This is a genomic window from Thermoactinomyces intermedius (assembly GCF_013912365.1).
Lineage (GTDB): Bacteria > Bacillota > Bacilli > Thermoactinomycetales > Thermoactinomycetaceae > Thermoactinomyces > Thermoactinomyces intermedius.
In genome coordinates this window covers 1-43,499 of sequence record NZ_JACETT010000004.1, presented here as the reverse complement: position 1 = coordinate 43,499, position 43,499 = coordinate 1, and the positions used below count along the sequence as shown (strand labels likewise).

42 protein-coding genes, 2 tRNA genes and 1 other annotated feature are annotated in these 43,499 nt (G+C 49.3%); all 44 genes read right to left on the bottom strand.

Annotation, left to right across the window (positions count from 1 at the left end; all coding sequences use genetic code 11):
- Positions 1-54 precede the first annotated feature (54 nt).
- Positions 55-1,551, bottom strand: a complete 1,497-nt coding sequence (gene lysS / locus H1R82_RS01855) for a lysine--tRNA ligase (protein WP_181732374.1) — start codon at positions 1,549-1,551, stop codon at positions 55-57.
- A 25-nt stretch (positions 1,552-1,576) separates the two neighbouring features.
- A complete protein-coding gene (gene dusB / locus H1R82_RS01850) occupies positions 1,577-2,593 on the bottom strand; it encodes a tRNA dihydrouridine synthase DusB (RefSeq protein WP_181732373.1) in 1,017 nt (338 codons plus the stop codon).
- 22 nt (positions 2,594-2,615) lie between these two features.
- Positions 2,616-3,122, bottom strand: coding sequence for a 2-amino-4-hydroxy-6-hydroxymethyldihydropteridine diphosphokinase (folK, locus tag H1R82_RS01845; RefSeq protein ID WP_181732372.1), 507 nt, complete (start codon positions 3,120-3,122; stop codon positions 2,616-2,618).
- The gene (folB, locus tag H1R82_RS01840; RefSeq protein WP_181732371.1) at positions 3,119-3,478 is read right to left on the bottom strand and encodes a dihydroneopterin aldolase; all 360 of its coding nucleotides are present in this window, start codon (positions 3,476-3,478) and stop codon (positions 3,119-3,121) included. Before folB ends, folK begins: the two co-directional genes overlap by 4 nt.
- Positions 3,471-4,322, bottom strand: a complete 852-nt coding sequence (gene folP / locus H1R82_RS01835) for a dihydropteroate synthase (RefSeq protein WP_181732370.1) — start codon at positions 4,320-4,322, stop codon at positions 3,471-3,473. Before folP ends, folB begins: the two co-directional genes overlap by 8 nt.
- Positions 4,323-4,781: 459 nt before the next feature.
- On the bottom strand, positions 4,782-5,714 hold the full coding sequence (cysK, locus tag H1R82_RS01830; RefSeq protein WP_181732369.1) for a cysteine synthase A: 933 nt from the start codon (positions 5,712-5,714) through the stop codon (positions 4,782-4,784).
- A 73-nt stretch (positions 5,715-5,787) separates the two neighbouring features.
- The gene (gene hslO / locus H1R82_RS01825) at positions 5,788-6,660 is read right to left on the bottom strand and encodes an Hsp33 family molecular chaperone HslO (RefSeq protein WP_181732368.1); all 873 of its coding nucleotides are present in this window, start codon (positions 6,658-6,660) and stop codon (positions 5,788-5,790) included.
- A gap of 60 nt (positions 6,661-6,720) precedes the next feature.
- Positions 6,721-7,476 carry a type III pantothenate kinase gene (locus H1R82_RS01820; RefSeq protein ID WP_181732446.1) on the bottom strand — a complete coding sequence of 252 codons (756 nt, stop codon included), beginning with the start codon at positions 7,474-7,476 and terminating at the stop codon, positions 6,721-6,723.
- Between the two features lie 136 nt (positions 7,477-7,612).
- Positions 7,613-9,616, bottom strand: coding sequence for an ATP-dependent zinc metalloprotease FtsH (ftsH, locus tag H1R82_RS01815; RefSeq protein WP_181732367.1), 2,004 nt, complete (start codon positions 9,614-9,616; stop codon positions 7,613-7,615).
- Between the two features lie 77 nt (positions 9,617-9,693).
- Entirely contained in the window at positions 9,694-10,233 is a 540-nt protein-coding gene (gene hpt / locus H1R82_RS01810; RefSeq protein WP_181732366.1) for a hypoxanthine phosphoribosyltransferase, read from the bottom strand.
- A 12-nt stretch (positions 10,234-10,245) separates the two neighbouring features.
- Positions 10,246-11,694 carry a tRNA lysidine(34) synthetase TilS gene (gene tilS / locus H1R82_RS01805; RefSeq protein WP_181732365.1) on the bottom strand — a complete coding sequence of 483 codons (1,449 nt, stop codon included), beginning with the start codon at positions 11,692-11,694 and terminating at the stop codon, positions 10,246-10,248.
- A gap of 132 nt (positions 11,695-11,826) precedes the next feature.
- Positions 11,827-14,292: a stage II sporulation protein E gene (spoIIE, locus tag H1R82_RS01800; RefSeq protein WP_181732364.1), complete on the bottom strand. Its 2,466-nt coding sequence runs from the start codon at positions 14,290-14,292 to the stop codon at positions 11,827-11,829.
- 294 nt (positions 14,293-14,586) lie between these two features.
- A complete protein-coding gene (locus H1R82_RS01795) occupies positions 14,587-15,075 on the bottom strand; it encodes a ribonuclease FAU-1 family protein (protein ID WP_181732363.1) in 489 nt (162 codons plus the stop codon).
- Between the two features lie 98 nt (positions 15,076-15,173).
- Positions 15,174-15,250, bottom strand: a tRNA-Met gene (locus tag H1R82_RS01790).
- An 8-nt stretch (positions 15,251-15,258) separates the two neighbouring features.
- Positions 15,259-15,335, bottom strand: a tRNA-Met gene (locus tag H1R82_RS01785).
- A 96-nt stretch (positions 15,336-15,431) separates the two neighbouring features.
- Positions 15,432-16,676, bottom strand: a complete 1,245-nt coding sequence (locus H1R82_RS01780; RefSeq protein ID WP_181732362.1) for an exo-beta-N-acetylmuramidase NamZ family protein — start codon at positions 16,674-16,676, stop codon at positions 15,432-15,434.
- Positions 16,677-16,745: 69 nt separating this feature from the next.
- Positions 16,746-17,132: an FtsB family cell division protein gene (locus H1R82_RS01775; protein ID WP_181732361.1), complete on the bottom strand. Its 387-nt coding sequence runs from the start codon at positions 17,130-17,132 to the stop codon at positions 16,746-16,748.
- A gap of 4 nt (positions 17,133-17,136) precedes the next feature.
- The gene (yabQ, locus tag H1R82_RS01770; RefSeq protein WP_181732360.1) at positions 17,137-17,712 is read right to left on the bottom strand and encodes a spore cortex biosynthesis protein YabQ; all 576 of its coding nucleotides are present in this window, start codon (positions 17,710-17,712) and stop codon (positions 17,137-17,139) included.
- A complete protein-coding gene (yabP, locus tag H1R82_RS01765) occupies positions 17,709-17,996 on the bottom strand; it encodes a sporulation protein YabP (protein ID WP_037997999.1) in 288 nt (95 codons plus the stop codon). The genes yabQ and yabP overlap by 4 nt, the downstream gene beginning before the upstream one ends.
- A 45-nt stretch (positions 17,997-18,041) precedes the next feature.
- Positions 18,042-18,341 (bottom strand): RNA-binding S4 domain-containing protein, encoded by a 300-nt coding sequence (locus tag H1R82_RS01760; protein ID WP_309544769.1) that lies wholly within the window; start codon positions 18,339-18,341, stop codon positions 18,042-18,044.
- 51 nt (positions 18,342-18,392) lie between these two features.
- Positions 18,393-19,859, bottom strand: a complete 1,467-nt coding sequence (yabN, locus tag H1R82_RS01755; RefSeq protein ID WP_181732358.1) for a bifunctional methyltransferase/pyrophosphohydrolase YabN — start codon at positions 19,857-19,859, stop codon at positions 18,393-18,395.
- Positions 19,860-19,884: 25 nt separating this feature from the next.
- A complete protein-coding gene (locus H1R82_RS01750; RefSeq protein ID WP_181732357.1) occupies positions 19,885-21,522 on the bottom strand; it encodes a putative polysaccharide biosynthesis protein in 1,638 nt (545 codons plus the stop codon).
- 107 nt (positions 21,523-21,629) lie between these two features.
- Positions 21,630-22,172 (bottom strand): stage V sporulation protein T, encoded by a 543-nt coding sequence (gene spoVT, locus H1R82_RS01745; protein WP_181732356.1) that lies wholly within the window; start codon positions 22,170-22,172, stop codon positions 21,630-21,632.
- Between the two features lie 162 nt (positions 22,173-22,334).
- Positions 22,335-23,327 (bottom strand): peptidylprolyl isomerase, encoded by a 993-nt coding sequence (locus tag H1R82_RS01740; protein ID WP_181732355.1) that lies wholly within the window; start codon positions 23,325-23,327, stop codon positions 22,335-22,337.
- Positions 23,314-26,856, bottom strand: coding sequence for a transcription-repair coupling factor (gene mfd, locus H1R82_RS01735; protein ID WP_232333979.1), 3,543 nt, complete (start codon positions 26,854-26,856; stop codon positions 23,314-23,316). Before mfd ends, H1R82_RS01740 begins: the two co-directional genes overlap by 14 nt.
- 115 nt (positions 26,857-26,971) lie before the next feature.
- Positions 26,972-27,202, bottom strand: a complete 231-nt coding sequence (locus tag H1R82_RS01730) for an anti-sigma-F factor Fin family protein (protein WP_181732354.1) — start codon at positions 27,200-27,202, stop codon at positions 26,972-26,974.
- A 99-nt stretch (positions 27,203-27,301) separates the two neighbouring features.
- Positions 27,302-27,868, bottom strand: coding sequence for an aminoacyl-tRNA hydrolase (gene pth / locus H1R82_RS01725; protein WP_181732353.1), 567 nt, complete (start codon positions 27,866-27,868; stop codon positions 27,302-27,304).
- Positions 27,869-27,965: 97 nt separating this feature from the next.
- On the bottom strand, positions 27,966-28,568 hold the full coding sequence (locus H1R82_RS01720; RefSeq protein WP_181732352.1) for a 50S ribosomal protein L25/general stress protein Ctc: 603 nt from the start codon (positions 28,566-28,568) through the stop codon (positions 27,966-27,968).
- 118 nt (positions 28,569-28,686) lie between these two features.
- Complete coding sequence (locus H1R82_RS01715) at positions 28,687-29,634, bottom strand: ribose-phosphate diphosphokinase (RefSeq protein WP_181732351.1); 948 nt, start codon at positions 29,632-29,634, stop codon at positions 28,687-28,689.
- Positions 29,635-29,657: 23 nt separating this feature from the next.
- Positions 29,658-31,043 carry a bifunctional UDP-N-acetylglucosamine diphosphorylase/glucosamine-1-phosphate N-acetyltransferase GlmU gene (gene glmU, locus H1R82_RS01710; protein ID WP_181732350.1) on the bottom strand — a complete coding sequence of 462 codons (1,386 nt, stop codon included), beginning with the start codon at positions 31,041-31,043 and terminating at the stop codon, positions 29,658-29,660.
- Positions 31,044-31,219: 176 nt separating this feature from the next.
- Positions 31,220-31,522, bottom strand: coding sequence for a septation regulator SpoVG (gene spoVG, locus H1R82_RS01705; protein WP_181732349.1), 303 nt, complete (start codon positions 31,520-31,522; stop codon positions 31,220-31,222).
- A gap of 110 nt (positions 31,523-31,632) precedes the next feature.
- Positions 31,633-32,010, bottom strand: a complete 378-nt coding sequence (locus tag H1R82_RS01700; RefSeq protein WP_269747558.1) for a RidA family protein — start codon at positions 32,008-32,010, stop codon at positions 31,633-31,635.
- Positions 32,011-32,015: 5 nt separating this feature from the next.
- Entirely contained in the window at positions 32,016-32,846 is an 831-nt protein-coding gene (purR, locus tag H1R82_RS01695) for a pur operon repressor (RefSeq protein WP_181732347.1), read from the bottom strand.
- Between the two features lie 41 nt (positions 32,847-32,887).
- Positions 32,888-33,781 carry a 4-(cytidine 5'-diphospho)-2-C-methyl-D-erythritol kinase gene (gene ispE / locus H1R82_RS01690; protein WP_181732346.1) on the bottom strand — a complete coding sequence of 298 codons (894 nt, stop codon included), beginning with the start codon at positions 33,779-33,781 and terminating at the stop codon, positions 32,888-32,890.
- 170 nt (positions 33,782-33,951) lie between these two features.
- Complete coding sequence (locus H1R82_RS01685) at positions 33,952-34,134, bottom strand: small, acid-soluble spore protein, alpha/beta type (RefSeq protein WP_037997967.1); 183 nt, start codon at positions 34,132-34,134, stop codon at positions 33,952-33,954.
- 134 nt (positions 34,135-34,268) lie between these two features.
- Complete coding sequence (locus H1R82_RS01680; RefSeq protein ID WP_037997964.1) at positions 34,269-34,550, bottom strand: Veg family protein; 282 nt, start codon at positions 34,548-34,550, stop codon at positions 34,269-34,271.
- Between the two features lie 122 nt (positions 34,551-34,672).
- Entirely contained in the window at positions 34,673-35,146 is a 474-nt protein-coding gene (locus H1R82_RS01675) for a ribonuclease H-like YkuK family protein (RefSeq protein WP_309544768.1), read from the bottom strand.
- Positions 35,147-35,195: 49 nt separating this feature from the next.
- The gene (gene rsmA / locus H1R82_RS01670) at positions 35,196-36,074 is read right to left on the bottom strand and encodes a 16S rRNA (adenine(1518)-N(6)/adenine(1519)-N(6))-dimethyltransferase RsmA (protein ID WP_181732345.1); all 879 of its coding nucleotides are present in this window, start codon (positions 36,072-36,074) and stop codon (positions 35,196-35,198) included.
- Positions 36,071-36,631, bottom strand: coding sequence for a ribonuclease M5 (gene rnmV, locus H1R82_RS01665; protein WP_309544767.1), 561 nt, complete (start codon positions 36,629-36,631; stop codon positions 36,071-36,073). The genes rsmA and rnmV overlap by 4 nt, the downstream gene beginning before the upstream one ends.
- Before the next feature lie 82 nt (positions 36,632-36,713).
- A complete protein-coding gene (locus H1R82_RS01660; protein ID WP_181732343.1) occupies positions 36,714-37,493 on the bottom strand; it encodes a TatD family hydrolase in 780 nt (259 codons plus the stop codon).
- A 21-nt stretch (positions 37,494-37,514) separates the two neighbouring features.
- Positions 37,515-38,060 carry a signal peptidase I gene (gene lepB / locus H1R82_RS01655; RefSeq protein ID WP_181732342.1) on the bottom strand — a complete coding sequence of 182 codons (546 nt, stop codon included), beginning with the start codon at positions 38,058-38,060 and terminating at the stop codon, positions 37,515-37,517.
- Positions 38,061-38,100: 40 nt separating this feature from the next.
- Positions 38,101-40,074: a methionine--tRNA ligase gene (metG, locus tag H1R82_RS01650; protein ID WP_181732341.1), complete on the bottom strand. Its 1,974-nt coding sequence runs from the start codon at positions 40,072-40,074 to the stop codon at positions 38,101-38,103.
- 62 nt (positions 40,075-40,136) lie between these two features.
- Positions 40,137-40,375, bottom strand: a binding site (T-box leader).
- Between the two features lie 89 nt (positions 40,376-40,464).
- The gene (locus H1R82_RS01645; protein WP_181732340.1) at positions 40,465-42,321 is read right to left on the bottom strand and encodes an ATP-binding protein; all 1,857 of its coding nucleotides are present in this window, start codon (positions 42,319-42,321) and stop codon (positions 40,465-40,467) included.
- Positions 42,322-42,348: 27 nt separating this feature from the next.
- Complete coding sequence (locus tag H1R82_RS01640; protein WP_181732339.1) at positions 42,349-43,302, bottom strand: DNA double-strand break repair nuclease NurA; 954 nt, start codon at positions 43,300-43,302, stop codon at positions 42,349-42,351.
- Positions 43,303-43,499: the final 197 nt, after the last annotated feature.

Below are 43,499 nucleotides of genomic sequence, written 5' to 3'. Positions count from 1 at the left end.
GTGGATAACTTGTGAAAAAAGCTTCTGATTCATGTCGAATCAGAAGCTTTTCCATCAGTCTTCCTGCTGGTTTTCGCGCATATGCGGGAACAAGAGAACGTCGCGGATCGACGGGCTGTCTGTCAACAGCATCACCAAACGGTCCACACCGATTCCCAGACCGCCGGTGGGCGGCATTCCGTATTCGAGTGCTTCCAGGAAATCTTCATCCATCGGGTGCGCTTCGTCGTTACCAGCTTCTTTTTCTCTCAATTGTGCTTCAAAACGCTCCCGTTGATCCATCGGGTCGTTCAATTCGGAGAAAGCATTCGCATGTTCCCGTCCCACGATAAACAGCTCAAACCGGTCCGTAAACCTGGGATCTTCTTCATTTTTCTTCGCAAGCGGCGAAATCTCCACCGGATGTCCGTAAACGAACGTCGGTTGAATCAATTGGTCTTCCACTTTTTGTTCAAAGAACTCATTGACAATGTGCCCAAAGGTCATAAACTCCGTAATTTCCACGCCATGTTCTTTCGCAAGCCGGCGGGCTTCTTCATCGGTCATTTGCCGGGTGAAATCCACCCCGGTCGTTTCCCGGATCAATTCGGTCATCGATTTGCGTGCCCAGCCGGGGGAAAGATCGACTTCATGGCCTTGGTAATGGATTTTCGTCGTGCCCAAGACTTCTTGTGCCACATGGGCGATCAAATCCTCCGTGAGATCCATGATGTCATGGAAATCGGCATAAGCGGCATACAATTCCATCATGGTAAACTCCGGATTATGGCGGGTGGAAATCCCTTCATTGCGGTATACACGGCCGATTTCATACACTTTTTCAAATCCGCCCACAACCAGGCGTTTCAAATGAAGTTCAAGGGCAATCCGCATATACAGCTTCATATCGAGTGCATTGTGGTGGGTGATGAACGGACGTGCCGCCCCGCCGCCGGCGATCACATTCATGGTCGGGGTTTCCACTTCCAAAAACCCTTGTTGATCCAAATACCGGCGCATCGCGGCAATGATCCGGCTCCGGGTGATAAACGTTTCTTTGACTTCCGGATTCATGATGAGGTCCAAATACCGTTTCCGATACCGGAGTTCCACATCTTTCAACCCGTGATATTTTTCAGGAAGGGGACGGAGCGATTTGCTCAGGAAATCCACCTGATCGGCTTTGACGCTGACTTCCCCGCGGTTGGTTTTAAAGACAACGCCTTTGATCCCCAGAAAATCCCCGAGGTCGGCTGTCCGGAAAATCTCATACTGCTCTTCCCCCACCCGGTCCAGCCGGACATAGATCTGAATCCGGCCGCTCATATCCTGGAGATGGGCAAAGGAAGCTTTTCCTTGTTTCCGTTTGGCCACAAGACGCCCGGCAATCGATACGGAAATATTTTTTTCCTGCAATTCTTCTTTGGACATCGATTCGTATTGATCCAAAATCGTTTTTGCATGATGGGTACGCTCAAATTTGTGGCCGAAAGGATTGACACCTTTCTCCCTCAACGCAGAAACTTTTTCACGCCTGATTTGAAACAGATCGCTTTGTTCTTCATGACTCATCGTTTCGCACTCCTTCGTTCATCCGTTACGCAGATTCTTGATTGACGGCTTCTTGTTTTTCGCGCTGACGCGTTTCGAATTCCTCCGCAAACGAAAGCAGGAGATTTGCCATCCCATCCCTGGTTTCTTGTTGATTGACTTTTTCTTTGACTTTGCTGGCGCCAGGCAATCCTTTGAGATACCACGCCGCATGTTTTCGCATTTCGCGGACGGCGATGTCTTCCCCCCGCAGTTTGACAAGCCGGTCCATATGCAAAATGGCAATTTCCATCTTTTCCCGCACTTCCGGTTCCGGAAGCAGTTCGCCGGTCTCCAGATAATGGACCGTCCGGTACAACATCCACGGATTCCCCAATGCGCCGCGGCCGATCATGACCCCGTCACAACCGGTTGTATCAAGCATCCGCTTCGCATCTTCCGGTGTAAAGACATCGCCGTTTCCGATGACAGGAATCCCCACGGCCTCTTTGACTTTTTTAATCCAACTCCAGTCCGCCTGCCCGCGGTACATCTGCTTCCGCGTGCGCCCGTGTACAGAAACCGCTTTTCCTCCGGCGCGTTCGACCGCTTTGGCGTTTTCAACCACATAAATATGATCTTCATCCCAGCCAATGCGCATCTTGACGGTCACCGGTTTGTCCACGGCTTCCACCACGGCGGACACCATCTCTTCAATCTTGTCCGGATCGAGCAGCCAGCGGGCGCCCGCATCGCATTTGACCACTTTCGGAACCGGACATCCCATGTTGATATCGATAATATCCGCATTGGTTTGTTGGTCGACAACTTTGGCCGCCTCGACCAGCGTTTCTTTGTCTCCGCCGAAAATTTGCAAACTGAGCGGTTTCTCCCGTTCATCCACATAAAGCATCTCCCGGGTCCTTTTATTCCCGTGCAAAATGGCTTTGTCGCTCACCATTTCCGCACACACCAACCCCACGCCAAACTCTTTGGCAATGAGGCGGAAAGCCGGATTGCAGACGCCTGCCATCGGAGCCAACACAACACGGTTTTTTAACGCAATGTCCCCGATTTTCAGCATCGAAATACCTCCTTTCCCCATGTTAAACCGGAATCATTTCCAATTTGTGCACTTTTTGGTCACCGGGAATCTCCTTCATCCACTGGGAAATCGTTTTATGCGTCCCCGGGATTTCGATATCCCCGGCAATTTCAAACAAGGGGACCAAAACAAATGCCCGCCCGGTCATGCGCGGATGGGGCACCACCAGATCATCCTGCCGGATCAAGCGGTCTTCATAAAGAAGCAGATCCAGATCCATGGTGCGCGGTCCCCAGCGGATCTTTCGCACCCGGTGAAACTTTTGTTCGATCTGCAGAAAAGCTTCCAACAATTGCCCGGGAGACAAAGTCGTCTGGATTTCTGCCGCCATGTTGTAAAACGGCGGTTGGTCGAGATACCCTACCGGAGCAGTTTCATAAATCGAAGAGGTTTTCCGCACGTGGATTCCTCTGGTGTTGTTCAACAGATGGATCGCCTGTTTCAGCTGTTCCCGCCGATCTCCCTGATTGGTTCCCAGCCCCAGATAGGCCGTCACTTTCCTGCTCATGTCCTTGTCCTTACCACTTCAACCCCGACCGACTCATAGTGTCCCTGAATCGGCGGGTTGGGTTTGGTGACGCGGACCCGTACTTCTTCAATCGGGAAATCAGCCAACAAACGTCCGGCAATCCGCTCTGCCAAGGTTTCAATCAATTTCACCCGGGTTCCGGTCATGATGGTTTCCACTTTCTGATACACGGCTCCGTAATCGACGGTATTTTGCAAATCGTCTGTTGTGCCGGCAGGCTTTAAATCCAATTTCATTTCCAGATCGACATAAAAACGCTGCCCCAGCCGGTTTTCTTCGGCATAAGCCCCATGATACCCGTAAAAACTCAGCCGTTTCATAAAGATTTTATCCACGGGTCTCCGCCTCCTCCGGCAGAACCCCGAACAGCATCGCATCCATCATCCGGCAAACCCTGGTCATCTCTTTGACATCGTGAACCCGGACAATCCGGCATCCTTGGGCGATTCCGAATGCCACCGTTGCCGCCGTGCCTTCCATCCGTTCTTCCGTCGGCAGGTTCAACGTTTTGCCAATCATGGATTTTCTGGATGTTCCCAATAACACGGGATATCCCAACGCGGTAATGCGATCCAGGTGGCGCATCACGGTTAAATTTTGTTCAAGGGTTTTGGCAAAGCCGATCCCGGGATCCAAAATGATGTTTTCATCTTTGACACCGGCTTGTTTCGCATTTTGCACCATCGCCATCAGATCCCGGATCACATCATCCATCAGGGAATCATAGTCTGCTTGTTGCCGGTTATGCATCAAAATGACCGGCACATCCAATTCGGCCGCAACCTTGGCCATGTCCGGATCTTTGAGCGTTCCCCATACATCATTGATGATATGCGCCCCGGCCTGAATGCATTGCCGGGCCACTTCTGCTTTATACGTATCCACGGAAATGGGGCAGTCCAACTCGCGATGCAACACCTCAATCACCGGGAGCAAGCGGGACAATTCCTCTTCCGGCGGAACATACTCCGCCCCGGGGCGCGTGGATTCTCCGCCGATGTCTATGATATCCGCGCCATCACGCACCAGTTGTTTGGCATGCTCGACAGCCCGGTCCACCGTATTGTATTTCCCGCCGTCTGAAAAAGAGTCCGGGGTCACATTCAAAATCCCCATCACCAACGTGCGGCGATCATATGATAACGTATACGGACCGGCTTGAATCGTTGAATGGTTCATGGCTCCAGCTCCTCTCTGATGAATACAAGCGCTTGATGGCTGCATCGATGACAAAAAAAGATGGCCGACCGATTCCTTCTGTCAGTGAGCCATCTCATATCTATCTTTCATCTTCCGCAGAAGGAAATGGATTGGTTTTGATGAATCCGGTTCTTCAAAATGGTTTTTCATCTTTTCTTCACAGGGATTCCGCTCCATCCGGATGGGAAACCTCAAGGCCGGCACCGGTGATGACATGTTCTATTTCATCGATGTCCATGGCATCGTTTGTGCTCATACCGTTAAACCAATTTCATGATGACCCAATCTCTTCCCGGCTGTTCGCGACAGGCTCGACTCTTCTAATCACATCATTTTACCACATAAAACCGGGATCTTCATCACAATTTTCCCCGAAAGCAAAAGAAGCTATCCTTTCCGATAAAGGATAGCTTCCGACAGATATATCCGGTTTTACGCTTACGCTTCATCCTCGAAATTGAAAAGAGGCGTGGACAAATAACGTTCTCCGTTACTCGGAACAACAGCAACAACTTTTTTGCCCTCTCCCAACCGGCGGGCGATTTTCACCGCAGAAGCAATGGCCGCACCGGAGGAAATACCCACGAGAATCCCTTCTTCACGAGCGGCACGACGTGCCCATTCAAAAGCTTCCTCGTTATCCACTTGCAAAACTTCATCGTAAATTTCCGTATCGAGAATCTTGGGTACAAATCCGGCACCGATTCCCTGAATTTTATGAGGCCCAGGTTTTCCTCCGGACAAAACGGGGGAATTGGAAGGCTCAACAGCAACCACATGGACATGGGGATATTTTTCTTTCAAGACCCGGCCGACACCGGTAATCGTTCCGCCGGTCCCGATTCCCGCAACAAAGGCATCCAGTTCGCCACCCGTTTGTTCAACAATTTCTCTGGCGGTGTTTTCAAAGTGCGCTTTCACGTTATCCGGATTTTCAAATTGTTGGGGAACGAAGTAATCGGGATGTTGTTCATGGATTTCTCGGGCTTTTTGAATGGCCCCTTTCATTCCTTCCGCACCGGGAGTCAGCACCAGTTCGGCCCCATAGGCCCGCAAAAGATTTCTGCGTTCCACGCTCATCGTGTCAGGCATGACCAACACGGCACGGTAACCTTTGGCTGCTGCCACCATCGCCAGCCCGATTCCGGTGTTTCCGCTGGTCGGCTCCAAAATCGTGGAACCGGGTTTCAGCTCCCCGCGTTTTTCAGCTTCTTCAATCATGCTGAGGGCAATCCGGTCTTTGACACTGCCACCCGGGTTAAAAAATTCCAGTTTCAAATAAACATCGGCATCCGTCTTACCAACAATCCGGTTTAATTTCACAAGCGGTGTTTCGCCAATCAACTCAAGAATATTATTTCCAACCCGCATGTAGGAAGCCTCCTTATTCCGAGTAAACTTATAGGTTTTGTATTTATCATCATACTAATCCCGATCCAATTTGTCAATCAATTTCTTCTATTAAAATCCTTTCTAATTCCTCATCCGTAAACAAGTATCTTTCATTGCAAAAATGACAAACCACCTCGGCGCGGCCCAATTCGTCCCGGATGGATTCTATTTCCTCCTTGCCAAGCGCCCGCAACATTGCCTTTGAGCGCTCCCTGGAACAATTGCATTGGAATTGAACCGGCGATTTCCCCAGGATTTCCAAATCGTCGCCCATTAAAAAGCGCAGCATTTCTTCCGGCGTTTCACCGTTTTTCAACCGGTCCGAGATCGACGAAAGCCGGGAGATCCGTTGCTCCAATTTTTGGATCACTTCTTCCCCGGCCCCCGGCAAAAGCTGGATCATATACCCGCCGGACGCCAAAATTTCGTCCCCTTTGACCAATACCCCCAATCCCACGGACGACGGGGTTTGTTCAGAGGCCGTAAAATAATAGGTAAAGTCTTCCGCCAATTCCCCTGAGATGATCGGCGAAGCGCCGCGATACGGTTCCTTCAGCCCCAAATCTTTGATGATGTGAATCATTCCTTTTCCCACAGCGGAAGCCACATCCAGCTTGTTCCCTTTGGATTTGCCTTCCACTTGCGGTTGGTCGACACAACCGCGCACATGGCCTTGCCCGTCGGCATCCACCATGATCCGCCCGATGGGTCCGTCACCTTCCACCCGAATCAAGACTTTGTGGTTCTTCTCTTTTAAAGTCACGCCCATCATCGCGCCCATGGTTGCCGTTCTGCCCAATGCCGCGCTGACCACCGGAAAAGTGCGGTGACGTTGTTGCAGTTCCTGTACCAGATTCGTCGTCCGTGCCGCAAACCCGCGCACGGCCCCGTCTGCAGAGATCGCTCGAATAACATAATCTTCCATCAGTGATTTCCTCCTTAAAAAAAGGACTCCTTTGCAAGAAGCCCTCTGTTTCCCATTCTGTTACTTTGCATTCAGCTCATGGATCAACTTCAATCCTTCCAAAGTTAAAAGCGGATCCACCTTGTCAATCGTCTTGGTATCCTTGCAAATCAATGAAGCATACCCGCCAGTGGCCACCACCGTGGGACGTTGACGCATCATCTTTTTCATGCGGGTGACAATTTCATCCACAAGCCCGACATAACCATAGTATATGCCAGCCTGCATGGATTGAACCGGATTTTTTCCAACCACCGAATCCGGTTTGTCAATTTCCACCCTCGTCAACTTGGCGGCCCGTTGATACAGCGCCTCCATGGATATACTGATACCGGGCGCAATGGCACCGCCGACGTAATTTTCCTCTTCATCAATAAAACAGAAGGTGGTCGCCGTCCCGAAATCAACAATCACCAGCGGCGCCCCGTATTTCTCAATGCCGGCCACCGCATTGGCAATCCGGTCGGCCCCGACCTCGCGTGGATTGTCATACTTGATATTTAAACCGGTCCGGATGCCCGGTCCCAGGATCAACGGGGTCAACCCAAGATACTTTTCGGCCATCCGCCGCAAGACAATCGTCAGCGGAGGGACAACGGAAGAAAGGATGGCAGCCCCCACATCTTCAATGGACAAGTTGGTATAGGAAAGCAAACTGGCCAATTGCATGCCGTATTCATCTTCGGTCGCGTGGCGGTTTGTTTGCAAACGCCAATGATGCAACAATTTTTCCTTCCGGTAAATGCCCAAAACGATATTGGTGTTTCCAACATCCATGACCAGCAATAAATCTTTATTCAAGTTATTCACCTGCTTTAGCGATGTAATCCATTTTATTTATAGAATACCATCCTCCCGGATTCTTTTACATCCATTAATTCACAAGAAAAAAGAGGCGGTTCCGCCTCTTTTTTTACACCGATTGGTTTGGATCCGAATCTTTATCCGCCGGATCGTTATTGACAAACGGGTTATCCTTTACGGGACTTTCTGCCCGGTTTGCGTCAACCGTCCCGGAATTATCCTGTTTCGTGGACTCTTTATTGGTTTCTTCTTCCTCTTTGGATTGGATGTTGACTTTTACTGAATCGTCATCATCCAACTTCCCGTTTTCAAGCAGCTGTTTGATTTGCCGCTCATCCAACGTTTCTTTTTCCAACAAGGTTTGCGCCAACAGTTCCAATTTGTCGCGATGTTCCATGATCAGGTTTTTCGCCCGGTTGTAGCAGGAACGGATCAAATCTTGCATCTCCGTATCGATTTCATAGGCGATTTTATCGCTGTAGTTGGATTCGTGTCCCAGGTCGCGACCCAGGAACACTTGCCCTTGCGAACGCCCGAAGGTCATGGTGGCCAACCGGTCGCTCATTCCGTATTCCGTAATCATGGAACGGACAATGGAGGTTGCTTTCTCAAAGTCATTGCTGGCCCCGGTGCTGATTTCACCAAACACAACCTCTTCGGCGACACGGCCTCCGAGCAACCCGGTCACCCGGTCCAGCAATTCGTTTTTGGTGGCCAAATAACGATCTTCTTTCGGCAACATCATGGCATACCCGCCGGCTTGCCCGCGGGGGACGATGGTTACCTTGTGAACAACGTCGGCATGCTGCAGGTAATATCCGCACAACACGTGTCCCGATTCATGATATGCAACAATTTTTCGTTCTTTTTTGCTGAACACGCGGCTTTTCTTCTGAGGACCCGCAATCACGCGGTCCACCGCTTCATCAATTTCTTCCATCGTGATTTTCTTCTTCCGGTGCCGTGCCGCAAGCAGAGCCGCTTCATTCAACAAGTTCTCCAGATCGGCTCCGGAAAAGCCCGTGGTACGCTGGGCAATGACTTCCAATTTGACGTCTTCTGCCAGGGGTTTGTTACGGGCATGCACTTTCAAAACGGCTTCCCGGCCTTTCACATCGGGACGGTTCACCAGAATCTGGCGGTCAAAACGGCCCGGGCGCAACAATGCCGGGTCGAGGATATCCGGACGGTTGGTTGCCGCCATGATGATGATTCCGGAATTGACATCAAATCCGTCCATTTCCACAAGCAATTGGTTCAAAGTTTGTTCGCGCTCGTCGTGGCCGCCGCCGAGTCCGGCCCCGCGTTGACGGCCCACTGCGTCAATTTCGTCGATAAAGATGATACAAGGCGCATTTTTCTTCGCCTGTTCAAACAAATCACGAACACGGGATGCACCCACCCCGACAAACATTTCCACAAAGTCCGAACCGCTGATGGAAAAGAACGGAACTTTCGCTTCTCCGGCCACCGCCCTGGCCAACAAGGTTTTCCCTGTTCCCGGCGGTCCGACCAAAAGAACCCCTTTCGGAATCCGTGCCCCCATTTGGGCGTAACGCCGGTTGTCTTTCAGAAAGTCAACAATTTCGACCAACTCGGCTTTTTCCTCGTCTGCGCCTGCCACGTCATCAAAAGTTACACGCCTTTTCTCTTCATTGTAAAGCTTGGCTTTGCTTTTGCCGAAATTCATCACACGGCTTCCGCCGCCTTGCGCCTGGTTTAACAAGAAAAAGAAAAGGAAAAGAATGACGACAAAAGGAATGATGTACGTAAACAAGGTGATCCAAATCGAGTCACCTTTCGGTTTTTCATAAGTCACCTTGACATTTGCATTTTGTAAATCCTGAAGCACCGTTGAACCGTAGTTCGCGGGTCCCCGGGTTACAAAAGACTTGCCCGGCTGGTCCTTGAACTTACCTTCAATATGGTAAGTACCCCCATCCAACTGTACCTTGATGTCGGTGAGCTTGTTCGCCATCAGCTGTTGCCTGTATTCATTGTAAGCCAGCTGCTGCGTGTCTGTTGCCGGATTGGCAAACATATTGATAACCGCAATGGTTACCAGGATGAGGATAATATATAATACTCCATTTCTGAGGAAGTAGTTTTTCATCCCTGGCCTCCTCTCAGTCCACTTGTATCATTTTAGCATAGCAGGCAAACGGTTCTCAACAAAACAAAACGCCACGGTTAATCCGCATAAACTTCCTCTTTGAGGATTCCTATGTATGGGAGATTCCGATATTTCTCCGCATAATCAAGGCCATAACCGACAACAAATGCATCCGGAATCGTATATCCGCAGTAATCTGGGCTCAGGTCCACTTTACGGCGTTCCGGTTTGTCCAGCATGGTGATGATTTTAACCGATGCCGCATTCCGCGCTTTCAGCATTTCCACCAGATAACTGAGCGTCAAACCGGAATCAATTATGTCTTCGACAATCAGGACATGACGTCCTTCGACGGATGTCTCCAAATCTTTAATAATTCTCACAACCCCTGAGGATCTGGTGGAATTCCCGTAGCTGGAAACATCCATAAAGTCCATCTCAATCGGGATGTCAATCTCCCGGATCAAATCGGCCATAAAAGGAACGGCCCCTTTCAACACACAAACGCACAATGGGTTCAACCCTTTGTACTCACGGGAAATGATTTTCCCCAACTCCTCTACTTTTTCCCGGATTTGTTCTTTGGTAAACAACACTTCCGCAATGTCTTCATGCACGGTGGGAACCTCCTATCTTTCTTCGGGTGTATCATTTTGATCCCACAATAAATATAGAAAACGTTTCGTTGATGCTGTCACAGGAGCCAGGTCGGACCTCCTCACTCCCGGTATCCAGATGATTTCATCACCGGATCCTACCAATGGGTAGCGCGAACGCATTTTTTTGGGGATTTTTGCTTCCATCATTAAACTTTTTACCTTTTTTCTTCCGCGCATACCCGAACAACGCATTTTGTCCCCTGGTTTCCGGGCCCGGACATAAAGCGGTCCTGAAAGAAGATCAAGGTCAAACACAGCATGGCTAAAAACGTTTTTCAATCTATGTATGGGGATGGGTTGATCTGACTCCAATATTTCCATTCTACCCAAAAATCCCGGTAATGAAGACGCTCCATGACCGGGCAACCGGATCATTTCCGGCGTTTCCCGCCCGTCCCGGGCTTCATCCGGTGTTTGTGGCTTTTTTGTGAAAATCAGCTTGGAATACTCTCTTTCTGCAACGATTCCTTGAAACATACGGATCATTGCCGACGGATTGTTGTTTTCAGCCAATTTTCGAACCTGATCCACTTTATCAAGGGAAAGTTCCGTTACATCTTGGTGGCAAAGATAACTTAATATTAGTTTAACCACTCTTCTTTGTAAAGCAACCGACAAGTGAAGAAAACTTGAAACATCAAGCGTGTAACAGTTTTCACCCCGGTCGGCGACCACGTCTTCCAATGCCTTTTTCACCCGGATATCCCAGTCTCTTTCTTCTTCCCGGATCAGATCGCTCAACTTTGACACCGCTCTGTCGGCATGCGGATACAGCTTTCTCACCACGGGAATCAGTTCATGCCGGATCCGGTTTCGCGTATATTCGAGCGAGCGGTTGCTTGAATCTTCACGCGGGGACAGATTCTGTTCCCGGCAATAAGAAACGATTTCCTCTTTCCTGAATCCCAACAAAGGCCGGATCAACACGTAATCTTCCCAAGGCCGGGCCCAATCCATCCCGGCGAGGCCGGAGACTCCCGTTCCCCGCAACAAACGCATCAACACCGTTTCCAATTGGTCATCGGCATGATGCGCCAACGCCAGCCGGTCTGCTTTGAATTCCTCCGCCGCCTGTTTGAATGCCCGGTAGCGTAATGTTCGTGATACAGCCTGTTTATTCCCTCCGTGTTTTTTCCGTTCGCCGGTCACATCCACATGCATGACACGGACAGGAATGTTCCATTCCTTTGCGCGGCACACCACATATTTCTCATCTTCATCGCTTTCTTCCCCGCGCAAGTGGTGATTCACATGAACGGCAAACACTTGATGCCCCAATGCCTTTTCCAACCGTTTTAAAGCAAACAGCAAGGCCGTGGAATCGGGACCGCCCGATACCCCGACCAGTACGTTGTCACCGGGTTTGATCAATTTTCTCGTTGCAATCGCTTCTTCCAGGCGTTCCAAAAACCAGGACAATGTCATCTTCCCCTTAAAATTCCCATTAAATAAAAAGGCCCGGGAAGCCCCGGGTTTGTTTTCATTCTTCCCTGTACTCATCATATATTTTTTCAGGAAGGGAAGCAATTTACAACATGGTTTTTGTCCGATTTAATTCACGGATTCCGGCCGGACGAGCTTTTTGACGCCAGGCAAACGGATCGTCGACCATTCGGGGGAATGCTTCTCCACCTTGGAAACGACAATCGTCATATCGTCCATGATCCGGCCCCCGTGATGCCGCACCACTTTTTCCAAAAGGCAATCCGCAAATCCTTGCGGATCTTTGGTGTCAATTTCTGAAATCATCCGCGCCATGAACGCATCTTTGTTGACCGCATGATCCGGTGTGTCATAAACCCCGTCTGTCATCAAAATAATCAGGTCGCCCGGCTCCAACTGCATTTCAATCGGTTCAAATTCAATATGATTTAAAATGCCGATGGGCGGATTGGCTGCCGACAGGGTGATCACCTTTTTCCCCCGTTTGATAAAGCCCGGGGTGGAACCGATTTTCATAAACCGCCCTTCCGCGGTGTTCAAATCCACAATGGCCAAATCAATCGTCGCAAACATTTCGTCGGCCGAACGCAAACTCAAAATCGAATTGACCGTATCCACCGCCCGCTCTTCATTCATGCCCGCCTGAAGCAAACGGCGCAACAACTTCAATGCCGCACTGCTTTCGGCTTGTGCCCGTTGTCCGTTGCCCATTCCGTCCGATAAGGCCACCGCATACTTTCCTGTGCCCAAATTCATGTAACAATAGCTGTCTCCGGAAATCACTCCCCCGCCTTTTGCCGCACAAGAAGCCCCCGTTTTCAGTTCAAAACGCTGTGCCGATCCCAAAATGACAACCGCGCCGGGCGATCCGTCTTTGACCACCTTCCGGTACACGGCCACCGGCTCTCCCAAAATCTCCGTCAACAAAGGAGCCACCAACTTTTTGCACTCTTCCAGCCCGTCCCGGTCAGCCATCGTGACCTCAATCTCCACTTTTCCTTCTTCCAGGTTAATGATATCCACCCGGTGAATGGACAAGCCCAACTCTTCCAACGCTTCGTGGATCTGCTCTTCATGCGCGGACAGCACTTGGGTTTCATGGCGGATTTCCCTGGACAGCTTGGACATCACTTCCGCCATTCCGGTCAACTGGTCGGAGACCAGCCGGCGGGATTCCTGCATTTTTTCCTTCCAGTAGATGTTTTGCTCGTAGCGCGCATACTGACGCTGAATTTCGTTTAACACTTTGTCGGGACGGATGCAGTGACGTTCCCATGATTTTGGAACCGGCGCAGGATTTTGCGGCCCGTTCTCCTCGACACGAGCCATTAAATCCATCATCCCCTGATAGGTTTTCACCACTTTTTGATCCCAACAATGTTCAAACTTGCTGCACCCCATGCAAGCCTGATCCATGATCTCGGAAATAAAAAACCGGACCTGGTCTTCATCTTCTTTTTTGTGTTTGGTCACATCTTCACGGAAACTGAACGCCAACTCCTGAAACAATTCCGTGAATTTCTCCACTTTGCTCGCCGTCACTTCCCTGAGGCGTTTGATGTGCTCCTGTTGCGCCGCATGATTTTCCAGCGTGCCGGGGACATACCGGGACAATGCTTTCAACCAACGTTCCGGAGTCAGGAAAAACAAACAGACGGCAAGGGCCGATTCCTGCATGGAAGGCCAGACGGCCGTGGAGCCGCCGTCATACAGGGTCAGGATGGCCGACCCCAACAGGAAGCCGATCGAAACGCCGATTTTTTTCCTTTCTTTGAACAAACCGGCCAACAAGCCCGCAAACGCCAGCAAACTGATCTGCAAAATGGCTTTGGGTTCGGAGAGGCTTAAAATCATGCCTGTGACCACCCCCATGGAGGAGCCCATCATGCCCCCGCCCACCAAAGCCAGCACCAGAATCGCATAACGGGAAATGATGTTGACGACCGATAACTGTCCTGCTTCCCACCCCATGGTTCCGGTCATCGCGGAACCCAGAAGAATCACCAGACAGACGATTTCCTCCTGGCGCAGGGAAACGCGTCTTTTTTTCATGGTGAAAATCGGCAGGGATTGGACAAAGATAAACGTCAAAATGAAACTGAGCAGCACATCGATCCCGGCTAACAACAATTCATAAGAAGTCCCGCCTTTCCACCACCACCCGGCCAGGCGGGCCACGACCCCCGTGATCCCCACCATAAAAGGAGCAAAACTGATCTCTCCTTTTCCCAAGGCGGCAAAAACTTTCTGGATAAAAAGGAAAAGGAGCAAACTGCCGGTCATCTTGGCCATTTCCGCCCCGCCCAGGGTGGCCGCACCGAGAATCAGTGACAACATCACCACCGGCCATTGTTTTTTGGCCAAATGATACACCACGGCCAGATAAGCGACAGCAAACGGGGAAATCATCCCCAGGATCGTGGCTCTTCCCAAGAGCACTCCCATCACGACAACCGGAACATTCCACATGTTCGCCAAACGATGCATGATCCGTCTTCGCTTACTGCTTTCCCAACCGAACCAATTTCCAACCGGTCGAATCAATAAATTCCGAAAATGAGTTCCCACTTGCATCCCATGTCACCTCGCGTTCAGTTTGTGCCACTCATTATAGCGGGGAGGCAAGCGGAAAGTTTGTTGCAATTTCTGAAAAGAAAAATTTTTTTGGCGACATTTTTCCGGCCGGCCGCAATCCCGTATGATTTGCCATCGGGCCAAAGCGGGAACGGCAAGGGATTCAGCCAAATGAGCCCCCGGCTTCCTTCGGGAGCTCACTCGGATCCCGTCTTCCTTTGTCGTTTTCTCTCAGGACAAACATGGGAGCGACAAAACTTCCTATTTCTTTTTCCGGTTTGTCGAAAATCGGATTCACCGGCGCCGGGAAGGGGAATCCGTCAACGGATACATCTTGGCCTCGCGAATAAACGAGGGAATCAGCTTGCGATCGGCATGCAAACGGATCATCTGGTCCAGCGTCCGCAACGCATGCACCTGCTGTCTGCGTTTGATCTGCCTGCGTTCAATGGAATCGGCAAATTCATCAATATCGATCACGTGATAATGATCATCCCGGTCAATGATCAGATCCAACAACAGATCGACCATCACATAACGCAAGCGGCCCACCTGGTGCATTTGCATCACATCGCAATAATAGTAAAGAAATTCTCCGGAGCGGCCGAACACTTTTGAAATCGTGTATCCCTTGCGCACAAAATAGTACGTCAAAAAGATCCGTTTTCCGTCCGGATTGGCATACTGCGTGGAGAACAAATGACGCCCCCGCCAATCCCGGACTTTTTCCGTATAGGTTTTATTTATGGTCGTAAACTTTATTTTCTTAATCACGACATTCACACAATCACTCCCATGCACTGGCAACTTGCTGATCCTTAAAAATCACATAAAAAAAAGGCGACATTCACCCAATTGGGGAAGCTCGCCTTCTCCTTCTTTGGTAGCGGCGGAGGGCCTCGAACCCCCGACCTTACGGGTATGAACCGTACGCTCTAGCCAGCTGAGCTACGCCGCCATATATTTTGGTTGCGGGGACAGGATTTGAACCTGCGACCTTCGGGTTATGAGCCCGACGAGCTACCTGACTGCTCCACCCCGCGTCAATTCATCATTTATCACCGCGAACAATCTCAATTATACATAGCCTGTGTTTCGGTGTCAACATCCAATTTCATTTAAAATTGAATTCAGATTTTTCACGATGAATAGAGAAGGTATTTTTTCCGCATCCCCTGAAAGTGATGGATTTCTTTTTTCCATTGCCGGATGATTTCCCGGGCGGACTTCCCCTGATCCAATTGGCGGCGTATCTGGTCCGTTCCGGCCAGCAGATCTATCCAGTATTTTTCCCCTGATCGGACCCAGGCAAACTGCTCCGGGTACAATTTTTTCGTTTTCTCCAAAATCGTGATCCCCGTTAAAACCGGGTCAAATTGGTCCACATCCGTAACATGGATTTGGACACCGCCCACCTCTTCCCCCTGGTATTTTGAAAAAGTGGGGATAAAATAAGCCTCCCGAAAAACAACCCCCGGCAAACGGGCCCGGTTCAACGCCTGAGCCAATTCCCAACCGTTGACATAGGGAGCCCCGACCAGTTCAAAAGGACGGGTCGTCCCTCTTCCTTCCGACAAGTTGGTTCCTTCCACCAACCCCGTCCCCGGATAGACAAGGGCAGTCAACGGGGAGGGAATGTTCGGGGAAGGCATCACCCATGGCAATCCGGTATCTTCATACCTCTGCTCCCGGGTCCACCCCTCCATTTTCACCACGTGCAATTCCGATTTCGGCACTTGCTGATCATTGATTAAAAGAGCCAATTCCCCGATCGTCATTCCGTGCACGAGCGGAATGGGAAACCGTCCCACGGAGGAGCGGAACGCCGGCTCTAACATCGGCCCCTCCACCCGTATTCCGCCAAGCGGATTGGGCCGGTCCAAAACATAAAAAGGTTTCTTTGACATTCCCGCGGCCTTCATCGCGTCCGCCATCGTGTAAAGATAAGTGTAAAACCGGGTGCCGGTCTCCTGCATGTCAAAGACAAGGACATCCACTTCTTGAAAGAGGGAAACCATTTCTTCCGGATTTTTCCCATACAAGTTTTCGAAAGGAACTCCCGTTTTGGGATCCACCACCGCAGCCGGTTCCTCTCCGGCTTGTTCAGCCCCGCGGACCCCGTGCTCCGGACCGAACACGTTTGTCACTTGAATCCCGCGGGCCAGCATCGCATCCAACGCATGCCGGTAATCCGGGGTGATGCTGGTCGGATTGGCGATCAAGCCCACCCGTTTTCCTTGAAAATCCTCCGGATTCCCCAACACTTTTTCCAATCCGGTGATCACCTTTTTTTCCTTGTTTTCCTGCACATGAAGACGGAAACAACCGGATCCGGCCAAAACCAACAGTACGATGCAAAAAAGCCCGATCCACTTTCTTCCCATTCGCCATCCCTCTTCCTGTCACAGATAGAAAAAGCCTCTTGTTCCCCGACAGAACAAGAGGGATTTGCTTCACTCTTTGTTTTCAATGGAGTAAATTTGTTCACCCGGTTTTCCGTAACCCATTTTATGTGCCAATTCCATCATGTAATCTTCCGATTTTAACTTTTGCACTTCCTGCTTTAACGTTTTCTGTTGTTCATAAGCCTGAGACAACTGCCTTTGTTTGTCGGCCAATTCTTTTTCCTGATCCCAGATGCGCACCTGCTGGATCACGCTTTGCGCCGCCGCCCAAACAATAAAGACAACCATGCATCCGAGCCAGATCAGCCGGCGCCTTTTGACGGCGGGGTGCAAAGGGCGTACGAATCGGGATTTGGATGCGGATTCCGGTTTTTTTCCGGTTTTTGCGGACCGCTGGATGAACAGCACATTATCTCTGCCGTGTTGATAAGCCATCTTTTCATTCACCCTTATCCCGGTTTTTATTCCACCATGCTTTGATTTTTCGGACTAGGGCCTTTCCTTTTTGAATCCTTCGGGAAAGCCAGGGTTCCAACCTGGCTTGAACAGGGCGAAGCAGGAAGAAAAACGGGGACAAAATCAGCTTGATGCATGCAGTGATTCCTTTCCAGATCAGGCCCGCCAACCGCCGGCATCCCCTGAACAAGAACCGGGCGGGCCTGAATATCAACAGGTGAAACAGCCGTGCGAGAAAGAAAAAAATCCGTTCCAAGATATGAAACAACATCCGGATTCCGCGAAGCACCGGGCGGCTTGCCCATTTAAAATAAATCAAAAAACCCAGGCATACCGCAACAAAGAAATAAAAGCGAAGCTCTCCCCAATTGCTCCAAAACAATAAACCAAATACCAAAACGGCCGAAACCATCCAATAAATGAGGTCAATGAGGGAAATCAACCACTTGCGAATCCGGAAACGGACCGTCAACACCCGGTAAAAATCAAGAATGATCCCGATAAAAAAACCGGAACCGAACATGAGAAGCATGGTAAACCATTGCGTTTGCAGCGTCACTTGAAAATCCGGCCCCAGACGCTTTTAACTTTTTCCTGTGCCGGCACAGGCATGTCCAAATAGCTCATGTCTGAAATTTGCCCTTCAATGGAAACCCTGCCCTGATCCAAATCCAGTGTTTTGATATGCAATCCTTGCCCTCTGATCCCCAGGTAGCCGTAATCGGTCTGAAGCAAAAACTCCTCGCTGTCAAAACTCTCCACACGGGTAACTCCGCTGACATCCAACGTGTTGCGGTTGGTCATCACGATCTCATGCGGAATCTGGTTAAAGGTTTCTTCCATATCACGTTCCCCCCTCTTGGTACATGATATGGACAAAATCTCCGTTTAGAACTGTTCCTGGGGATCTTTTTGTCCGCTGAGGCTTTCTTCGCGGATCAGGCTGAACATGCTCCCGGCATCTTCTTTGCGGACGGAATCCTGCAACTTCTCCACACGGACCGTCACCAATTTTTGCCCGAAACGAATTTGAATTTCGTCTCCCACGTGAAGAACCGTTCCTGCTTTGGCCGTTTTCCCGTTAATTTGAACCCGCCCTTCGTCACACACTTCCTTGGCCAATGTCCGTCTTTTCACCAAACGCGACACTTTCAAGAATTTGTCCAATCGCATGATGTCACCTTCAATCTTTTAACGTTTTCTTGAACAAAGAAAAAATTCCTGCCTGCAGCTGATCAATCATTCGCCTTTTTCCAGACGCTTGGCTTCATCCCACCAAGCATCCAATTCTTCCAAAGTGAAGTCCTCCCAACTTTTTTGGGACATCCTCACCTGGCTTTCAATGTAGCGGAAACGGCGCTCAAATTTAAAACAAGATCCGAGGAGAGCCAGTTCCGGTTGCACTTTGAGAAAGCGGGCGTAATTGACCAAAGCAAACAACACGTCCCCCAGTTCTTCTTCTTTTTCTTCCTGGGTTTTGGCTTCCGACACTTCTTTTAATTCCTCTTGCACCTTTTTTAAAACTTCCGCCGGATCATTCCAGTCAAATCCCGCTTTGGCCGCTTTTTTCTGCAGCTCGTAAGCTTTCATCAAAGCCGGGAAATGTGTGGGCACATCCTCCAGCAACGAGGAAGATTCCTCTTGCTTCTTCTCTTTTTGCTTCAACTGGTCCCAGGTCTGCTTCACATCTTCCGCCGTCTCGGCCTTTAAGGTGCCAAACACATGGGGATGGCGGCGGATCATTTTCTCATTCAAGTGGCGGATCACATCATGAATGTCAAACGTCCCCTCTTCACTGGCGATTTGCGAGTGCAACATCACTTGAAGCAACACATCCCCCAATTCCTCGGCCATTGCGTCGGAATCCTTTTCTTCCACCGCTTCCAAAAATTCATAAGCTTCCTCCAGCAGGTACGGACGCAAACTGTCATGGGTTTGTTTGCGGTCCCAAGGACAGCCTTCCGGGCTTCTCAAATGGCGGATCACTGCTTTTAAATACTCAAAGCGCGGGTATAAATCTTCCTCTTTCACCAGAGGAGGGAGATAAACGGAAGTCAAGTCGCTGAAAAGTTCCTTGCGATCCAATTCATACAAGGGGACTTCGGTGATCTGTTCCAATCCGTCGATCCCGCAAGCGGTGACAATCTTCACCGGGTGATCATCCGGATAAATTTCCATCAACGTCAATTTGACTTCGGAAGCGACAAACCGGCTGTATACCTGGGCGATCAAAAGATGATTTTCCGGATTCACCTTTCCTGAATCCAAATCCGTCCCATTGAGCAATTGAAACCCTTCAATGGGATCCACCTGCAAACGGGCAAAAAACGTTTCCAGGAAACTCACGCTTCCTCCGCGGACATCGATTTCCACCCCTTGTTCCTCCCTCTGATCGAGGAGCAACCGGACCGTCCGTTCCGCAACCATCGGGTGCCCCGGAACCGCATAAATCACCGTGGAATACTCTTTGGCCGCCTTCAGCAGCCGCCCGGCGATTTGATCATAAACCGCATCAAAATCATGATTCGATTCATAAACATCATCAAAAGTGGCAAAAGAAATCCCCTGTTGACTCAGCCACCCGGCAACCGGGATTTGCCGGGTCCGCAAAAAAACCGGGTTTTCCCCTTGTAATAACCGGAGCACTCCCAAAGACAACGATTCCTCATCGCCTGCACCCAAACCGACAACCACAATTTTTGCCATCTTTCTCCTCCTCTTGCGGATTCCTTCAAATCCGTTCTTTCTTCAGCCATCCCCATTTATCCAGGACCGGGACCAACTTTTTCCGCAGTTTCGGGACTTTCTCCAGATCCCTCCGCGTCCAGACCCCGAAGCGGAAAACGGCCCACGGGTAAACCATCACACCGACAAGCACCGACAATAAGGAAGCGGCCATCATGGCGACCCTGAATTCCAAAAAAGGAACCGCGACCAGCTGAACCAAAACCGACGTCACGTAAACAGCCGCCCCCATCCAGACCGCGGCCCATGCGGCCATCAACTCTTGCCTGGGGAACCATGATTTCCAACCGAAATGCTGTTTTATCTTCACCAGTTGCAAAACGGCCGTGCACAAAAAGGCAAGCACCGTTGAAAGGGCCGCCCCCCGGATATCCCAAAGGGGAATCAGCAGCATATTGAGTCCGACTTTCAAAACCATCCCCAAAGCCAAATAAACAGCGGGCAAATATACTTTTCCCAATCCCTGCAAAACTCCTGCCGATACAATCCACAAAGACGAGAGAACTCCGGACCATGCCAAAACAGCCAAGGCATCCGATCCCGCCCCGTCTTCATACAACATCACGTTGACGGGTCCGGCAATGACCATCAGCCCGACCGCAGCCGGAAGCCCCAAGCCCCAAGTCAACCGCAAAGCGAGGACGGCTTGCTCTTTCACTTCTTTTTCCCTTTGTTTGCTGACCAGATCCGAAATAGCCGGAACGATGGAAAGCGCGATTGCCGTGGCAAAAAACGAGGCAAACTGAACCAGAGGTTGTCCCCGGTCAAAAACGCCTTTCAAGCGAATGGCCTCTTCGGTTTCCCATCCCCGGTCCACCAGCAAATTGGCTACCGTGAAAGAATCGACCAAAGAAAACAAAGGGAGAATGAGCGAGCCGATACAGATCGGCAACGACAAGCGAAAAAGGGTTTTCATCACTTCAGCCGGCGGCTCGGTGCCGGAAGCGGCCGCAAAGCCGGCCTCTTTTTTGGGAACCGGCCGGGTTTTATGCCAATAATACAGCAATACAATCAGCGCCCCGACGGCTCCGGTGATGGACCCGAACACAGCCCCCGCACCGGCATAAACCACTCCCAATCCCACATCCATAAAATACCAAGAGAGAACAAGGATGGTCACAACCCGGATCAGCTGTTCAACCATTTGCGAATTGGCCGTCGGAACCATATTTTGCTGTCCTTGAAAAAAGCCGCGCATCACCGCCAGAAACGGCACGGCCAAAAGGGCAAAGGAAACGGTTTGAATCGGCAAAGTGAGCAAGTTACGGTTTCCCATCCATTCCGCGATTTGGCCGGCCCCAAAAAACAAAAGCAAAAAGGAAACCGCCCCCAGCAAGGACAAAGCTGTCAAAGAAACACGGAAAATTTGCGCGACTCCCGCCATTTGCCCGCGGGACCACTTTTCCGAGACCAGCTTTGAAATCGCGGCCGGGAACCCGGCGGTGGCCAGGATCAACAAAACACTGTACAAGGGATATACTTGCTGATAAACATACATCCCTTCATCGCCGGTAATATTTTGATAAGGAATTTTATAAACAGCCCCTAATATCTTCGAAAACAAAGCAGCCCCTCCCAAAATGGCCGCACCACGGATGAAGGACTGCCGGCTTTGCTCCATCATCTTCCAATTGCTCTCCTCTCCACGCTGCAATTGCTTTTCATTATACAAAAGTGCCGGAGGTTGGCAAAGAAAAAAGCAGGTACATTCACCTGCCCGACAAAGAATTGTTAATGTTCCATTTGTTTGGCCAGAAAAGTGGCAGCCGTGCTGGCCAGTTTTTCTTCCAATTCCCCCAACTTCCCTCCTTCTTTCTTGCTGAGGACGATGACTGCACCGATCGGATCGCCTCCCGCATTAATGGGAACAATGAGATAGGACTGATATTCTTCAGGCATTCCTTTGAATATCTCTGCAGTTCCCGGGTTTATTTCCAAATGAGTTCGTCTTTGATCCATACATGATTCCACGATTTCGCCAATGTTTTTCTCCAAATATTCTTTTTTGGATACACCTGCAACGGCAATCACATGATCCCTGTCACTAATAAGTGTGGGATAATGCATGTTTTCATACAATGCTTCGGAAAATTCCTGGGCAAAATCACCCAACTCGCCGATGGGCGAATACTTTTTTAAAATCACTTCGCCTTCACGGTCCACAAAAATTTCCAATGGATCTCCTTCTCGAATCCGCAATGTTCGTCGAATTTCTTTCGGAATGACAACACGCCCCAAATCGTCAATCCGACGAACGATGCCTGTTGCTTTCATAGAATGATTTCCTCTCTTTCTTATATATTTTTTAATAATTTCTGGTTTAATTTGTTTTATCAGCCATAGTATTTATTTTCTTCCAGCAGATTATGCAGACCTCCGGACATAAAAAAAGAGCCCCGGTGCGGCATAACATGCCACGGGCTCTTTTCCGGCAGTTCAGGATCCTTTTTGGTCATTGGAAAGAAGGGACTTAAAACCCAATTCTTCTTTGACCAGTAGATCATACACTTCCTGCCGTTTTTGCATTTTCACTTGTTCGTCCGCTTCGGCCACCGGCTTTTTCCCCCGGTCCAACACTTTTACGATATGAAAACCGTAATCGGTTTTAATCGGATCGCTGATTTGGTTGAGAGGCAACTCCCGGCATGCTTTGGCAAATTCAGGGACAAACTGGTCCGGTGTGCCTTCATAAATTCCGTTCGAATCTTTGGATCCGGGATCATCTGAATACTCCTTCACCAACTTCGCGAAATCGCCGCCGTTATCCAATTTTTTCTTGACTTCTTCCGCGCGTTTTTTCGCTTGTTCTTCCGTCCTTTTCGGCTGATCTTTCTGCGAACCGTCATTGATGGAAACCAACACGTGCTGTACTTTTACATAATCATACGTTTGCCCTTTCAATTGTTCGTCATAGTATTGGTTGACCCGGTGATACTCCACAAAAAACTGCCGTAATTGCGCTTTGTCAAACCCTTTTCCTTTGATCGCCTCATCCAGCGTTTGGGGCTTGTTTTGGCCTTGCTGCTGTTTCAGGCTGTCTTCGATTTGTTTGAGCGTTTCATCCGCTTGTTTGGCAAATGACGGATCATCTTTGATTTTGGTCAACATATACTGACGGGCCGCATACTCTTTCGCCAATTCCGTTTTTAATTCCTGATTATCCTTGACCGATGACATCATAAACGACAATTGGGGATCCAAATACGCAATGATGTTGATGTAGCGGTTCAAATCCCCTTCAACCACTTTGCCTCCCTTGTATTCGGCCACCACCTTTTTGCTGGTGGTGTCAAGCGGTTGAAATTCCATCGACTCGGCCGACTGCTCTTCTTCTTTGTTGTCTTTTCCCATCGCACAACCGGCAATGGCCGCGGAAAGAATCAGCACGAAGGCCAACGAACCAGCGATCCACTTTTTACTCAGTCGCATGTTGAACGGCTCCTTTCGGTTTGGGAACATCTTTATATTTTATCAGAAACTGTTCGATCATTTCTAATGCCTGTTTATGGGGCATCCCTTTGGTTTTGAAGATGATCCCGATCTTTTCTCCCGTCGAGAAACGAATTTTTCCCGGGAAATCCTGAGCGATTTCAAACAGCTTCTGGCCGTCAATTTGGTCATTTTGTTCCGGACGCAACCGGAGAATGATATCCCCGTCTTTCTGCTCAACCGATTCCATCCCGTACATGATGGCATAAGCTTTGATTTTGGAAATTTTTAACAACATTTGCACAGGATCCGGCAAATCCCCGAAACGATCCTCAATCTCTTCTTCCAAGTCAGTCACTTCATCCAATGTGGTGATGGCTCGGATCTTTTTATACAATTCAATTTTTTGTTTCTCATCACCGATGTATCCGGATGGCAAATAGGCGTCCACATTTAATTCGATGACCGGATCGGTTTCTTCCTTTGTGGACTTTTCCCCTTTCAACTCCTCAATCGCTTCCTTCAGCATCTGGCTGTAAAGCTCAAATCCCACGGTTGCAATATGGCCGTGCTGTTCGGCTCCCAAAATGTTCCCGGCTCCCCGGATGGATAAATCGCGCATCGCAATTTTAAATCCGGATCCAAGCTCGGTAAATTCTTTGATCGCCTGCAGCCGCTTCTCCGCGGTTTCAGACAACACTTTATCCCGTTGGTACGTAAAGTAAGCATAAGCAATGCGATTGGAACGCCCCACCCGTCCGCGCAACTGATAGAGCTGGGACAATCCCATCTTGTCGGCGTCATAAATAATCAATGTATTCACATTGGGAATATCCACACCGGTTTCAATGATGGTGGTGCTGACTAAAACGTCGTATTCCCCGTCCAGGAAGTCCAGCATCACTTTTTCCAGTTCGGATTCCTGCATTTGGCCATGGGCCACCGCCACCCTTGCTTCCGGAATCAAAAGCCGGATTTGATCGGCCATCTGTTCGATGTTGTGCACTTGATTATAGAGGAAATAAACTTGTCCGCCACGCGCCAGTTCCCGTTCCACCGCTTCCCGGACCAACGCCCCGGAGTATTCCAGCACGTAGGTCTGCACCGGGAACCGGTTTTCAGGAGGCGTTTCAATGACAGACAGATCGCGCACACCCATCATGGCCATGTGCAGGGTGCGGGGAATCGGTGTCGCCGATAACGTCAACACATCAATATTGTGCTTCAGCTGTTTGATTTTCTCCTTGTGTTTCACGCCAAAGCGTTGTTCCTCGTCGATGATGAGAAGCCCCAAGTCTTTGAACTGGACATCTTTGGATAAAAGACGGTGCGTGCCAATCACGATGTCCACCGTTCCTTTTTTCAGCCCTTCCATCGTTTCTTTCTGTTCTTTCCGGGTGCGGAACCGGCTCAACACATGAATTTGTACCGGGAAGTCAGAAAAACGCTCACGAAAAGTCTCATAATGCTGTTGAGCCAAAATGGTGGTCGGAACCAACACAGCCACCTGCTTGCCGTCCATCGTCGCTTTAAACGCTGCACGGATGGCCACTTCCGTTTTTCCGTATCCCACATCCCCACACAACAGGCGGTCCATCGGCTGGCTTCGTTCCATATCCTTTTTGATCTCTTCCACTGAACGCAACTGATCCGGCGTTTCTTCATAAGGGAACATCGCTTCAAACTCTCTCTGGTAAGGCGTATCTTTCGAAAAGGCAAAGCCTTTGGCCTGTTGCCGCTTGGCGTATAATTCGATCAAATCCTGGGCGATATCCTGCACCGAAGACCGGACTTTGTTTTTCACCTTGCTCCATTCGCTGCCGCCCAGACTGTAAACCTTCGGCGTTTTTTCCTCGCTGCCGACATATTTTTGCACTTGGTCGATCTGCTCCACCGGCACATAAAGCTTGTCGTTTCCGGCATACTGGATGTGCAGATAATCCTTGTGCATGCCACCGACTTCCAGTGTTTCAATACCGATGTATTTCCCGATTCCGTGATTGACGTGAACCACGTAATCCCCGGGCTTTAATTCTTGGTAATCTTTGATTTTTTCGGCATGATCCATCTTGGCATGGCGCCGGGTCCGCCGTTGCTTTTGCGTAAACACTTCGCTTTCGGTGATCACTGCAAGCCGGACCGGGTTCATCTCAAAGCCGTTTTGCAAATTGCCCAGGCAAATCACGGGTTTTCCCGGCAAAGGAACCTGGTCGGACAAATCTTTGGCCGCATTCATTCCGTAATCATTCAGCACCCTCTCCAGACGATCCATCCGCTCTTCGCTGCTTGCCAAAAACACCACACGGTAGTTGGCTTTTTCCCAACGTTCCCATTCGGTCTTCAACACATGCATTTGCCCGTGAAATTGCTGCATGCTGCGGCACACCATCTGGATCACATTTTGCGGCTTGATTGCGGGAATCTTCCGCATGAACAAGGAAAGATAAATCCGCTGGTGGTCCTTTTTTTCAACCACTTCATCAAAAGAAAAGGATATTTTCAGTCCCGGCAACAGCTCTCCCTGTTGCAACAAGACGGTCTGCCATTCCCCTTCTTCCCTTTCCATCTGCCGGGCACTTTCAATGATCCGGTTCGGTTCATCCAGGATGACCAACGTGTCCCGGGGCATGTAATCCACAAGGCTTTGGCACTCGGGATAAATTTGTGAGATATACTTGTACATGCCGGTAAAGTAAGTGCCGTTTTTCAATTGTTCAATATCATAACCAATCGATTGATTTAATTTTTCCCTCAGTTCAGTCTCTTTGGTGACGCTTAACCGTTCCCCCAACTTTTTTTCCACTTTTTCGCCCGCTTGATACAACTGATCTGCCGATGCAAACAGTTCTTTGGCCGGAGAAATGGTCAATTCCTCCCATTTGTCAAAGGAACGCTGATCCGACACGGAGAAGGGACGGATGGAATCCACTTCGTCGTCAAACCACTCCACACGGACCGGATTTTCAAAGTAAACGGGATAAATGTCCACAATGCCGCCACGCACACTGTATTCACCGGGTTTTTCCACCATTTCCACCCGCTGGTATCCCACATTCACCAGCCGCGTGAGCAACGAATCAATTTCCTGAACCTGCCCCACCTTCAACGTGGTATAGTTTTCCGCAAACACTTTTTTCGGCAAAAACAATTTGCGCAAGCCGGAAAACGGGACCACAAGCACCCCGTTGAAACCATGAATCAAACGGGTTAACACACCGATTTTTTCTCCCAATGTCTCCTGTCCGGCCACGGCAATTTCGGTGGTGACCAACTCATTGGCCGGGTACAGCAAAACTTCATCCTTTGACAAGATTTCCTGCAAGTCTTCGGCCGCTTTTTGTGCCTGATTCAAATTATGGCAAACCAACAGGACGGGCCGTTTCACTTCCTGGAACAGCGCAGCGACATACAACATGCGGGCGGTGCCTGACAACCCGGCAACCAACTGCTCTTTCAACCCGGTTTTAATACCTGTTACCGTTGACTGAAAATCTTGATCCTGCTTAAATATATGCGTTAACGGTATCAACAGTTGTTCCTCCCCTTTTTTCCATCAGTCTACAGGTCAAATAGAAAAGAAGCCTTAGCTATCAACAGCCAAGGCCGTTTTTTCATTATAATCAGAAAAATATCCGCCATTATTCCTAATGAAAGAGTGAAGGATACAAAACCCGTTCCGGATCTTTTTCCAATACCTCTTGACATGACTCACAAGTCACTTTCACCAATTGGTTTCCTTCAACATCACTGGTTATTATATCTTCCCGTTCTTCCGGGGTCAACTGATCAAACCCCAACTGGGATTCGGTTACCCTTGAAGAATCGATTCTTCCGATCGATTTTTGACAATGTCGGCAAATATAATGTATGGCCATGAAAATGCCTCCTGCCTCTTTGTGTTAGTCATAGTATCGGCTTTCAAACAAAAAATATTCAACTTCGCTCATGCATCCATGGCCATACCCAAACAACATTTATTTCCGCACATTAAACTGGTTCATCGCATGCAAAAAGTCCGTCTTCACCCATTCATTCACTGCTTCTTTGGCACGGTCAACGGCATCCAGCACCGTTTCCAATTCTTCCTGGCGAAACGGGGACATAACGTAATCCGGAACCGAAAGATTTCCCGCCGGCCGGTCAATGCCGATCTTGATCCGCTTAAATTGATCCGTTCCCAAATGGCGGATAATGGATTTCATCCCGTTGTGCCCGCCTGAACTTCCTTTTAACCGCAAGCGGATTTGCCCGCATGGCAAATCGAGATCGTCGTAAATGACGCACAAATCCTCCAAATCCAGTTTTAACCAATCCAATGCCGGCTTCACCGATTCCCCGGACAAATTCATATAGGTCATCGGTTTCAATAAAATGACTTTCTCCCCGTTGACAAAGCCTTCGCCCACTTCGCCTTTCCACTTTTCTTTCCCCAAGGGGATTCCCCATTGTTCGCTCAGTTGATCAATCACCCAAAAACCGACATTATGGCGTGTCCGCGTATACTGTCGCCCCGGGTTTCCCAAACCGACTATCAGCTTCATCCTGTACCACCAACTTTCCCTGTACTCATCTCAATCTTTTTTATTTTATCATGGAATCGTGAAAAAGGCGCAACCGGTAAGGATTGCGCCTTTTTCTTCATTTTGTTTCTTCCTCATCTTTATCTGTATCAACGGCTGTTTCTTCGTTGTCAATGTCTTCGCTTTTGGCAGGAGGCACGACCGTGGCCACAGTTGTTTCCGGTTCGAAATGAAGCAGTTCCACCCCGTCTGGCATTTTGATGTCTTTTAACAAGAGGGAATCCCCCACCTGCAGATGGGATACATCCACATCAATGGATTCCGGAATATCAGACGGCAATGCTTTCACCTCGACCAAGCGGAGATGCTGTTCCAAAATCCCTCCGCTTTTCACGCCGGCCGCTTCCCCTGTCAGGTGAACAGGCACCTCGACATGCAAAGGTTCATTCATTTCCACTTTGAGAAAGTCAATGTGCAAAATGGAAGATTTGATCGGGTCTTTCTGGATGTCTCGAACCATTACTCGATGCGTCTTGCCTGCTACGTTTAAATCCACAAAACCATTCGAGTGAACATGTTTTTGTGCTTCACTGTAATCCACCGCAAGCTTTACCGGATCCAATCCCTTTCCATATAAAATCGCCGGAATTTGTCCTTGTTTTCTCAAGGCATTCAAAGATCCGGTCTTTTCCCTTTTTACTGCTGTAATGGCATTCGACATTTCCATATCCCCCTTCTATAAGAGGGAATATAACCTTTTTCGCCGCGATCTAAACCTCATTTTGGAAAATCACATGTTGAAAGCCATTACAAAAAGAAACTTTGTGCCGGATCCCGCCTCAGTCGAACAACTTGCTGACCGATTGCTCATTGTGAACCCGCCGGATGGCTTCACCGATCAACTCCGCCACCGAAAGAACGGTAACCTTGTCCAGTTGTTTATCCTTCGAAAGTGGGATGGTGTCCGTCACCACCATCTCGGTGATGTTGGAGTCGCGAATCCGTTCAATGGCCGGTCCCGAGAAAACAGGGTGGGTACAACATGTGTATACTTCTTTGGCTCCGTATTCAAGCAAGGCATTGGCGGCCAGGGTAATGGTTCCTGCCGTGTCAATGATGTCATCAATGATGATCGCCGTTTTTCCTTTGACATCACCGACAATGTTCATCACTTCCGCCACATTCGGCTCCGGACGTCTTTTGTCGATGATCGCAATCGGAGATTCCAACCGTTCGGCGAGACGACGGGCACGAATCACTCCGCCGTGGTCGGGGGAGACAACCACCACATCCCCCAGATTTTTTTTGATAAAATAATCGGCCAAAATCGGGACACCCATCAGGTGATCCACAGGGATGTCAAAGAAACCTTGGATTTGTGTCGCATGCAAATCCATCGTGATCACCCGGTCCGCACCGGCTGTCTCAATCAGATTGGCAACCAGTTTGGCGGTGATGGGATCCCGGGCCCGGGTTTTCCGGTCCTGCCTTGCATATCCGTAATAGGGAATCACCACATTGATGGTGCCGGCCGAAGCACGGCGCAAGGCATCCACAAAAACCAACAGTTCCATCAGGTTTTGGTTCACCGGATTGCATGTGGATTGAATCACATACACATCCGAACCGCGCACGCTTTCATCCAGCTTTACATGAATCTCTCCATCGCTGAATTTACCCACATGCGCTTTTCCGAGAGGAATATTCAAATGATCGCAAATGGCATTGGCAAGTTTCGGGTTGGAATTGCACGTAAAAACTTGTAGACGAGGGCTTACCGTAGACATAGAAATTTGTTCCTCCAATTTTATCATTTCTTCACACGCTTTGCTTTTATTTTATCCGCATAGCCGGACTTGTTTGTCTGACGCTCCCGCGCAATGGCCAAAGCTTTTTCAGGCACATCGTCCGTAATGGTGGAACCGGCCGCCACATAAGCGCCTTGTTCAACTGTAACGGGTGCCACCAGATTCACATTGCATCCGATAAACGCATCATCCTCAATCACGGTTTGATGCTTGTTCACACCATCATAATTCACGGTGATCACACCGCAACCGATGTTCACTTTCTTGCCAACTTCGGCATCGCCGACATAAGCCAGATGGGAAATCTTGGTACCTTCACCGATTTTGGCTTTCTTCAGATCAATGAAACAACCGACTTTGGTCCGGTTTCCGAGTTCGGTTTTCGGCCGCACCAGGACATAAGGACCTACTTTGGCCTCTGATCCGATCCTGCTGTCTTCCAGGACGGCATAACGGATATTGGTTCCATCGGCAACCTCCACATCGGTCAGATCTGCTTGCGGACCAATATGGCAGTCTTCCCCAATCACGGTTTTCCCTCTTAAAAATGTTCCCGGTTCGATCACCGTATCGGCTCCGATTTTCACACCGGCTTCAATATAAGTGTTTGCCGGATCGACAATCGTCACACCATTTCGCATGTGTTCTTTAAGCAAACGCTGCTGCATCCACCGATTGGCTTCTGCAAGCTGGATCCGGTCATTGACTCCCATTGCTTCTTCTTGGTCCCCGATCACTTGTGCACCGATGGTTTCCCCTTGATCACGCAAAATGGATAATACATCAGGAAGATAGTATTCACCTTGGGCATTATCGTTATTGACCAGCGACAAAACGGAAAAAAGCTTTTGATTATCAAAACAATAAGTGCCGGTATTCACTTCGCGGATTTCCCGTTCGGCATCCGTGGCATCTTTATGTTCGACGATGCGATCCACCTGCCCGTCCTCGCGCCGGACCACCCGTCCGTAACCGGAAGGATCATCCATGATGGCTGTCAAAACTGTGGCAGCCGCTTTGGTTTCCTGATGTTTCTCAATCAATTTTTGGAAGGTTTCCGCTGTGAAAAGAGGATGGTCCCCGTTTAACACCAGCGTGATTCCTTCTTCATTTTCCAACAAGGACCGGGCTTGCATCACCGCATGAGCGGTTCCGAGTTGTTCCTCTTGTTCCACAAAATCAACTTGACCGCTCAAATGCTCTTTCAATGCCTCTTTTTGATGCCCCACCACCAAAATGGTTTTTTCAATCGCCAGCCGGTTCAATTGACCGATAATGTGATCAATCATAGGTTTTCCACAAACCGGATGCAATACTTTATGTTTTTTGGATTTCATACGGGTTCCTTTTCCCGCGGCCAAAATGACTGCATACACATGTTGTTGCATAACCCAAGTTCCCCCGTTTCTCAAAACTTCCTCCCTGAATATATCCCAATTGGTATGGGATTGCAACCAATCCCCTTTGAACATCGTATAAAAACGAATGCCCATCCCCATTATAATCAAAAACCTTTGCCGGCAACGAAAAAATCACCCATTCCGTTTCGGGAATGGGTGATTTTTTATACATCCACTTGCAACGCTTTATTCGGATCGGTTTGAGACTCCATCTCTCCGGCACGGTGATACTCGGCCAGTACCGCGGATTCGATCTTCTCACGGCTCATCGGAGAAATGGGATGGGCAATATCGCGAAACTCCCCGTCAGGAGTACGTTTGCTCGGCATTGCCACAAACATACCGTTATTTCCCTCAATCACACGAATGTCATGCACGACAAATTCACTGTCAAACGTGATGGATGCGATGGCGCGCATTCTTCCCTCACGGTTGACTCTGCGAAGACGAATATCGGTAATTTCCACTAAATCCCACCACCTATTTTACAATGATGACTAAATTTGCTTATTTTTACTATTCTAGGCAGTGGGATTAAATCCTTCCACGAATGGATAAATTGACCAAATTTTCTTTTTTATCCATTTTTCTTTGCAATCACTTCTATTTCAATCAACACGTCTTTCGGCAAGCGGGACACTTCCACACATGAACGTGCCGGTTGGTGTTCTTTGAAGTACCCGCCGTAAATTTCGTTCACGGTCTGAAATTGGTTCATGTCTTTAAGAAAGATCGTGGTTTTCACCACTTGCTCCAAACCGCTTCCGGCGGCTTCCAGAACCGATTTGACGTTTTCCAGCACTTGCCGGGTTTGTTCTTCGATTCCTCCCCCGACGAGTTCCCCCTCCGGAGTGAGTGGAATTTGCCCGGACGTAAAGATCCATTCACCGGTTACCACCGCTTGCGAATAAGGACCGATTGCTTGGGGCGCTTTTTCTGTTTGTACTTTTTTCAACATGGTCATCGCTCCTTCCTGTCATCAAAAACATTTCCCACTTCCACTTGAACTTTCCTCTTTTTCACATCGATTTCCGTCACTTTGGCCAGTGACACATAGTCATCCACCAACCGGTTCTCGGCAGGCTGTTCCAACATCACTCCGACTCCGACCACTTCTGCTTTGAATTCATTCAACAAATCCATCAGTCCCCGAACCGTGCCCCCGGCTTTCATAAAGTCGTCAATAATGAGGACACGGGCTCCTTCAGACAGGCTCCTTTTGGATACGGATAACTGGCGCAACCGTCTGCTGGAACCCGAGACGGTGTGTACGGTCACGACGGAACCTTCGGTGACGCGGTAATCGTAACGGGCAATGGTGACCGGAACCCCCAACAAGGCCGCCGTGGCGTAGGCGATGGGAATTCCTTTGGTCTCGACGGTTAACACCGCATCGATGTTTTGTTCCTGAAACACCGTGGCAAAAATCCGGCCGATCTGATTCAGGAAAAAGGGGTCTCCCAACAGATCAGACAGATACAAAAAACCGCCCGGCAAAATGCGTTCGGGACTGGATAATTTTTCGCACAGCTCTTGCACGACCTTCCGGGCATGTTCCACCCCAAACCCCGGGATATAACGGACACCGCCGGCCGCACCGGCCACTGTCTCCAATTTGCCGTTTCCCTCCGAACGCAACACTTCATCGATAATATCCAAATCTTCACTGATGGAGGATTTTGCCGCTTTATACTTTTCCGCAAAAACGGTCAGAGGAATCAATCGATAGGGATTAAACAGCAGTTGGCGGATCATATCGGTTAATCGTGCACTCCGTTTCCACTTTTCCATTCACTACCTCCGAAAAATCGAATGATATCGACCGAAATATATCATTTTGTTCGTTTTTCTTCAAGCAGCGGAACCTGTTTTTTCCCCAACATTCTCACGGCAAACACTTGTTGGCAAAAGCCTTTCAAACTGTTTACAATCCGTTTGGCCCTCTGTTCCTGCTTCACCAGCCCGAATACGGTGGGGCCGCTCCCGGACATCAACACCCCGTCCGCACCAAAGCGCTGCATTTTTTCTTTTATTTTTTTCACGGTGGGGTACATGTGATGAGTCACCGGTTCCAAAACGTTTTCCAGGTTTCGGACAACGGATTCATAATCCTGTCGTTTGAGTGCCTCGATCATCTTTTCCGTTTGCGGATGATGATCGATTTGGTCCACTTTCAGGTTTTGAAAAACATCCGCCGTGGATACGCCGTGTCCCGGTTTGGCCAAAACAACCCAACATGGCGGAGGAGCCGGAAGCGGCGTCAACTTTTCCCCTCTTCCTTTTGCCAGTGCGGTGGTGGAATAAACGCAAAACGGGACATCGGAACCGATTCCGGCCCCGATCTCTGCCAATTCCTCCAAACTCCACCCCAAATTCCACAATTGATTCAACCCTCTCAAGACCGCCGCGGCATCGCTGCTTCCTCCCGCCAAGCCGGCGGCAACCGGAATCTGTTTATCGATGTAAATATGTACCCCTTGGGAAATTCCCGCTTTTTCCCTCAACAATACCGCCGCACGGTAAGCAAGGTTCCTCTCATCCCGCGGGACAAATCCGGAACTGGAATCCACGGTGATTTTTGAGTCCGGTCTTAAAGAAAGATCCACCCTGTCGTACAAATCCACGGTCGTCATGACCATCTCCAATTCATGATAACCATCCGGACGTTTATATAGCGCATCCAATGTCAAATTGATTTTTGCTGGTGCTTTGACTGATATAAACAAGATTGATTCCCTCCAATTTTCACACGGTCGCCATCCGTAAATTCCGGCACATGATTTTACTATTTTATCATGTTATGCGTCCGGACTAGTAGGTGGGAACAAATATTTTCCCGCAAAAAAAGAGGCTCTCGGGATGTGAGAAGCCTCTTTAAATCAGGGTGTCCCCGGTTTCACCTTGAACCTTGCTGTTTTAAATACTCTTCCGCAAGCTGAACCGCTCTTTTCACCATATTCCCGGCATCACGGGTGGTGATTCCACCCCATCCTTCGCGTTTGACCACATCATAAAAGCCAAGATCTTTTGCCAGTTCATACTTAAAGCTTTCAGACATGATTCCGCGCCGACGAGCCAAACGATCTCCTCCTTTGGGTCAGAGCAAATGGTTCAAGGGCAAAACACAGGGCTTTCTTATTATGCACCAAGCACCCGTTATGTAATCGCTTTCAAAGGTATGGAAAAAAAGAACACATCGGGATGTGTTCATATTTATTGCGCAGATCTTACATATTTCACGGGAATTTGTTCATTCTCCCCGCTGTAAACCGTCAATTCAACGGATTCCGTCAGTATATCTGCATAGCTGTAAGAAACACGGCTGAAAGCGTGATCCTCATCCAGCTTGACAACGAACACAGAAGGATATGTCTCTTCTAAAATGCCAGTTCGCTCAATGGTCTTGCGGCGTCCGCTATTGGCTTTAAGGCGAATTTTTTGCCCGATGAAACCATCCAGAGTGCATTTGATTTCAGATAAAGCGTTTTTGCCCATTGTACGACCACCTCACTTGTAGTCGATTATACTACAAGCGAAGTGAAAAGTCAAATTTTGTATTATAGCAAGGGGACAACATTTTTGTCAATAATCTTTTCGTATATTTATTCCGTTTTTTCTCATTTGGTAAACCGGTCGGCCACCGCGCTGGCAGCATAAGATTCCGGTTTGATTTTCGCCGTGTATCCAACGGATGTCACCCATCCGACCACTTCTTGAATCAACTTCCTCGTTTCCCCTTGTTGTCCGACATCAAGATGGATTTCCATCGGGATATCCACAAAGAATCCAAAGAAGCCGTTTTTCTTCAACGTTTCAACGGCTTTCAAACTGTATTCTGTTTCCCGGTAGATCCGGTAACGCAAGTCACGAATGGCGTCATGGCGATATTTCGTGTAAAAGAAAATCGCCCCTTTGCCAATCCGCTGCACAATGAGCGCCGTGACAAAAATCGTTTCATTCTCCCGGGTTTGCGAATCGGTTCCGATCACCACTTTATATTGGGCATCCGGATCCGCTTGCAGATATCCCCGGATATCCATGATCATTTCATTTAAGTTTCTTCCACCTTTTCTCGGATGATAAAATTTCACGGAACAACCTCCATCGATTCAGGGTATGGTTGATCCGAGACTCCGTTGGTTAAAAAGATATCTTTTTCCGATCAAGCACTTCAGCCAAGACTGCAAATTCTTCCAAATCCAATGTTTCTGCGCGTCGTTTCGGATCAATTCCCGCTTCAGACATCCATTTCTCCAGCTCTTCTTTTGAAACGGAAGACAACAAATGGGAATGAAGCGAATTCAACAGGGTTTTCCGACGCTGATTAAAAGCGGCCCGGACCATTTTGAAAAAGGCTTGTTCATCCGGAACCCGCACCTTCGGCTCTCTTCTCAGCGTCAAACAAACCACTTTGGAATCAACCTGCGGCCGCGGAACAAACACATGGCTCGGAACCCGCCCCACTTCTTCGACTTCTGCATAATACTGCACAAGAACCGACAAAGAACTGTAATCTTTGGTTCCCGGTGCCGCTTTCAGCCGGTCCGCCACCTCTTTTTGGATCATGATGACAATATTTGCAAGCGGCAGCCGTTCTTCGAGCAAGCGGATCAAAATCGGGGAAGTGACATAATAAGGCAGGTTGGCCACCACATGAAGGGTGCCGGCATCCCCGAAATGTTCAGCAACCACTTTTTTCAAATCCACTGTCAGTGCATCTGCATTTATTATTTCCACATTGTCATCATTTTGAAACAAATCTTCCAAAACGGGGATTAAACGTTGGTCGATTTCGATGGCCACCACTTTTCCCGCCACCTGTGCCAAACACTCCGTCAAAGCCCCGATTCCCGGCCCGATTTCAATGACCCCGGATTTTTTGGTCAGCGAAGCCGCATGGATAATCTTGTCCAATACATGGGGATCGGTTAAAAAATTTTGCCCCAGGCTCTTTTTCAGTTGGATTTGGTGTTCACTGAGCAATTTTTTCGTTCTTGCTGAAATCGGCTTTTCTTTCATTGTTTGCTTCCTTTCTTCTTCAGATAATCCAGCGCTTCTGAAATTTCTTCCCTGGTGATGCGCAAAACATGCAGCCGCCGGTAAAATTGTTTGGCATTGGCATAACCGATGCCGAGCCGTTCGGCCACCTGCTCCCGCAGTTTCCGGGAACCGGCATCACCGGCAAATCCCAAGTCCATATATTCTTCCCATGTCAGCGGAGGCTGCACCGTTTCCTCTTTTTGCTCCGTACGGACTTTGCTCAAAGCTTCGATGATATCCTCCGCCTTGGCATGTTCAATTCCGATTTTGCGGTTTCCTTTCGCTTTTTTGGGGGATAAAAAAGCATGTTTGGCCCCGGGCACTTCCCTGGCAATTTTCTTGCGGATCTGTTCGCCGGCATAATCCGGGTCGGTAAAGATAATGACTCCCCGTTTCTGTTGGGCCCGTTTGATTTCAGCCAGCACATACGGCTCCAATGCCGAACCCTGTGTCTCAATCGTATCGGCTTCGACCGCTTTTTGGATCGCGATCGTATCATTTTTTCCTTCGACAACAATCACTTCATATACTTTCACACGTTCTCTTCCTCTCGCTCCACATTTCCGAAAAAAGGCCAATGAGGAATGCACCTTCCCATTGGCCCGCAAAAACATTATTCTAATTTCCTTCATCAATTCCAAAAAGGCGAAAAGCGTTTTGCATGGTGATTTGAGCGAGCTCTTCCAAAGACATCCCCCGGATTTCGGCGATTTTTTCGGCAACGAGCCGGACATAGCCGGTCTCGTTTCGTTTTCCCCGGTAGGGATGGGGAGCCAAATAAGGACAATCGGTTTCAATGAGCAGACGGTCCAAGGGAACATGTTCCGCGATTTTTTGGGGAAGCTTGCCGTTTTTAAATGTGACAGGTCCTCCCAAACCGATCATGAAGTTCAAGTCAAGACATGCTTCCATAACCGAAAGGTCTCCGCCGAAGCAATGCATCACGCCTCCGACTTCTTCGGCATGTTCTTCCTTTAAGATCCGCACCACGTCCTCATCCGCATCCCGGTTGTGAATAATGATAGGCAATCCCGTTTCTTTGGCAATGGCGATCTGTTTGCGAAAAACCTCTTGCTGCACATCTTTGGGGGAAGTGTCCCAATGGTAATCCAGTCCGATTTCCCCAAAAGCCACCACTTTCGGATGCCGGGCCATCGACTTGATCCACTCCAAATCCTCCGCGGTGCAATCCTTCGCCTCGACGGGATGCCAACCGACAGATGCATAAATGAAGGGATAAGTTTCCGCCAGCTGAAGGGTTTGCCGGATGGTTTCCCGGTTATACCCCACATTCAGCATGTATTTTACCCCATACTCCTCTCTCGCCCGCTCAATGACTTGTTCCCGGTCTTCGTCAAATTTCGGATCATTCAAATGGGTATGTGTGTCAAACAACATCACACGCCTCACCCTTTCCGGTTACTGCTTACCCTGTTGTGTCAAAAAATGCATCCGGTCCAGCGGCCAAATGATCAAATCGGCACGGCCGACCACCGCATCGATTTTCACCGGGCCGATTCTGCGGCTGTCCTTGCTGTTGTTCCGGTTATCCCCCAGCACATAAATATGTCCTTCGGGCACCGTGACTTCTTCTTCCATGTTGAAATTCATGGGTTCATAAATATAAGGTTCTTCCAACGGTTTTCCGTTTCGGTAGACCTTGCCGTCCTTGATGGCAATCTGGTCCCCGGGCAAGCCGATCACCCGTTTGATGAAATCCCGCTTTTCATCGGTATGGAAGACCACGATATCCCCGTAATCGGGCTGGTCAACACGGTATATCAACTTGTTGACGATCAACAGCTCATCGCCTTGCAAGGTGGGTTCCATGGATGCCCCGTGCACCTCATAGGGCACAAACAAAAAGGTGCGGATGCCCGCAGCGATGATCACGGCCAAGGCAATGGCCACAACCCATTCCAACACCTTGTACCATTCACTGGACGAACTTTTTGTATCCGCCATCCGATCGTCCTCCTATCTCCGTTACGGAAGGCATGCCGGTTTATTTGATTCTCGTGCCGTTCGGAATGTCCCCGGATACGGTCGCAAGCACCAGGCGGTCTCCTTCCGAGGCGGCCAAAATCATGCCTTCCGACAATTCACCGCGCAATTTCACCGGCTTCAAGTTGGTGACACAAATCACTTTCATTCCCTTTAACTCTTCCGGTTGATAGTGTTTGGCAATCCCCGAGACCACTTGTCTTTTTTCCGATCCCAAATCAAGTTGCAATTTTAACAGCCGGTCTGCTTTTTTAACCGGTTCCGCTTCGAGCACTTCCGCCACATGAAGTTCCACTCTGGCGAAGTCGTCAATGGAAATCAGACCCTCTGTTTTTTTCTGTTTTTCTTCTTTTTTCTCCTCTTTTTGCTGCACTTGTTGCGTGTTCCCGATCATTTTTAAGATCTCCTCCACTTCGCTTTTTACATCCAGCCGTGGGAAAATCGGCTGACCTTTTTTGGTTTTCGTTCCCGGCTTTAATGCCCCGAAGGTGTACAAGCTGTCCCAGGTGGTCAGATCCGCATCCTCAATCCCCAATTGTTCCCACATTTTGGCCGGGGCCTGGGTCATAAAAGGCTGAATCAGGATGCTGACCATTCTTAATTCTTCCAGAAGATGGTAAAGAACAGAACCCAAGGTGCTCCGTTTTTCTTCATCTTTGGCCAGATTCCACGGCTGGGTCGCTTCAATATAGCGGTTTCCGAAACGAACCAGCTCCCAAATGGCCGAAAGGGCAACCGAAAACTGCAATTCTTCCATGGCTGCTTCAACTTTATGTACCGTTTCACGGGCTTTTTCAACCAGTTTTTGGTCATATTCGGTTGCATTTTCCACCCGTTCCGGCACAATCCCGTCAAAGTACTTGTTCAACATGGCCAAGGTGCGATGCAATAAATTCCCCAAGTCGTTGGACAAATCGGCATTGGCCCGTTCCACGAATGCTTCCGGTGTAAAAACCCCGTCAGCTCCAAACGGAACCTCACGAAGCAAATAATAGCGCACCGCGTCCAGCCCGTACCGTTTGATCAACGGAATCGGATCAATCACGTTTCCTTTGGATTTGGACATTTTTTCGCCCATCACTTGGAAAAATCCGTGCCCGAACACTTTCTTCGGCAAAGGAAGCCCCAAAGCCATCAGGAAAATCGGCCAGTAAATGGTGTGAAAACGGACAATGTCTTTACCCACCAGGTGAACATTGGCTGGCCAGTACTTTTCAAACCGGGCTTGTTGCTCTTCATCATCAGACAGATAACCGATGGCCGTAATATAGTTGGTGAGCGCATCCAGCCATACATAGACCACGTGTTCCGGATCGCTGGCAACGGGAATTCCCCAGTCAAACGTCGTCCGCGAAATGCTGAGATCTTCCAACCCGGGCTTGATGAAGTTTTGAATCATTTCATTCTTCCGGGATTCTGGTTGAATAAAATCCGGGTTTTCGTCATAAAAGGTAAGCAGTTTGTCGACATACTTGCTCATCCGGAAAAAGTAACTTTTTTCCTTGATCTTCTGGATGTCCCGGCCGCAATCCGGGCATTTTCCGCCTTCCGCCTGGCGATCGGTGAAAAAGGATTCACAGGGGACACAATACCATCCTTCATATTCCCCCAGATAAATATCCCCCTGATCCAACAGTTTCTGAAAGATCTTTTGCACCACTTTTTTATGGCGGGGTTCCGTGGTCCGGATGAAGTCATCGTATGAGATATCCAAGGCACCCCACAACTTTTGGATGCCGGCAACAATCTCGTCGACAAACGTTTGGGGATCTTTTCCGGCCGCTTCCGCACTTTTTTGGATTTTCTGCCCGTGCTCATCGGTTCCGGTCAGGTACATGACATCATAACCGCGCAACCGTTTGTACCGGGCCATGGCATCCCCGGCCACCGTTGTATAGGCATGCCCGATGTGCAAATGGCTGTTTGGATAATAAATCGGCGTAGTAATATAGAAAGTTTTCTTTTTGTCTCCCATCTTGGCAACCCCTTTCCGTCCAATCAGACTTGGTTTCTATGTGAAATAAAAAATCCCGTCCACGTTGGGACGAGATCCGGTCTCGCGGTACCACCCAATTTGGCTTCATCGCACAAGAAAAGGCGATCACCCACTCTGCTCCCGTAACGCGGGAAAACGTTCTCTCCTACTGGGGACAACGGTCCGGTTCAAAGAGAATACTCAGGGGCCATTTCATCGGCTTCCGCTATGCCGGCTTTCACCTGTCCCGGCTCTCTGTCGATAGCTTTCACCCACTACTCATCCCCGTCATCGAATCGCGTGTTTAATTTGTCATATAATTATACATCACAAAAAAGTCCTTGAAAAGCTCCGGTTCCTGTCTCCTAGTTTGAACCGGATCCTCCGTTTTTAAACTTTCAAACCTTCGCCACGGTCGTACCGGACTGCAAAAGGCGTTTCATGTTTTGTCAATTTTCCGGTTCGGGAAAGGCGTTCCAGTTCCTGCCTCAACCGGTGCACATCCCAGTTCAGTCCGCATTCCTGATTAACCCGGTCCAACACTTGCATCAGGTCGGTTTCAAACACCGGCAAAGATTCCGTCAGCGTATCCAGCAATTTTTGGTCTTGTTGTGCGGAAAACCGTTTCAGCTCGTCAAACGGATTGGCCAGATGCGGACTTTGGGTGTAGGCGGCACGAATCCGGATAAACACCGTCCGCCCAAAAGCGGCCGACGAAACAAACGTGTCCCCCGAACGCAAATAAGGAAGCCGCTTTCCTTCTTCCGGGGTCAAATCCGTTTCTTCCCGCAAAGTGGCAATATCCGTGGCCCGAACGGTCCGGAATACGAATTTGGTGTTCAGCTGGGCGGTAATGGTCTCATCCAGCAATGTCGGGCGTTGCGTGGCCAGGAACAAAAAGACGCCGTATTTCCGCCCTTCCTGCGCGATTTCCTTTAAAATCGACTTTGCCGGGGAATCGAGCGATTTGGGGGCAAAATTGTGAGCTTCATCCGTCACAATGACAAACGGCGGGAAGAAATGCCCTTCCTCCCCGTTCATGCGCGCATCTTTATACTCACGTCGTTTCCGGTACAGCGTGCCGGTGACATAAGTCGCAAAGACTTGCAGGATCCAGGCGTTCCCCTGGACGACCACCAACTTTCCTTGTTCCAGCCCCTGTTCAATGGACCGGATGTCCCGCTGGAACAAACCGGCTTTGTCCAGACGTTTCAGACGCCAGTCCACCCCTTTGACGGAAGAAGGCGGCAAAGAGCCGTATTGCTGCAACAATTGCATCAATTCCTGAATCCGCTGAACATCCACCGGTGTCAAATCTTCCTTCTTTCGTAACTGTCTTTCCAAACCTTGTTTCCCTTCATCAAGGGCTTGCACCAGATTGCCGATGCGATCGCTGAACGTTTCAAAACTGTCCCGGGGCCGGTGCAGCATCTGGATCACGTTCACCATGGAATCGGAAAGCTGGCTTCCGGCCGCCCGCAACAGTTCCACCACATCCCGGGTCGACAAATCGGAAAAAGAAATCCCCACTTCTTTTCCGATTTGCACCGTTACAAAAAGATCCCGGAAATCCGGGGCACGGTCCGATAATCCGGGGGCCGGATCGGAAAAGTCCATTTCAAAGTGCGGATCAAACACCAGCGCGGGAATCCGGAGTTTCATCAATTCCTCCAACATCACCCGCAAGCCGAATGATTTTCCCGATCCGGATCCGCCAAAGATACCGACATGCGGGTATTGCTGCATCGATTGAATGTCAAAAATGAAAGGAACCCCTTCTTGCGGCCTCAACTCGCCGTGCTCCATCATAACAACCCGGTCTTTTAAGTCATCCGAAATTGTCCCCCCCATGGATTCCGTTCCCCGGATTTCCCCCAGTGTCATTCCTTCATCCGGGGACGTTTTGACCAGAAGATGGCGCACTTCTTCAAATGAAGGCAAACGGACGGGACAGCCGGTCCGCACCGGATGCGGGGCTTCCTCATACAGACGCAGCTTCGCCAGATTGATTTCATCGGATTCGATGTCATAGCCGATTTGTTCCAAAGTATCAATCACTTGCGCGTCCACCAACGACTTATCCAGCCCCATCGGGATCAGGCGGTTGTACGACATGGTTTCCACCACTTCTCCCTGCGGATGGTTCAAAGCAGGATCTTCAATGACCAGAATTTCGTTGATGCGGAATTTCCGCTCCCGGGAGACAACATAAACTTCCTGTTGGGTGGTGACACCTACCACTTGCATGATTGATCGCTCCTGTTCCATCGGATTTTAAATCATCCGTTCTTTTCTTTTGCTTTGCAACAGCCGGTAACGCAGTTCCGGATCAATGTACTGTTCCACCATGGTTTCCACCAACGGGTCGGTGACCCTCACCTGATTGTCCACAATGTCCAGCCAGTAAGGGATGCCCCGTCCCTGCTCCGGTGTCAAGCTGTAAACCAGCCTTGCCAGGTTCCACCGGTCTTCCCGCTGGGACTTCAATCCGTCCAGTCCAATCGGTTGCGGGCTTTTGGAAGTCCGGAATGCCATTTTCCACATCCGGCTTCCCGACGGACTCCATGCTTCCCATTCAAACGCTTCCCCTTCCCGCAGGACACCATACAACAAATCGCGGTCGGTCAATGCCGGATACTCGGGAAAAAAGGCATGAACCAGGGTCCGGGTCTCAATTTCCTCGGAAACCCCCACCAGAAGCGAATGTTGACGTTCTGCCATTTGCGCCACTTGTTCCCAGCTTTTTGCATCCGATATATAGAAGTGCAGCAAAGAGCCGTCCAACATCACGACCCGCGGAGCCCAGTCTTTCATCGCCTCCATCGTGACCTGCATTTCGAGACGGGACAACAGATCTCCTCTTTTGCGGGCTTCACTGGCCGCATTGCCCTCGTTGGTTTCATCCCCTTTTAAAAGTGGTGTGTACACATCTGCGGCCCATTTTTCTTTCCCGTTGGTGGCTTTGGCCAATGCCTGGAAAACGGACAAGGTGCGGGTTTGCGAACCTTTGGTGGAGTTTACCGAACCATCGACTCCGACCAGAAACCGTCCTTGGAGAAAATCTTTGATCTCTTCGCCGCTCCATTTTTCAATGGAATAAAAAGCGCCTGCTTCTTCCAAACGTTTCCGTATGGCGGATTGATCGAGGGATTGCAAAGGAAAAGCTTGTTTCAACGATTCATTCAACCATTCCAATTTCCTTTTCAGTTCAACGGATACGGGTAACAATCATACCCCTCCTTATACAGATTGGCCGCCAACCTTCCGGCGGTTCATACCGGTTTTCGCCAAGCGTACATTTTCATCATCTATTTTTGTGGAAATCCCGAAAAACAACAAGACTGATCACAAACCGATGTGATATTAATAAAATAAATATTTATTGATAGATGTTAAACTTTTTTCTATCTAAATATATTTTATCC

Coding starts and splice junctions, on each gene's coding strand:
- H1R82_RS01740 (WP_181732355.1), bottom strand. CDS start 23,327: ATGCGACTGAGTAAAAAGTGGATCGCTGGTTCGTTGGCCTTCGTGCTG.
- H1R82_RS01680 (WP_037997964.1), bottom strand. CDS start 34,550: ATGGGCAAAAACGCTTTATCTGAAATCAAATGCACTCTGGATGGTTTC.
- ftsH (WP_181732367.1), bottom strand. CDS start 9,616: ATGAAAAACTACTTCCTCAGAAATGGAGTATTATATATTATCCTCATC.
- yabP (WP_037997999.1), bottom strand. CDS start 17,996: ATGGAAGAAACCTTTAACCAGATTCCGCATGAGATCGTGATGACCAAC.
- H1R82_RS01775 (WP_181732361.1), bottom strand. CDS start 17,132: ATGGCTTATCAACACGGCAGAGATAATGTGCTGTTCATCCAGCGGTCC.
- H1R82_RS01660 (WP_181732343.1), bottom strand. CDS start 37,493: ATGTTGTTTGACACACATACCCATTTGAATGATCCGAAATTTGACGAA.
- rsmA (WP_181732345.1), bottom strand. CDS start 36,074: ATGAAAGAAAAGCCGATTTCAGCAAGAACGAAAAAATTGCTCAGTGAA.
- glmU (WP_181732350.1), bottom strand. CDS start 31,043: ATGCAACAACATGTGTATGCAGTCATTTTGGCCGCGGGAAAAGGAACC.
- yabN (WP_181732358.1), bottom strand. CDS start 19,859: ATGGCAAAAATTGTGGTTGTCGGTTTGGGTGCAGGCGATGAGGAATCG.
- purR (WP_181732347.1), bottom strand. CDS start 32,846: ATGGAAAAGTGGAAACGGAGTGCACGATTAACCGATATGATCCGCCAA.
- folP (WP_181732370.1), bottom strand. CDS start 4,322: ATGAACCATTCAACGATTCAAGCCGGTCCGTATACGTTATCATATGAT.
- H1R82_RS01720 (WP_181732352.1), bottom strand. CDS start 28,568: ATGTCGAATGCCATTACAGCAGTAAAAAGGGAAAAGACCGGATCTTTG.
- H1R82_RS01715 (WP_181732351.1), bottom strand. CDS start 29,634: ATGTCTACGGTAAGCCCTCGTCTACAAGTTTTTACGTGCAATTCCAAC.
- metG (WP_181732341.1), bottom strand. CDS start 40,074: ATGGGAGACAAAAAGAAAACTTTCTATATTACTACGCCGATTTATTAT.
- cysK (WP_181732369.1), bottom strand. CDS start 5,714: ATGCGGGTTGGAAATAATATTCTTGAGTTGATTGGCGAAACACCGCTT.
- H1R82_RS01730 (WP_181732354.1), bottom strand. CDS start 27,202: ATGGCCATACATTATATTTGCCGACATTGTCAAAAATCGATCGGAAGA.
- hslO (WP_181732368.1), bottom strand. CDS start 6,660: ATGGAAGATTATGTTATTCGAGCGATCTCTGCAGACGGGGCCGTGCGC.
- H1R82_RS01780 (WP_181732362.1), bottom strand. CDS start 16,676: ATGGGAAGAAAGTGGATCGGGCTTTTTTGCATCGTACTGTTGGTTTTG.
- lysS (WP_181732374.1), bottom strand. CDS start 1,551: ATGAGTCATGAAGAACAAAGCGATCTGTTTCAAATCAGGCGTGAAAAA.
- dusB (WP_181732373.1), bottom strand. CDS start 2,593: ATGCTGAAAATCGGGGACATTGCGTTAAAAAACCGTGTTGTGTTGGCT.
- H1R82_RS01820 (WP_181732446.1), bottom strand. CDS start 7,476: ATGGATGTTGGAAACACCAATATCGTTTTGGGCATTTACCGGAAGGAA.
- H1R82_RS01750 (WP_181732357.1), bottom strand. CDS start 21,522: ATGATGGAGCAAAGCCGGCAGTCCTTCATCCGTGGTGCGGCCATTTTG.
- spoVT (WP_181732356.1), bottom strand. CDS start 22,172: ATGAAAGCAACAGGCATCGTTCGTCGGATTGACGATTTGGGGCGTGTT.
- spoIIE (WP_181732364.1), bottom strand. CDS start 14,292: ATGCAAGTGGGAACTCATTTTCGGAATTTATTGATTCGACCGGTTGGA.
- folK (WP_181732372.1), bottom strand. CDS start 3,122: ATGAGCAGGAAAGTGACGGCCTATCTGGGGCTGGGAACCAATCAGGGA.
- pth (WP_181732353.1), bottom strand. CDS start 27,868: ATGAAGCTGATAGTCGGTTTGGGAAACCCGGGGCGACAGTATACGCGG.
- H1R82_RS01645 (WP_181732340.1), bottom strand. CDS start 42,321: ATGCAAGTGGTAGGTGTCACCACCCAACAGGAAGTTTATGTTGTCTCC.
- lepB (WP_181732342.1), bottom strand. CDS start 38,060: ATGGCGGATACAAAAAGTTCGTCCAGTGAATGGTACAAGGTGTTGGAA.